Genomic DNA, 57,671 nt, shown 5'->3' on the forward strand with positions numbered 1-57,671 from the left:
GGGGCGAAGGTGACCCTGCAGAGCAACGACAATGATTATGACGCCCGCCTGTTCAACTTCAGCACCCAGCAATATGAGAAAAGCCTTGACCTCTCCAACACCTACTATTACAAGCAGGACGTTTACGGGGGATATATGAACTTTTCCAATGCTATCGGCAACCTCGGGTACCAGGTAGGCGCCAGGATTGAGCAGGCCGACCTGCGGGGCTTCTCCTATACCAAAGATACCTCGGTGAATAACCGTTTCCTGAATGTATTTCCCAGCGTATTCCTGAAGTATAACCTGCCGCACAATGAGAACCAGAGCCTGATATTCAACTATTCCACGAGAATAGACAGGCCCGGCTTTGACCAGCTGCTGCCATATATCAACAACTCTGATCCGCAGAATATCCGGGCAGGGAACCCGGATCTGAAGCCGTCCCTGACCCATAAATTCGAGGCGAATTATTCCAGGTATTTCCCCGGGTCCAAAGACTACCTGAATACAGGCGTATATTATTCCCAGGCAAACGACGATATAGACCGTATCAGCATCCTGGACACCGCTACCGGTGTTACCACTACCCGGCCCATGAACCTGGCTACCGATAAGGACTGGGGCGCTAATTTCACCTATAACCTGCATATCATCAAGGGTTGGAATGTGACTACCAACCTGAATATGGAGTATAGCAAACTGACCGGTCCGAGTATTAACAATGAGTATGTTACCTATGGGGTGACTGTCAATTCCAATGTACGCCTGCCGGCAAAGATCAACCTGCAGGTAAACGGGCATTACCGCTCACCCAGGGTACAGCCGCAGGGTACTTTTAAGGCCATGAATGGGATAGATCTGGGTATCCGTAAAGAGATGCTGAAGAACAATGCCCTGGCTATTGCCCTGAATATTTCGGATGTGCTGAATACGCAGGATTACAGCTCACATTATGAAACTGCGGCCTTTATCCAGGATTATACCCGTAAAAGGACCACCCGTTTCCTCCGCCTGAACATACGCTACCGTTTCGGGAAAATGGATCCGGATATGTTTAAGAAGAAAAAGAAACAGGAGGTGCCTGAAGAAGATGTGTATGATAAAGAAAAAGATAAGGATAAAAAGCCCGCGGACAGCACTTTATGATTTCTTGCCGGCCAGCATGGGCACGAAAGAAAAGTTATCAAACATTTCCTGGTCATATTCGGTATCGCTGATCTTTGTAATGCGCAGCATCCGCTGCACCTCCTGACCGCCTACCGGGATGACCATTTTTCCGCCCACTTTCAGCTGCTGCAGCAGTTTTTCGGGGATCTGCGGGGCTGCCGCTGTCACCAGGATCTTATCAAAGGGCGCATAAGTGGGAAGTCCCTCATAACCATCGCCATAGAAGAAACGGATGGTAGGATATCTTGACTTGAAAGGAAATTGCTTTACCAGGTCAAACAGCTTTTTCTGCCGTTCTATGGTAAATACATTGGCTTTCAGCTCTGCCAGTACACAAGCCTGGTAAGCGCTGCCGGTACCGATTTCCAGTACTTTCTCAAAGGGCTTGATTTCCAGCAACTGTGACTGATATGCCACAGTATAGGGCTGTGAAATGGTCTGACCTTCCCCGATGGGGAAAGCCCTGTCCTCGTAGGCAATGCCTTCAAAAGCTGTATCCAGGAAATAATGCCGTGGGATGTTGTTGATAGCCGTTAATACATTTTCGTCTGTAATGCCTTTCTGCCGGATACTATCTACCAGTTGCCTGCGTAATCCTTTTTGCTTGTAAGAATCTTCGTACCGCCTCATACCCGCAAAATTAACCAATACCCCCAATTTTCAATTGGGTGTGGAATACTTCTATTTATCAACATTACTGGTTTGTTTGTCCAAAATAACTTGGTTTGATAATTGCTGAGTTCTTTCCCGGCTATTCATTTTCTCCGGATTTTAGCTTTAATTTACACACTTGTTTTTTCTCAATAAGAAAACAAATCGAAATCGTTCTATGGATAATATCATTGAAAGTAAGGTATCACAGTGGCTCAGTGGACAATTCGACACGGATACCGTGGCCACGATCAAGAAATTGCAACAGGAAAACCCCGACGAATTAGCTGATGCTTTTTATCGCAGCCTGGAATTTGGAACAGGCGGTCTGCGCGGGGTAATGGGTGTAGGCACCAACCGTATGAATAAATATACGGTAGGTATGGCTACCCAGGGATTTGCCAACTACCTGAAGCAGGCCTTCAGCGGCGAGATCAAGCTGGCCATCGCACACGACAGCCGCAACAACAGCCGTTATTTCGCAGAAGTTGCTGCTAATGTACTGGCTGCCAATGGTATTAAGGTATATCTTTTTGAAAGCCTCCGCCCCACCCCTGAACTGTCATTCACCATCCGTCACCTGGGTTGCCAGGGTGGTATCGTGCTGACAGCCTCCCACAACCCTAAAGAATATAACGGTTACAAGGCCTACTGGAACGACGGCGCCCAGCTGGTACCGCCTCACGATAAGAACGTCATCCGTGAAGTAGAGAAGATCGCTTCCATTGACGAGGTAAAATGGTCCGGCGGAGAAGCCAATATTACCAGTATTGGTAAGGATGTGGACGAAGCCTACCTGCAGGAACTGAAAAACCTCAGTATCCAGCCGGAAATCATCAAAGAACAACACGACCTGAAAATAGTTTACACGCCTATCCACGGTACAGGTATCACCCTGGTGCCTGAGATCCTGAAACGTTATGGGTTTACCAACGTGCATGTGGTGGAAGAACAGGCTACCCCGGATGGTAATTTCCCTACCGTGGTATATCCTAACCCGGAGGAATCCGAAGCGATGAGCATCGGTCTGAAGAAAGCCAAAGAACTGGATGCTGCCATCCTGCTGGGCACTGACCCTGACTCTGACCGTGTAGGTATTGCTGTTAAAGACATCAAAGGCGAATGGACACTCCTCAATGGTAACCAGACCGCTGTACTGCTCTTTAACTATATCATCGAAGGCCGCAGGCGTAAGGGTCTGGCCGGCGATACTGATTACGTATGTAAAACAGTCGTTACCTCTGACCTCATCGATGTATTCGCTGCCAGCAATAACGTAAAATGCTACAATGTACTGACCGGCTTCAAATGGATCGCTGATCTGATCAGACGTAAGGAAGGTCAGGAGAAATTCATCTGCGGTGGTGAAGAATCTTACGGTTATATGATCGGCGATAATGTACGTGATAAAGACGCTATCGCTTCTGTTGCACTGATCTGTGAAATGGCGGCTTATGCACGTAGCCAGGGCAGATCACTGTATGAACAGCTGATCGACATCTACGTGAAATACGGTTATTATAAAGAGAACCTGATCTCCATCACCAAAAAAGGTATGAAAGGTGCAGAGGAAATTGCCGATATGATGCGTGGTTATCGCGAGAATCCGCCAAGCACTATCAATGGTTCTCCGGTAGTTACATTGTACGACTACGAACTGCAGCAGGTGAAAAACCTGAAAACAGGTGAAGTAAAACCGATCGATCTGCCAAGATCTAACGTACTGCAGTTTGTATTGGAAGATGGCAGCAAGATCTCCGCCCGTCCTTCTGGTACCGAGCCTAAGATCAAATTCTACTTCAGCGTAAATCAGAAACTTGAGAATGCGGCCGGCTTCGATGCGGCTACTCAGGCGCTCGATCAACGCGTACAAAATATTATTAAGGATATGAAGCTGAAATAAACTTCATTATTCTATTACCTTTGTCCCGGTACTGATACATCTGTATGGTACCGGGATTTTTTATACCTTATGAAAACCGCAGCTGTGCCACATGTTAAAGGAATACCACTGTTTATTCTGGTAGTACTGATGTACTGTCCGGTACTGGCAAGGCAGCAATATCCCACTTCAGAAAGAGATACCCTTATTGATACGCGGGCTCCCACTCACATCAACCGCTCCAATATCTGGCTGATGGCTGGCGTCACCACTGGTCTCTATGGTGGAGCACTGGCTGTTCTCAATAATACCTGGTACAACCAGTACCCGCGATCGCGTTTCCATACTTTCAACGATACGCCGGAATGGTTGCAGATGGATAAGGCAGGTCACTTTTACAGTGCCTATACGGAAGGGAAGATCAGCAGGGAGATGTGGCGTTGCACGGGCCTGCCGGAAAAACAGCAGATCTGGATCGGCGGACTAAGCGGATTTGTATATCAGTCTGTTATCGAAATACTGGATGCCTATTCCACTGAATGGGGCTTCTCCTGGAGCGACATGGCCGCCAATGCCGGCGGATCAGCATTGATGATCGGCCAGGAACTGGTATGGCGTGAGCAAAGGATACAGCTCAAGTTCTCGGCTTATCCTAAAAGGTACCAGGACCCTTACCTGAAAACGCGTACTGATCAGTTGTTTGGAGATAACCTGGCAGAAAGGACGCTGAAAGACTATAATGCACAGACCTATTGGATATCAGTGAACCTGCATGCGTTCATGCCCCATAGCCGCCTGCCCGCCTGGCTCAATATAGCTGCAGGATATGGCGCCAACGGTATGCTCAAAGGGGATAATAATATATGGACGGATGGCAATGGTATAGCACACGACTATTCGGCCATTCCCCGTTACAGACAGTTCTATTTATCGCCCGACATAGATTTCACCCGGATACCTACACGCAGAAGAGGTGTTAAAGTATTATTCCAGGTGCTGAATATGTTCAAATTTCCCGCTCCGGCGCTGGAACTGACCTCCAGGGGAGTGTTCCGGGGACATCTGTTACATTTCTGAGTTTTATACGAGGTATGCTGAGCGGATCTCATTCTCTTCCATATCTACCATCACCATATCCTGCATGGTAGTAGCCAGGGAATAGCCTACGAAATCCACCGACAAGGGGAAGGATTTATGTTTACGGTCCACCAGTACAGCGGTCTGTATTTTCTTGGGCAGGAACTGCAGGAAAGGTTTCAGGGCATACAACATGGTCCGGCCGGAATTAGCCACATCATCTACCAGCACGATCGTTCTTCCGTTGAAATCCATCTCTTCAGAAAGTATCACGGCTTCCGGGCGTTGTTTATCCAGGTTCAGTTGTAAGAGCCTGATACGCAGGGGCGAGATCTCCTGCAGTATTGCAGCGATCTTCTCTGCCAGTATCATTCCCCTGTCCCAGATGCCTGCCAGGATAATTTCCTGTTCATCGCTGTTATGCTCATAAATCTCGTAAGCAATACGCTTGATCTTCTTCTCTATCACATCCTGGGTCAGGATCACGTTCTTAGTTTCCATGTTGGTCGTTTAGCGGGGTAAAATTAGGAAAAAGAGTCCATAGTCGGCAGCGCATAGTCTATGGCGGATGATCTATTTTTCCTTACATTGCTATAAATTAGGAAGTCAAATCTGACGTATGCATATAATTCAGGAGCTATTATTTGTAATTGCCTTCGGCCTTGCTGTATACCTGTTTTCCAGGAAGGCCAGGCAGATCAGGCAGAACATTCTGCTTGGCAGGGATGTAAATCTGAATGACGAACCTGGCCAGCGCTGGCGGAACGTATTATTGCTTGCATTCGGGCAGAAAAAAATGTTCCGCAATCCCCTTGTTGCCGTACTGCACTTCTTCGTATATGCAGGTTTTATCATTATCAATATTGAGATCCTGGAAATCATCCTGGATGGCATACTGGGCAAACATCGCCTGTTCGCACCTTTGCTTGGGGGGCTTTATCCTGTGTTGATCGGCTGTTTTGAGGTACTGGCCGCCCTGGTACTGATCGGCTGCGCCATCTTCCTGGTACGCAGGAACATTGTGAAGGTAAAACGTCTCAATCAGCGTGAGCTGGATGGCTGGCCCCGTTCTGACGCCAACTACATCCTGATCACGGAAATAGTGCTGATGCTCCTGTTCCTGACCATGAACACGGCCGATCAGGCCCTGCAACAACATGGACATGAACATTATATGAACACCGGCGCCTTCTGGGTAACGGGTCCTTTTGTTTCCTTATTCAGCGGATTATCTGACGGCACCTTGGTAGCCATCGAACGTACCTGCTGGTGGCTGCATATATTGGGTATCCTGGCATTCCTGAACTACCTCCCCTACTCCAAGCACCTGCATATTATACTGGCATTCCCGAACGCCTATTATGCCGATCTGCGGCCTAAGGGTAAAATGGAAAATATGCCTGCCGTACAGAAGGAAGTACAGCTGATGCTGCAGCCTGAACTGGCCACCACCGAGGCGACCAATGGCGATATTCCTAAATTTGGCGCCAAGGATGTACCCGACCTTACCTGGAAGAACTTACTGGATGCTTATAGCTGTACGGAATGCGGTCGCTGTACGGCAGCTTGTCCGGCCAATATCACCGGCAAGAAGCTGTCGCCCCGTAAGATCATGATGGACACCCGCGACCGTGCCGAAGCCATTGGTGCACAGATAGCTAAAACGGGTTCCTTTACGGAAGATGGTAAAACCCTGCTCCGCGATTATATCACGGAAGAAGAGCTCCGCGCCTGCACGTCCTGCAACGCCTGTGTACAGGAGTGCCCTGTGAGCATCAATCCGCTGCATATCATCCTGCAACTGCGCCGCCACCTGGTGATGGAAGAATCCAGTGCGCCGCAAGAATGGAATATGATGTTCAGCAATATAGAAAACAACATGGCCCCCTGGAAAATGAGTCCGGACGACAGGGACAAATGGGCGGTAGAAATGAATGGATAATAGCGTTAAGTTAAACTGACATACCATGCAAATAAAAACGATGGCCGAATACGCCGCCAGTGGCGAAACACCTGAAATCCTCTTTTGGGTGGGATGTGCCGGCAGTTTTGATCAACGTGCGCAGAAAATCACCAAAGCCTTTGCCACTATCCTCGATAAAGTAGGCGTTCGCTTCGCAATACTCGGTAAAGAAGAAAGCTGTACCGGCGATCCTGCCCGCAGGGCCGGCAATGAATTCATCTTCCAGATGATGGCGCAGAACAATATAGCCGTCCTGAATGGCTATGAGGTAAAAAAGATCGTTACCGCCTGCCCTCACTGCTTCAATACACTCCGTAACGAATATCCTGAACTGGGCGGGCACTATGATGTGATCCACCACACTACATTCCTCCAACAGCTGATCGACGAAGGCAAGATCAGGATGAAAGAGGCCGGCAGCTTCAAGGGGCGTAAGATCACTTACCATGACTCCTGCTACCTGGGTCGTGCCAACAACATCTATGAGGCGCCCCGCAAAGTGCTGGAAGCCCTGGATGCAGAATTGGTAGAAATGAAGCGCTGCCGTAGCAAAGGCCTGTGCTGTGGTGCAGGTGGCGCGCAGATGTTCAAGGAAGAGGAAAAAGGCACCACACGTGTCAATTTTGAGCGTGGAAAAGAAGCGGTGGAAACAGGCGCAGCCGTCATTGCATCCAATTGTCCCTTCTGTATGACCATGCTGACAGATGGTGTGAAGGAACAGGGGAAGGAAGACAGTGTACAGGTGCTGGATATTGCAGAACTGATAGCTCAGCAGATAGCGTGAAACGGCTCCTTACCCTCCTGATGCTCCTCTTTTGCTGCACAGCTACAGCCCAGGAGGTGGCCTTGTACAACAAAGACGGGAAAGCCATTGCATACATTGACACCGTGGATAAAGACCGGACCATCTACCTATATAGCGGTGAGCCGGTCGCTATCATCTCTGAAACGGATGTCTATGGCTTTAACGGGAAACACCTGGGCTGGTATGAAAAAGGGATTGTGAGGGATCATGATGGCAAGAGAATAGGTAATACTAAAAAAGCTGCTACGGGGTACACCCAGTATGAGCCTTACAAAAGCTATAAACGGCAGAAGCCGTATATAAGTCATCAGAGTTATCCGCCTTATAAGCCTTACTTTTCCAATTCGTGGTCGGAGGGTTCCTTTGAGGGATTTTTATTACAGGGAGTTGAAAAATAATGTCCGCCATCAGGCCTTGTCAGGCGCTCCTGACACCAAAATGACCGTCGTCAGTAGTCTGTACTCAATTTTTTGGTAATTTTGCATCATGAAACAGGAAATTCAACAATTATTACCGGCTGACTTTCACCCGTCTTCCCGTGTATGGATATATCAGAGCAACCGTCCTTTCAGCGAAAAGGAAAAACTGGAAATAAACGAACAATTGCATCAATTTACGGCTCAATGGCAGGCTCATGGCGCTCCTGTAAAGGGATGGGGCCAGTTGCTTTTTGACCAGGTGATCGTATTGATAGCAGATGAATCCAATGTGGCAGTGAGCGGTTGCAGTACCGACAGCTCCGTGCGGATCATTAAGAGCATCGAGCGCCAGTACAGCGTGAACCTTTTTGACAGGCTGTTGCTGGGTTTCCTGGTAAAAGACAAGTTACAGCTATTGCCAATGCAACAGGTGCCTTACGCACTGGAGAAAGGGTTTATAGATGAGAATACGCTTTATTTGAATAATACGGTGTTGACGAAGGGTGAAATGGAGGCGAATTGGCTATTGCCGTTGAAGGAGAGCTGGTTGGCGAAGAAGTTTTCGATAGCGTAGTTAAAAATAATTATCCTAAGAGATTTATCATAAAGAATCCCCTGAAGTGTTATTTCGTTAACATTCAGGGGATTCAAATTTTATAGTGTTTGTGAACCTTTAATTGAATACATCAGACATACGCCATAGACATATTTGTTCAACAGGGAAGCGTATTCTTGGTATCTAAAACCTGAATTGAAAAAATCTTTCTTCTCGTTTCTTCATCAGTTGTTTCCCAAAGTATATCAAATAAAAAATCTATCGCGTCTGAAAGCGACATCCTATCAATCCAATCAGCTTTGACCTGTACTATGTAAGACGTCGATGAATCGCCCGGAAACGCCTCTTCTAAACACATGTCAGTTAACGGTTTACCTTTTTCGGAACATTGTTTCGAAAAAGGTTGCAAAAGTTCTTTTAGTTGTTTTCTATCCATGTTATGAGGCCATTTTCGATCTTAAAAAAGGCAAACCTAGTAACATAGACCAATACACTTAGTTAATATCGAGTTAATAAAACCTGACATTTTTTATAGTCGCCAATTAGCAACTATTATTAAAGTTTGGCTCCCTCCGGCACCACCAAACCAAATTCCTGTAGGAGGACGCTATGTTGAGAAGCTTAATGCGCTTGATGTAACGAAATTGGCACCCAAAAAAAAAGCACTTGCCAATAGGTTATTGGAACAAGTTAAAGACTCCCTTCCCAGATTAAGAGATAGGAATTGATTTTAAAATAAGCGGGAATAGCTCAGTTGGCAGAGCATTAGTTTCCCAAACTAAAGGTTCGCGGGTCCGAGTCCCGTTTCCCGCTCTGAGGACATCTTTAAGCATGACTTTTATAGACACTATCGAAATCGTATGCCCTTCCTGTGAAAAGAAAGCGCTCTTTTTCTGCGAACGCCGGAATGTAAAATATCACCGCTCAACGGAAGGAGAAGTCCGTTGCAGGCATTGTGGTTATATTAATGCGTCTTTTAGCTTTACAAATGAACATTATTACTATCAGGTTTCGGTTGGCGACCGGAAAGTATATGCCAAATCATTAGAGAACCTCATGTTTATCCGGAATTATTTCTTCGAAAGACGGCGCTTAAATGATGATCCGGACTACGACTTCCCAAAGACGTTCTATCAATATAGAGATGAAATTGTCAGAAAGATTGATAAGATTGTACAAGAAGAACAAAAGAAGTAATCATCCTGCATCCCGCTCATATGAGATATTCAAAGTAACAGACACAATTGCATGATGTTTTTCGCAGCATCACTATTTTCTTAGCACCTCATCCAAGCCCGGGTGAAAAGGAGGACGAGGACGACAAAGTCCTGTCCGCCCAATATGCCATCCCCACAAGCAACCACATCACCTGGGCCGACCATGCCAGCGCAGTTACACTACCAGGGGCAGGACTGAACAAATTAGACACCTGGACCAGTAGCAGTAACGCCATCAGGACCCAAAACACGCCCTTCCTGGGCCTGGCCGTTCTTAAATAGATCACAATCCCGCTTATAAACATACACCCTTCTATCACATTCGTAAGCACCGGGTTTGCCCATACTTCCAGCCCCACTTTGGGAGAAGCCCAGGGGAAAACAGGCAAGTCATGAAAATGCACTATTAAATCCAGCACCCAGTGGCTCAGCACCGCCAATGCCACAATCACGCTATCCCGCATATTCTTCTTAATAAGAAAGTAAATACCACCAAACGCCACGCTCCACACCATCGCCATCAGCAAACTATGGCTGACAGGATAATCAGTAAATTCCAACATACGCTCGCCACCCAGCTCAGGGTGTATCACCACATGTTCAACATTAAAAAGTAAAAGTGTAGGCCACAGGAGGTCCAGGAACTGAACTGCTATAAATAAAGTACCGAGAGAAACAGAAGGCGCCACTTTCTTAGCGGCCAACCCTAATCCAAAATGTCCGATAAACATATACAAGTGTTTTACGGATGTAAAGATGGCCCGTAAAACAGCTTGCCGACTTGACAAAAATCAAGAATTCATTTTCCGCCTGATCCTGCTCAGGGTCTCCGGCGTCATCCCCATCATGGAGGCGAGGTATTGGAGGGGCACTTCATTAAATAGAGATGGATTATAGTTGAATAACCATCTATAACGTTCTTCTGCTTTCATAGATAATAAAGAGAACACCCTTTGCTCCATAAAAATAAAACACCTGGCAATAAACAGCTTCTCCAGGTTATGCCACTCCGGTATCACCGTTCCGATACGCACATAATCTTCCCCGCTCATGGTATATAATTCTGTATCCGACAGCGCTTGTATATAAAACTTCGCCGGCGTCCTGAACACCAATCCTGCCAGGTCGGTTACAAACCCTCCTGCTCCCGAGATCCATTGGGTAGTTTCAGTAAGGCCATCATTTACAAACACCCGCATCAGCCCTGAACGCTGAAAGCTCAACGCCGTACAGGTATTACCTGGCTTCAGGTAATAATCTCCCTTCGCCAGGAAAGAAGGTTTAAAGAATGTGGCTACAAGCTCCGCATCAGATGCAGAAAACCCTAAAAAAGATGTAATCAGTTGTTCCAGTTCCATTATCAGGGGAAGATACAAAAAGGGCTGTCATGAGACAACCCTTTCTTCCTTTTTTGAACAACGCTGGGCTGCGTCTTCTTGCGGCAACACATTAACCTTAAAAACTGCGCAACCTGCCCGCCGGCCAAAGTACCATCAACACTTCAAACGCGTCATATACCTCCGGTTATTTAATAGTCTCCGCTATCAGTTTGGATCAAATCCTATAAATGCGTATATTTAATTTTACGATCATTTCGTGAATGATTTTTAACCAAAAAAGCGGGAATAGCTCAGTTGGTAGAGCATTAGTTTCCCAAACTAAAGGTCGCGGGTCCGAGTCCCGTTTCCCGCTCAAAAAAAACCTCCTCGATGTTGTTATTCAACATTTCGGAGGTTTTTTAATGTTGATCCAATTCCAATTAATGAGCCAATGTCCCCCCTACCCAATTTGGGTATCAAAATAGCCTCCACTCCTGGTCTAAATCGCCTTATTCGTTCTATATATCTTCCTGAATTGTAACACAGACCCCACTATAAGCATGATCAAAAGCAAAAGAAGTGTTTTCGCAATCAAAGGATCCTGAGGTCCATGAGCCAGCGGATGACCTACAGGAATACGGTTAAAAGTTTCATTGACAGTTGGGATCATCGATAAGAAAAAGCTGAAAGACAGGAAGAAAGTCTCTATATAACGGGAACGATTATTTCCCGGCTTCTTAGCATAAAGAAGATATGCCACTGATACCAATATTACCACTAGTAATGCAAGGATATGCCCCGGATTAACACCCTTAACGCTCGACAATCCTAATGCGGTCAATGAAGTGACCAGTGTAAAATAGAAATAGATCTTTCCCGGAAGTTTGCCCAGATCTATTTTGCCGGCTTTGATGAAAGCTATAACTGCAGCAACTATCGCTATAATACCTATAACGGTATGAAAAATCCCCAAGATTGATAATCCCATGATCTTGATTTTTAGATGTTCATTTAATATTGCAAATATTGTAACAAAAGAAAGAATGCACTTTGTGAACCAGGTCAATTATTTGGCAATATGGCTCAGCAAACATTTGGTGTCAGCTTTAGAACGGTATTTTCCTAGAACGATACCAGCGATAAGCCAACACTCACATAAGGGGCGCTTTTATTACTACCAATGATAGATGCGTTATTATAGTTTTCGCCCTCTTTAAATAGTTTAGCAGACAGAAAGCTGTTAAGACCACCATCTAAAGTCAGCATAATCTTCTTTGCAAACAGCAATTCAAACGCCGCCCCACTTTTTAGCTCAATCGTATTATAGCTTACCTTTCCATCCAGGAAAGCATTGTGCCGGTCATAGAAAACAGTATATGAACGCTGATTAGAGCCGACTGACACCCAGGCGTTCTTAGCGACCTCTTTTTTCAGGTTAATACCTGTGGGAAGATCTACGATCAGTTCAAGCCCCGATGGAATGAATTTGTGATAATAGTTCACAATAGGCTCGACAGGTATTGGCGAAGATGGATCTACCAAGGCTAATAACCCAACGGAGAATGTAGTGTTTTCGGTCTTCTTCAATGGCAAATTGATACTACCATTTAAATTTAAACGCCGAAAACTATTTACTCCATCTGTAATTCCCCTGACAACTAATGAATAAACAACCGGGCGACTAAATATCCTGCCTGACCTGGCATAATTTAAGGCGAGATCGAATGTGCTTTTATCTGAAGTCAGAGAATTCAATTGTGCCTCTGGCAACTTATTGCTAATGTCTTTTAGCATTGTGGATGTATAGGTATAATAGATACCGGCCGACAAGGAGTTGCCTTTCCATTTAACAGCAGGTGTGTTGAAAAAAGTACTTATGCGTCCTGTTTTTATTTTTCCGCTAGCAAAATCACGATCATCGAGTTTTGCATCAAAATCACTATAGCCAAAACCACTGTACGATATACCGAATTTCCTTAAACCAGGATAACGAATGGCAAGTTCTTTTATACCCGCACTGATGGTATCAGTTCCGGGATGTAAAGAAGACATGCTGATCATGTTCTGTGCCTGCATAGCACAAGACAACAACAGGAAACATAGCAGGAAAACTTGAATTTTTGCTCTATTTATAATCATATGTAATTGGTAAAGGGTTATTTATCTGAAGGCATACTGTCTGGTTCAAAATCAAGGCTAATGGAATTCATGCAGTATCTTTTGTAAGTGGGCGGCGGACCATCATCAAAAATGTGCCCCAGATGGGCATCGCAGCGTCCACAAAGCACCTCTGTACGATCCATTCCATGGGAATGATCTTCTGAATATCTTACACTGGTCTTTCTTAACGGTTCATAGAAGCTCGGCCAGCCACAACTGCTGGCAAACTTGGCATCCGACCTGAAAAGCATGTTCCCGCAAGCTGCACAGTAATAAGTTCCTCTCGTTTTGCTTTTCCAGTATACGCCGGTGAATGGCCGCTCGGTGTCCTTCTCCCTGGCGACTGCATAGAGGTCGGCCGATAACGCTTTCTTCCATTCGGCATTGGAAACAGTCAGCTTTGTAGTGTCTGTGGTTGAATAGTAGGGATTGTTTTCATGCCCCTTTGCAGACCGCTGATTCTGGGCATAAGCACCTACAGATACCATCGCCAGTAAATAACTAAAAATAATTTTCCTCATTGTGACTGAATTATGATTCCCGTTTATCTTTAAATATTCTTCCGGATTCTTCTTTATAAAAAGAAAAGGATTACTTTTTTACAATGGTGTTAAGTATCTGCACCAATTCACCAGGTTTAGCCAGAAAAGGGCTATGTCCTGATTTAATCTCATAAGTATTTGAAATATGCGCTTCAGCGACCATCTGCTGCTGAAATGGAAAGCTGATCGCTTTGTCTTCAGTTGTATAGATGTAGTATTTATTAGCGATGGTACCATAAATCTCACTACTATAATTCAGCGGGGTTCCGGCAGCGCCAACAGGTTCCGGGCGAAGCTTTTCTACCAATAGTTTTATATCCTGGTCCGATCCGTCTTTACAGAATACTTCACGCATATTCACCTCAGGATTGGCAATGGTTACCGTACTGCCGTCAGCAGAGAATTCCAATACGCCGGGAATAGATGTTCCCTTATCCTTTGCTGAATAATCGAATACACTGCTACCGCTTTGAGGGATAAACCCGGCAACATATACCAACTTGGCTATCTTTTGAGGCACTTTACAGGCTGCCTGTGTAACAATGGCACCACCCAGGCTATGCCCCACCAGGACAACGGGACCATTCAAACCATTGATAACATCGGTCACCTGCTTAACATATCCATCAAAGGTTATTTCAGAAACGGGTGTTTGATCATTCCCATGACCAGCTAATTCCACTAAAACCACTTTATTCCCTTCAGCTTCTAAAGATGCTTTTACCTTATCCCATACAAAAGATGCCTGCCAGGCGCCATGCACTAAAACAAAAGTTGAATGATGCTCATTCTCCGCTGCATCATTATCCTTTGAACAGGAAGTTAAGGACAGTATCAATAGTAATAAAAGCCCTATGTTTTTTACGGATTTCATATTTATACAGATATTTGTTTGATTTATTGTCAGAGGAAGATGATGCAGGAAGGAATTGACCTGTAAGACGGCTTCAGGGCAGTTCCCCATACGTCCACTTTTTGTGTAACAACAACCGCTGTAACAGAACAAGGAAACTCAGTTTATGCATCTATTGTTATATCACCTTCGACAAGGCAAAGTTGCAGTACAAAGAAGAGATGGGGTTTGTGAATAAGTTCAATTTTTATGGAATCTGGTTCAACAAACAGATATAAAGCGTCCGTATGGCATTGGGGTTAATATATAGCATAAGATCAAGAGAAAGTAAAACGCAATGATCCCTGCTATCTTTTCTTATTCGTCTTATTTAGTAAACGGAAATCCGAAGGAGGTGTCTCGTATTTATCGTGAAAACTTTTTGTAAAATTGGCCAGGTCATTAAATCCACAGTCAAAAGCAATATCTGTGATACGTGCATCGGAAGCTAACAGCAGTTCTGCAGCCCTTTCCAGCCTTTTGTTCTTAATATAGCTGGCGGGAGAATCATTGTATATTTTTTTAAACTCCCTTTTAAATGAAGAAACGCTTAAATTAGTCTTTTGCGCTAATTCGTCGATATTGGCCTGGGAAAACAAGTTAGCTTCTATTACTTGTTTGAACGTATAGGTTGCTGGTGAAAAAAGCTGGGACAGTATAACCTGTATGATTTCGGCATCCTGTGTCTGTGATAACAAAAGAATGATCTCCTTTAGTTTTAAAACTAAAATCTCATCATTTACCAAAGAAGGATTTTCAAAATAGAATAGCAGGCCCTCTATATATTTTTGAATCAAAAAATCGTTGTTGATTTTCCCGCTTGACTGGTTGGAGACTTTGTCCCTTTTTTGAAATATTGACGGCAGTTCTCTCTCGTAAATTTTCTTTAGTATATCCGGATGGAAAGTGACGATTACAATCTCGCCATCGCTGTTATTTGAATCGGCTATCTGTCTGCCCGAGTTCAGGCAGTTTAGCAATAATGCGTGATTGGTGGGAATATTGACAGGCTCATTATCAAATTGAAATTTTGTCTCGCCTTTCAGCATATACAATAAACAAGCCTGCTCTGCCACAGGGAAAGCAAATTCAAAAGGCGGTTTAATATCCACTTTTTGAAGGAATGTTTTCCCGAACAACTCAAATTTTTTATAGTCAGTAACCATTTAAGCTATTTTATTTATGCTATTGCACCGTTACAAGGTTTTCTCCTTGTAGTTCACCGTCTGCCAACACCTGTCATGGATCAGCCGAATACATAATACTAGAGCCAATGCCGGGTCCAATATAAGCAAAACCCGTGAACGAGACATGTCGTCATATAGCCTCATTTTTTAACCTCATTGTTATGAAACCAGACAAGCTTCACAACAGATTGGCAAATGCAACACATTAGCGATTGATTATCGATCTGACAATGTAAAATTAAATATCGGGAATAAAAATGTTTGGTGAATCGGGTCAATTATTTGGCAATTTGGTTCAACTGGCAATGCAACACCGCTACCACAGCGAATTTAATGAGCGGTCAATATACGATCACCCTACCTACCACCCATGTTTAACCATGCTTTCATCATAAGCGTTTGCCTACCAGTTCTGTCACAGTCCATACCCCGGGGCTACACGAAACTTTATTGCAAGACCAACACTTTCAATCCAATCCTTCTGCTGGAAAATCAGCACTCCCGAAATACTTGCCCGAAGAGTTCCAACTGATTGGTAATTCCGCTTAGTAGCACAGGCCTTGCCATACCCGCCTCAGTAACGAAATACCTGTTTATTTGAACGCGCTGACAGCGCGGATTTTTCGAAAAGATACGGGTAAACACTAACGGGATTGACCAACACGTTTACCTGCTTTTTTCTGATTACATCACAAAGCTAAGTAGAAAAATGATGCAGAAAATACGCATTTTTTGCACGCCTAAAACATCACAACAGATTGTTTTACAATATTTTAAATCAAAAAAATACTAAAACATCCAATGTGACCAATCTGGTTTTTCTCCGGATACTATGTATTTCACTTTCGCTATGTGCTTTACAGCAAAACAAGGGGCCATTGATTCGTTTGAGGTTCGTTTGAAACGGCTTTGAGATGGCTTTAGCTTACGTTCATCTTACGTTCAAGACGTAAGATGAACGTAAGCTAAAGCCATCTCAAAGCCGTTTGTAAGCCGTTCCAAAGCTATATCATATCCTGGGGACCGGGTAAACCAAAACCAGGATTTATCCGGCAGAGGTTTAGTAGAGAACCTTGTACAAAGATTTCCTTTACGCTATCACCAGTTTGGCTGCACGTCTTCTCACGCGAACAGCGCACCAGATCACAGCTCCCAATACCGCCGACATCACCAGGTAACGGAGCACCATATCCTGCTGTGTTTCTATTTTACCCGTCCGGGAAAGTGTAAAGCTGGAAATGGATGTCATTACATACACCAGTCCGCCCAGCAAGCCGCTTGCCATACCCGCATTCTGCGGGAAATACAACATACCCTGTGTAAAGAAGAGATTATACAGGAAACCGGAGCAGATATGAATAAAGAAAGCAAACAACATGAGGCACCATAACTGCTGATAACCGTAACCGATCAGGAACAGTACCGCGATCAGTGCAAACTGCACGATACCAGCAGTAGCCGCTTTCCTGTTAAAATCCAGTGCAATAAGACGCTTGCCAATGATCCCTCCTATCATCCAGGAAAAACCCAATATCAGGGTACAATACCCGATCACAACCGCGTTGAAATGAAAACTGTTCTCGATCACAAAAGGCCCGGCCATGTTGAATACCATCACAACGGAATAAGCCATGCCCAATGTAATGATCCCCAGCAGGAACTTCGTGTTCCCCAGCATCATCACATAGTTATCCTTTATCCTGCCCAGATCCACCCGCTTACGTTCTGCGATCGTTTCACCGCTAAAGATCAACTCAAACACCAGCATGAGGAATGCATATATCGCCAGGAAGTAAAAGTTCGACTGCCAGTTGAAATACTTTTGCAGATATCCTCCCAGGAACGGCGCTACTATCGGGCCGAGCGACCAGATAATGGTGAAGAAACTAAGGAAATGCTTCAGCTTATTACCTGAATACAGGTCCACAAAGAATGCCCGTTTGGAAACGACAACAAACGATACCGCTATCCCCTGTATGATCCTCAGAAAACAGATCAGCTCAACATTTTTTGTGATACCGATCAGCAAGGAAGATACTATCAGCACGCCCAGACCATACATGGCAGGTTTGAACCGGCCAATGCTGTCCAGCAGGCTGCCGACAAACAACTGGGAGACGCCATAACTAAGAAAAAAACATGTAAGTGTAAGCTGTATATTATGTTCCGCTACGCCAAGGCTGTTGGCCATTGTGGGGAACGATGGTAAATAAATGTCTGTAACAAAGCCCGACAAGGGAATTGAAATGAAAGCAAGTATTGTCGCTATCTTCTTTCTTCTATCTGATGCGCTTCTTAACATAACCTAGTATACCTTTTATGAATGGCATAACAAAGGTATATCAGGTGCCCGGATACTTTGTTTTGTAATTCAAAGGAATAATTGTCAAAATCAAAGAATCGCTTTTACCTTCGACTGGCGGAACTGCAAAGGGGTGGTGCCCATTGCTTTCTTGAAGAAATGATTAAAATGAGCGGGATCCTCGAAACCCAGGCAATAGCCCACCTCCGAGATATCCCATTGGGTGTTCTGCAGCAGCGTTTTCGCCTCTTCCAGCACGCGGCTCTTGATAATAGCGGTGGTGGTATTGCCGGTAGTGCTTTTGACGACAGCATTCAAATGATTGACATGCACATTCAGTGCCCGGGCAAAATCAGCTGCCGTCTTCATTGTGAGCGGATGAGCCGGAGAGTCCAGGGGGAATTGCTGATGCAACAGCTCATCAAAACTCCGGAGCAAACGGGAAGATGCCGGTAATTCACTGGTATAGTTACCATTTGGCTGATCTACCAGCAGGGAGTGCATCAGCAAACACAGCAGGTTCCTGATTGCTTCATATTTAAATGGATAGTCGCTATGCGCCATCTCCATCATCTGCTCAAAATAAAGTGTTATCAGCCCCAGCTGCTTATCGTCCAGGAATATAACAGGCTCACTCCAGGCCTTGAAGAGCGATGATCGCTTAAAGATGTCAAACTGGTAATATTCGTTGAAGAATTCCTGGTTAAACAGGCAGTAATAACCGTCCTGATCATCAGATAAACTGGTCCATGCATAAGGCACAGAGGGACAGGGCAACAATAAGGCAGGCCTGTCTATAATGATGGAGTTACCGCCATAAAACAGCTCTCCCGTTCCCAATATCAGCGTGATCTTATAAAAATCCCGCCTGTTATAAGGCGATTTGAAATTGCAGTACTTCCGGGTATTTACATTGAAATGAGACTTACCACTTTGCAGATCATTATTACTCAATGGAAAGTTGATATGTGATCTTTCCCGGTAAAAGTCGCTCAATGTCTCCAATTGCTGGCTCATGGATGCAAAGTTATAGAAAATATAGGAATGAGATGATCCGCTCTTAGCAGCTAGTGGCGCGGAGTTTACACTCCCGTGACGTATCGGCCGGTGACAGCATGCCGCAACTGTCAATTGTCATACAAGCACTTTGCCTCATCTACTGTGTTATCGTTGACGAAAAAAGCCTCATGCACAGGTCGCCTGTTTTTCGAATGAAATGTTTCAACAGCCTGTTCATCCCGGTGCCTGTTTAAAACAACCTGATTTAACACATTCCGAAATTTATTAATAAAAACCGCTTTGCAAAATCAATTATTGCCCTATCTTAGCTTTACCTTACGCATTTTCAATGAATTATATCAGATTCTCCGATACCTACAACGAAGCCTTACTTGTTGCAGAACTTCAGCAGGTACTGCAACAGGATTGGTCCCTCCATTTCAACGCGAAAGATTTTAACGGCGACTGGCGCAGTATTTCCCTTCGTTCCGCCACCGGCAGGAACGATGATATCTATGCCCAGGCGAACGTCACCTATAAAAACACGCCGGCCCTGGAAATGATGCCCTATATAAAACAGATACTCGACACCTGGCACTGTGAAAAGGAAGCCGTGCGCCTGCTCTCCCTCGCACCCGGCAGCGAGATTAAACCTCATAAGGATATGGGCTGCGGCTACAGCGACGGCAATTTCAGGATTCATATTCCCATCATCACAAATCCGGAAGTATACTTTACCATAGAAGACGAAACGCTGCATCTGCAGGCAGGTGAATGCTGGTACATGGACTTCAGTAAGACGCACAGCATCGTCAACCATGGTCATACCGCCAGAGTTCACCTCATCATGGACTGTATACGCAATGAGTGGACCGACCAGCTATTTGCGGCGCATGGCTTCGACATTACAAGGAAAGAACCGGCATACGATGCCGCAACAAAAGCCAGGATGATCGAAGAGCTGGAAAAGATCGACACCGAAGCTGCAAGAAATATTATTGCCAGCCTAAAAGCAGAAAGCTGATGCAGACATCCGCCATTACAAACTGGATACCTTATAAACTCAATTACACCCCACAGGGATGGATGGTGAAATGGCTGGACCTGGGCGACAAGCGGATGGTCCTTCCGTTCTTTGACGAAACGATCCAGGTATGCCGCATCCGGCAAAAGCAGCGCTCTTCGCTGGAAAGCCTGTCCACCATGAATTTCGCTGCTGAAGTGAGTGAAGGTTTGCCGGCACTGGCGCCTGCTGCTTTCGTCTTCCATGTATCCCGTTGTGGCTCTACGTTGCTCTCTCAGGCATTTTCAGCGCCGGACGAAAACATCGTTGTAGCCGAAGCGCCGCTGCTGGATGAGATTTTAAGAGCGGCGGAACATCAGCCGGATCTTCCCGCGTCAACACGTGAGGCCTGGTTCAGGGCTGCTGTCAGGCTGATGGGGCAACAACGCAATTTTAAAGAACAGCACTATATCATAAAACTGGACAGCTGGCATATTCATTTTTATGAGCTGCTGCGGCAATGGTATCCGCATACACCCTTTTTCTTCCTCTACCGTAAACCGGACGAGGTGATCGCCTCGCACGATAAACGCAGGGGCATTCATGCAGTTCCCGGTATGGTCTCTCCTGACCTGCTCAAAACGGACGCGCCAGCACATTTTGGAGGCGATTTTAACCGTTATACGGCCCAGGTACTACAACAGTTCTATTTGAAACTACAAGGCATCCTTGCGCTTAATAACGCGCATAACAGCTTTTTTGATTATGCAGATGGCGTACAGGAAATGATAAGGACCTTCAGCTCTTTTTCCGGCGTGCCTGTCAATGATGAGGAACAGGTACAAAACCGCCTGAAATATCACAGTAAAGCAGCACAGGAAGTATTTAAACCAGAATCCTTCGATAACAGGGAGCGTTTCTTCTTCCGGGAGGCACATGACGCATACGGGCAATTGAGATCATTGCACACATCATCTATCTGACAAATTTCAATGGGACATATCATTCAATTCACGGGCTTATCGGGGGCAGGCAAAACAACGCTGTCAAACGCCCTGCAGGAATGGGGCCATCAACACCAGGTAAAAATCAAACTGATAGACGGAGACGTTTACCGGCAAACGCTGTGTAAAGATCTCGGCTTCAGTAAGGCAGACCGGCTGGAAAATATTTCACGCCTGGGTGCTTACGCGGCTTCAATAGCGGCGGATTATGATTACATCTTCATCGCGGCCATCAACCCTTATGAAGAAGGAAGGAACAATCTTAAAGCGAAGTACGGCGCTACGCTCATCTGGCTGAAATGCAGCCTGCAGACGCTGATAGCAAGAGACCCCAAGGGATTGTACAGGAAAGCCCTGCTGCCCGACTCACATCCTGACAAAATCCATAACCTGACCGGCCTGAATGATACCTTTGAAGAGCCGCAACATCCGGATCTGATACTGGAAACAGACAGTGTAAGCGTAGAAGAGGCCCTTCAACAGACAGTCAGTTTTCTCAATCGACTGTAACACCTGCCGGGCCCTGGAACTGGTAACCTTTCCCCCATTTATACACATAACGCTTAGCCAGCGTGAACTTACCTTTTTTATTGTTTTTCGCATATGGCTTTATCTCATCAGGCAGGTCTTCAAGATCATCTGCATGATAGGTGCCTTTGATCGTTACAATGATATCGCGGAAGAAACGCTTGTTACTAAGCGGGGCATTGTAGGTGCAGGTCCAGGCAGACATATTCTCGTCAACATTTGTACGTTCCACCCAATTGGCAGATAAGACTTCCTTATAAGTACCATCTGCCCCTGCTATCAGGTACAGGTTACCATAAAACGGGCCGCCGGCCCCGCCATTCGAACTTTTGAGCATGAAGGCATATTGATCATGCCCGATGAGCAGTAACTCAGGTGTCGGGCATTGGGAAAACGCCCCATATGCACCAGCGGCCGGCTGGAAGTACTTTAATGTCCAGACGCTGTCAACCAGGGTAAATTTGGCAAAGCCGATGGTACCTCCGGTAAAGCGGGATATCTGCGCGCCATCCAGGTCAAATTCGGAATGATTGAAGGTGAGCATTTTATATTGCGTGCCGGAGGAATCTTTGTAACTGTATACTTTCAGTAAACGGGTAGCTGTACCCTCTGCATAAGGGAAATCATAACTGCTGCCCTCATTCTCGTCTATATAAGATTTCGGCTTGCAGGTTTTACATTCCCAGTTGATCAGCTGATTTTTATAGTTACCGGACGACAGGTCATAGTATTTACCAGGAAACAATAGCCTTAATACCTTGAGGCCATCAAATGTTCCCTTTACCTGGAGTGTACGGGTGGGCAGTAAAATAGTATCGCTGAGGTTCTTCTTCTGGAGGTCTCCTTCCTGTGCGGTGCAGTTGGTGATGATTCCCAGGCTCAAAAGCAGGCCGAAAAAAACATGTTTCATAGTGGCCGTAAAGTTACGCAGATTTGCCTGATAATCCTATCAGCGGCCTTACATCATGGGGACAGGTCTTCTTCTTATATAGATGTTCGGCCCCACTTTTCTAAAGCTGTAAAAGTTCCTGTAGTGCAGGTCCTGCGCATACGACTTAGGATTCGCGGAGAAATCGTATATGACCTCTCTCACCCCCAACAGCACAGACATCTGTTTAAAGATGATCACACTGTCGCAAGGCACCCTGTCACAGGGATCGTAGGGATATTGCTGTTTATAATATACCGAGGTCTCATATCCCAACGCTGACATAGCCGTCTTTAATTGCCGGCTCTTTAAAGTATCATGCGGATATTCGTAGTTGCTGTTGTTGGCCAATACCAGCAGGCTGTCGCCCAGGGCCTGTATAGCCGGAAGATGCCTGTTGATATACCTGGTCAGGCGCTTGTCGTTATATTTTCTAAGCGGCACACAGGCACAGGATGAGATGAAAAGAATAATGCAAAGGCCAAAGCAGGAAAGGAGGATGCATTTCATCGGGCATAGTATTGTCCTTTTTAAAAATAAGAGAAAAGGCCCTTTTGGCCTAAAAAACCGGCTTTCTACTCTAAAAAACGCTCATTTTCTACTCATTATTGCTTTTTTCCCCCTATATTCATAAACTTATACGTAAGTTGTTTCTATTACAATTCCATCATTATGAATGCTATGACCTTTTCTACCACAACGCAACAAAAACGCATGAGCCGTAAAATATGGGCAGAAGTTATCCTGACTGTTATACTTGCAACAGCCGCCTTTTTGCTGACTATTTAAGACAATTGCCGCAGGCCCTTCCTGAACTCTTCAGGCGTCTGCCCCGTATACTTCTTGTAAAACTTCGTGAAGTAGGAATTATCTGCAAAATTCAGTTCGTAAGCGATCTCTGAAATAGTAGAATCCTGGTTGGTAAGCAATCTCTTTGCTTCCAGGAGAATGCGGTTGCGAATGACTTCTCCCGCCGACATGCCCAGTACACTGTTACAGAGAGCATTTAAATGATTGGGCGTGACATATAGCCGCTCTGCATAATCTTTCGGCAGCTTTAAAGTACGGTAATTCTTCTCGATCAGTTTCTGGAAATTCTTTACCAGGGCATAGTTGTACGCGTTTGCATGAGGCGAGTCCTTATCAAAGCTCAGGCGTCCCACCAGGATGAACAGTTGTAACATCAATACCTGGATCATATCTACAGACATACGCTCCCGCTGTTCGCTCTCCCTGATCAATCCTTCAAAGACTGATGTGATAGGCTTATGCAACTCTTCCGGCAGATTGATCACTGCTTCATCCACATCGCCGCTGAAGAACGGGAACTGTTCCAGGTAATCCGGTTTCAGCAACAAAGCGTGCAAAAATGTGTGGGAGAAATTGAGGATATAACCGTCTACATGCCCTTCAAACTGCCAGCTGTGTACCTGTCCGGGTATCATGAAATAGATCTGAAAAGGCTTTACGGGGAAGGATTTAAAGTCAATGGTATGCGTACCTGCTCCCTCGGTAAAAAGCATGACATGGTAAAAAGTATGTTTATGTGCATTGCGCAGGTTCTCATGCACCTGCAGGTAAGGTGCAAATCTGCTGATCTGAATATCATCTTCCTTCACGCCTGATATAGCACCTACATCATAAACCGGAATTTTAGCCATCCTTGTAAATCTTGGGGCTAAATTAACAAATTTCCCTCCGTCACAAACGTTCGGGGCATTGGGGATTCGTGATGTAGCGGGATTCGATGTTTTCCTGGCTAATACGGGGCCGCGCCGCGGCGGTCCTATTATGGTTTGTTAATGACGTATTGCTGTAACACCGCGTCCCCGGGGCTGCGCCCCGGGGCTACAAACACCGCGGCTCCTGAAGGAGCCGAATGCCGCGAATGATAATATACCGGGGCACTATATTGATGCGATGGCGGAAATAAACTGCTATTCAAAAAATTCCAGTTCTCCTGACATATACAGGTAAGCCTCTGCCTTACGGCGGCGGGTCAGTCCGTCCAGTACTTTTCCTCCGGATACGTTCCATTTCAGGAATTCCATCACAACACTGGGATCTTTGGGGTTAGCCTTTACTACCTTCAGCAGGGTGCTGTCTCCCAGTCCTTCAGCAATACCGTTGTTATTCATATCGGCGCCAACGTTATAGGCAAAAGATACAAGGGCGTCAAACTGCTGCTGTTTCAGTGCAATACCAGTTGTCAGCTTGTTTACTTTCGCTACAAATCCTTTCTTGATACTTGCAAACAGGGCATCGGCACGTTGTTGTGTGATGACGTCGCCTTTCTTTACCGGCTTCTCATCTTCATAAACTGTATTACCCCAGCCGATTGTCCAAACGCCTTTGCTGTCCTGGTAAGCGGTAAGACGGCATTTCTCAAAATGCTTGATAAGCTTCTCTCCTTGTGTGCCTAATTCCATAGTGTATAGATTGAAATGTTGAGATTCTCAAACATTAAAGATATAATAAATATATTATATCTCAAGTCCGCCTGTGTAAAACGGGAAGAAGCTCGTTGACGATATACGGGCAAGTGAGAATCAGATGTACCCGGGAATAGCGGTGTTTACAACAATGCGCCATTAACAAAACACAATAGGACTCCGTTAGGAGTCCCCGTGTTTGTAGCGCAGGTTTCACCCCCCGGAACGGCGTTCTAATCCCGGACGTCAACCCGGGAATAGCGGTGTTTACAACAATGCGCCATTAACAAAACACAATAGGACTCCGTTAGGAGTCCCCGTGTTTGTAGCGCAGGTTTCACCCCCCGGAACGGCGTTCTAATCCCGGACGTCAACCCGGGAATCGCGGTGTTTACAATAATGCGCCATTAACAAAACACAATAGGACTCCGTTAGGAGTCCCCGTGTTTGTAGCGCGGGGCGCAGCCCCGGGGATGTTTGTAGCCCCGGGGGGGGCAATTTATTTCGTTGCATCCAGCACCAGGATCCCCCAGAAGAAAAGATCTGGCGGCAGCGAATCCCAGTTGTTATAAGCATGCCCCGCGTCAGACTTGTAATGAAGTATATAAGTCCCCGCCGGCAATGTGATCACCTGGTCTACTTTCTGATTCTTGGCTGCTCCTCCGGCATGCGTAGCAGCCTGTCCCTGCATCTGCCACACGGTTTTACCACTGTGATCTGTGATCCATCCGTAATCACACCAGGAGCTGCCATCACCTGAACAGTTTTCTCCCACTCCATAGATCCGTAACCTCGTTGGCCGCGACAAAGTAAATGGCCGGGAAAGTTCCCGGTTGATCCCAGCTTCTCCTATTCCGGCAACCAGTTTACCTGTGGGCAGGCCGGGGCCATTCACCGGATTGTTCTTTCTATACAGGCCGTATAAACTGCGAGCCTTCAGACTGTCACCGTTGAAAAGGGCCATGGTCGCCCCATCGATGAGCTCTTTATTGTACAGGTCATGCGGCGGCTGTTCGCCATTCAGGATGAAACAATGATAAAATAGTTGTGCTACCGGCGACATGAACAGGTCTCCATCACCCAGCTGAAAAGGCTGACTGAGTTTATCTGTATTGCAGGTAACAGCCAATGTCAGTCTCAGTGCCGGCACTTTAAGGAAAAGGGCTGATTCTCCCGGCGTCTGTCCATAGTGCCAGTAAAAGTCCATTCCCCGGTATTGCTGCACAAACCAACCAAATCCATAAGGCGTCAACACACCATTTCGCGTACGGTTGGGCGTAAATACCTGCTGTTGCAATGCCGGCGTAATAAACAGGTTGCTGTCAATAGCATCTGAATATTTCAGCAGATCGCCGGCGGTAGTGACCAGTCCTCCGAAAGCGCCAAACTCACCGGGATATTCCATGCGTACAACTTCTCCTGCAGCCGTCACATTGTAAGGCACTGCCAGACGGTTGAAGGCCGTATCGAAATAGGGTACCATTTCCGGATGGCTTTTCCTGTATTCATAAAACTGGTGCAGAGATATGAATGGCGCTGAAGAAGTCATTTTCAGGGGAATGAGGATCTGCTCCATCAGCAGGCGATAAAACGGCATACCAGCTGCTTTCTCCATTACAGGCCCGAGCAGTCCGAAGCGGTAACCGTTATACCGGAATGCCATTCCTGGTGTTCCCTCAGAAGTATGGGTCAGCAAGTGCCTGACGGTGATATTGGGATTGCCCAGGTCCAGGCCATATTTGCTGATCGGGTCATCCAGGTTCAATTTTCCCTTCGCTACCAGTTGCATGATCAGTGTAGACGTGAAGGTCTTTGTTACCGAAGCAACACGGAAAGATGTCTGCGCGCTTACGGGTACCTGCTCCTTCAGATCCGCGAATCCAAATCCCTGTTTTAACAGGATATTCTTATCCTGTTTTATGGCTACGGCCATGCCGGGTATTTTCAACTGCGTCCGGATGGAATCCAGTCCTGCGGCAAAGCGCACTACGCGTATATCCTGGGCCGCTACAAGGTTCGTACAGGCGCTCAGGATAACTATATACCAGTATTTCATTGAATTGATATTAAGAAGGCAATTGATCAATTGGTCTTGATGTCCCTCACTGACAATACAACACCTCTTTCTGAAAGAGCATACATATCAGCAATGAAGGTAGGCATTTTATACCGGGAATTTCCGGAACAACAAGCTGCTTAACTGGTTGATGATCCAGGCCGCTGTATGTATTACAACGTGCGTCAGATCAGTAAAATAATCCAACGCTATAAATTTTATTAGCCATGATCCGTATCCGCAATAAGCATGAACAGTACATCCCTTGATGATATAATAGCTGTTCCAGATTTTCCCGTTTAGATAAAACAAATTCCGGATGCGAGTTGAGCCGCGCATTTACTATGATAATTTTGCTGAAATTTTAGTGAACAACATGACATATTCAGCCAGGATTGCGATTTTTGGATTCCTTTTTTGCCTTCTTTCATTCACTGTAGCAGCACAACAAACGATTATCAAAGGCGCAGTGCGGTCCGGGCAAGGTCCGCTCAGGTATGCCACCGTTCAGATCACAGGCACACCTGTTGCCGCTTACACAGATAAAGCAGGAACATATAGCATTGAAACAAATCAACAGGGTACATTGACATTGACGGTTACAATGCCAGGTTATACCTCCCAGTCCCGGATCATACAGGCAGGCGGAGAACAGACGGCCGACTGGCAACTGGTCCCTTCACTACGGGAGCTGGGCGAGGTGATAGTGTCCGCCAGTCGCAGACCGGAAACACTGGACAATATTCCTTTGTCGGTGACAGTATTAAACCATAAAACACTGGAAGACAATCTTGCCGTTACCACTGATATTACACAGATACTGGCCAACGAAGTACCTGGCCTGGCGCCTTCCAGCCAGACAAACAGCAACGTGGGACAGTCTTTCCGCGGAAGATCGGTTCTTATCATGGTGGACGGTATTCCGCAGTCCACACCTTTGCGCAACGGTGAGGTAGACCTCCGTTCTATCGATCCGGGAGTACTTGAACGCATAGACGTGATAAAGGGAGCAACTGCTATCTATGGCAATGGCGCCACTGGTGGCCTGATCAACTATATCACGCTGACGCCGAAAGATGAAACGCCTGTTGCCGGACGGACCTCCATGAACCTCACCGGTTCTCTTGCGGGACTGAAAGGTAGCGTTGGCGGTCGCCTCGGACAGCTGTTACACGGCAAACTGGGTAAATTTGATTATGCCGTTAATGGCGTGTACGAGCGTACCGGAGAATGGAAAGACGCCAAGGGCAAACTGCTGGGACCTAATTACAGCCTGGGTGAAACAGACAGCTATAATGCATTCGTAAAACTGGGATTCACGCCGGCCCGCCTGCAGCGCATCCAGCTGATGTACAATTACTATAACAGTCAGCAGAACTCCAATTATACCCTGGTAAATGGCGATTACCTGAAAGGACAGGCAGCTACAGGCGTATTAGGTAAACAGGCGGGTAAACCTACCGGCATCAATGGCAACCATAACCTGCAGCTCTCCTGGCGGGCCGATAGTCTCATTGGAGGAACCAGTCTGCAAACAGACGCCTACTACGAGTCCCGCGATGACGTGTTCTATGTTTCCTTCGGGCGCTTCGAGGGTGGCGACGGACAATCACATACATTATCAAAGAAAAAAGGCTTCCGTTTTATGTTCAGCTCACCGCTGGGGCGTACAGGAACGTTATCCTACGGTACAGACATCGTGAACGACATCACCTCGCAACCACTGGTAGATGGCCGCGTATGGGTGCCGGAAATGAATATGTTCAACGTAGCTCCTTTTGCAGAAACACAATGGACACTGCTGGATGATCTGATCCTGAAAGGCGGTATCCGTGTAGAAAAAGTAAAAATTGGCGTGGACGACTATACTACCTTAAGAATCACCAATGCCAGCGGCGCAACGGTTACACCTAGTTTCGACGTAAAAGGCGGCGATCTGAAATATACCTCTACCCTCTTCAATGCCGGCATCCGTTATAACCGTTTCCCCCTGTTCTCACCCTATGCCAGCTTCTCACAGGGGTTCTCTGTATCTGACATAGGACTGGCATTGCGTGATGCGAAAGTGAATGATATCAAAAGGATCAATACTGAGGCAGTACTTGTCAATAACTATGAACTGGGCTTTGTGAGCAAACTGCGTCAATTCCGTTTTGAACTGACAGGCTTCATCAGCACTTCCAAGCTCGGTTCGGAAATGGTGTATGATGCCGCTACAGACCTATTCAATGTGAGCAGGACGCCGGAGCGTGTCTATGGTTTTGAAGCATCCGCACAATATCATCCACTGGCAAACCTGGACCTGAGCGCATCCTTCAGCTATGTAGAAGGCAAGGCTGATACCGGCCGCACAGGCAACTACAATGTCTACCTCAACAACCGGCGTATATCAGCCCCCAAAATCGGCGGTAGTATCCAATACAGACCACTGAGCACATTGGAAGTACAGCTGCATTATTCCGGTATCATGAAACGGGATCGTTTTGACAAGCTGTCGAGCGGCTTATACAAGGGTAATGAAGGTATTGTGAAAGCATACAACCTGTTTAACCTGAATGCCCGTTACCGCGCTACCCGTAGCACAGTACTGACGCTGGGCATCGAGAACCTCTTCAATGCAGATTATTTCCCTGCAAGATCGCAGTGGTTTATGATACCCGGTTTCTATTCCAAAGGTAAAGGGGCCGCGTTTAATATCGGGATAGCTGTAAGCTATTAATTAATCACTTCCATTAAGTGGCTTATGATACCCCGTTTCTACCCGAAAGGCAAGAGGGCCGCGTTTAATATCGGGATAGCCGTAAGCTACTAATTAACCATTTCCATTAACAGGACATAGCTTTTCATAAAACAGAAGTACCAGAAATAATGGAGACTCTCATGTTCTTAAACAATGGTAAGCCCCATCATAGATCCGTGTATAAAACAGTAGGTGTATCAGAAGTCTGATACACCTGCTGTTTTATACACGGATCTATCCGTTCTTCTCAGGGCAATTCCAATCCTGCATCCCGGGCCATCTGCTCATGCTCCATTCCTTTTGCTTCATCTTTTACCTCGTCATTAAACAGATAGAGACGGCGTAGTTCCAGGTGCGCATCTACTGCCCCTAATTCAACGGCCTTCGTGTACCAGTGAATGGCTTTCCGTGCATCGGGTTCAACACCCCAGCCGCCCTGGTATAATCTTCCCAGGTTATAGGCACAGTTCTCGTCGTTATACTTAACTCCGGCTTTATAAGCATCCATTGCATTTTTATAGTCGCCACTACGCTCGCACAGGACGCCTGCGTAGTTATGGCATTCGTAGCCCATCCTGCTGGCATAGGTAAAATGCTGCAGGGCTTTACTATCGTCCTGCTCCACGTGCTCCCCATTATAATAAAGCATCCCCAGGTTGTAGTGGGCATGGGGAATATGTTTGGCGGCCGACTGTTCATACAGTTCCACCGCTTTGCTAATGTCTGGTGTTGTGCCCACACCATTCAGATAACAATTGGCCAGCCCGTTTGCTGCATGAGGTGAACCGGCTGCTGTTCCGCGCTGGTACCACTCAAATGCAAGTGTGTCGTCAATGTAGCCGTCGGCAGTTTCGTAGAGATAACCCAGATCATTCATAGCGCCGCCATCACCTTTTGCAGCCGCCAGCCTGTAATAGCGTATGGCCTCTTCATATTGCTGTTTTTCCAGGGCGTCAAAGCCCTTTTGATAAAGCATATCCGGTGGCAGGTCTTCACCAGCAAGTGTCGTGAGCAGTTGCAGTTCCTTGTTGTTGTACAGGTGGCGCATGTTTTGCGCCAGCCTTTCAGCAATACCAGCCGTGGACAATTGCTGAACATTTCCCAAATGATCTATACAGAAAGCGGCATCTGTATTAAGCGCCAGGGTATCCCAGCCGCCCTCGTTGTTCCAGCAAACATTGGTGGTAATCTTTTGATAGATAGCAGGTATCAGTGCTTTATCTGCCAGGTATAGCCCTTCTTTTTTAGCTTGTGTTATTATAAACGCCTTGTCGGCCAGGTAGGTGATGCGGCTATATTCCGCTTCAAGGATCCAGCCTTTGGATGCAGCATACATGCCATATTTGCCATTATGCTTTACAATCACGACATCGTCATGTGCGGCAGAGATATCCTGGTAAATGAAGGGTAGCAGCGTACGACCATCTGTAGCCACCAGGCCGCTTCGCTGCATTTTCCCGTCATTATGAAATTGCGAGACAGCTAAAAGATGTGCATCGTTCAGGGTTCCTGCCCATGCCACCTTATCAATACTGTCATCACCTATCCTTGTAAACGCAGGTGTATAAAAATGCCTTGCACCGGAAGTATGATATGCAGACAGCAGTGGAATTTCCCCCGCATATACCAGTTCTATATCCGCCCTGAATGTGTAGGGGAGCTTTAACGTTAATGAGGTGTCGATCACGCCATAATTACCCTTATTTGCCACCGCATATAGCTGTGGTACTTCTGAAATAAGCTGCAGATCGTCATAACCGGTTACAGGCTCAGGCATGCCCGGTTGTACCAGGAATTGCTTTTTGCCCGTTTCGACTATCGCATAACCGTTGAAAGTATCGAACGCATCGTCGTATTTTAGTTCGGTAACAGGTTGACCGCTACGGTCCACATATCCGTACTTTCCATCACGCTTTACCACCGTAAAGGATTCCCCTTCCGGGAAGATAAACACTTCATCGTACAGCGCAGGAACAAGGATGTTGCCCTGGCTGTCTTTTAGTCCCATCAGGCCATTCTCCTTAAAGGGAATATCCTTCTCTTCGTCTTCGAAGTATCCTGAGCGGATCACATTCCAGCCATATCCGTATGCACTGTTACTGAAGAACTGGCGGAAGGATTTAAGCTGATAAGGGTTATCCAGCACGTCCGGACATTCATTCAGGAGACCAGGATCATTGGCGCTGATGGCTGCCTGTATACAGGCATTCGTATCCTGTATAAGCGCCAATAACTCTTCTGCCTGTTCCTGGTGCGGGGCATCATCCATATTAAATACATCCCAGGCATCGAGATGAAAGCTGTTAAACCGGACTTTGGTGTCCAGGAACCGGAAGATCTTTTCCTTTTGCTCCCGGAATTCTGCCGGATTGTCCGTCAGCTGGTCTGCATGCTGGTCAATGAATGAATAGAATGCCTTCAATGCTGCTATTCCGGGGGCAGCATCCGCATAGATACCGCCACTGTCTCCGTTATAGAGGGGCGGCGCCAGGAAAGGGGCTCCTGTAAACAATGGATGCAAAAAGAAGGGAAATTCATATCCCCATTCCATCATCATCAATGTTTCATCGTTGTTGTTACCGATAGCAGGTAAAATTGCGGACAGGATATTTCCTTCTTTGGGTTCAGCCGGGGTACGGTTTTCCGTATTGTTAAAATTGTACAGATAGATACGGTGCGACATAGTTTAAGTCCTTTCTGTTGGTATTCCTTCTTGATAATTTTGCTACTCAAAATTGTTCCGAAGGTAAAGGCTATGTTGCAGAAATACAAGTATCATTAAACGGAGTCCGGATTAACAGGGTGCATAAATTCGCCATGGCCGCATTTGGGACACCTATCTGACTCATTCAATCCACTATCGTTCCCGCAATGAAGGCATACATTTTTATCGTTCACATACTTTACATGTTTCTTCACAAATTCCTCGTCTTCTTCCGGCAATACAGACAGTCCAGGCTTGGGGTTTTTGCTGTTAATAAGCGTAAACGTTCCATTTGCCTCGAAGTACAACCTGCTAACCTGCCCCAGATGCTTTATACCTTCCGAGCGTAGCTGCGCAAATAAGCGTTCCCTGGAAATGCGGGTAGACGCCATCTCTTTTATATTCATTGTACCGTCGGCCACCAATACGCCCAGGTCCCCCTGGGACTTTCGCTCAAACCGCTCGCTTTTTGTAGCCAGCTTCGCTATCATCCTTTGTCCGAATATAACGATGATAGCCACAATAAGCGCCGGCAGCAATCCCCTGTCGGGCGCCTGGATAGGAATACCGATGGCTGCGGCCAGTGATGACATCGCCACCATTTCATTCCGGCTTAATTGCGAAGCCATTCTTTTCCCCATCATTCGCATGGAGAAGACCAGGAGTAAAAAAACGAAAAGTACTCTCAATATGATCTCAACAAAAAACAGTGTCGGCACATTACCGAACAGGATGCGCATCCAGTCATCGATCCAGATTTCATACGACTTCATAGCCTGAATTTTTATATCACTGCGCTATCCCATTTCTGAGCGCCGCAATTTTTACACTTTGTGTCTTTCTCCTTCACTTCTTCGGTAGCCCCACAATGCTGGCAGGCATACACGTTTTCTGCCACCTTGTGTTGATAGTCATGTACGCCTTTATCAGCCGAAGGGAATAGTGAGAGCCCGGCTTTGGGTTTTGCTGCTTTGAAAATGCTGAACATTCCACATGCTTCCAGGTATATACGGTCTACTTCTCCCAGGTTATAGATCTTTTTCTGCCGTAATAAACTATACAATTGCGCCCGCGATACCCGCGTCTTACTCATCTCTTCCAACTGAAGCAGTCCTTCCTTCACAAGGATCGACATGTTGCCGAAGGTCAGTTCTTCTATCTTCTTATTTTTCACGCCCCACCAGCTTAAATCGCGATGGAAAAGGAAAACCAGGAATAAAATAAAAATCCCCAGGAGAATGCCTCTGTCAGGCGCCTGCATCGGCGGAGCTACAATAGCGCCAAGCATGATAGTGATGGAAAGATCTATAGTGGTCAGCTGCCCCGACATCCGTTTACCAAGCAATCTGATGATCAGCAGCAGGAAAAAGTAAATAATAATGGTTCTGCCAAATACTTCCAGCATGTATTCGGCGGGGGCTTCACCAAAGACAATGCGTTTCAGGTCTGTAATTTTAATGGTTGCCTTATCCATACAACAGGTATTTGCAATAAAAACTGCTCAAAAACCATGCATGCCCTAATAGCCGTGAACGCCTGTACAGGCTGAATCTTCCGGATCTGGATCTGTAAACGTGTGACTCACTCAAAAGATTACGCTGAAGCAGTTCAAACCTGGGGCGAAGCATACACATCGTATGCCGTATATTGCCCGCGTCATCCACTACGCTTAGCCACCCAATCAGCGGATGATCGCCAGAATCCCCTGCGTTCTCTTCGCTGCCAGAGAATGGGAAAAATAACGGCAAATAAAGCGGCACCCCACAGTACCGGAATATTAACGGTGAGCAATAAATGCCGGAATTTGAAAAGCGCCGGTATCAGAAAGGTGGGATATAACATCAGTGAATTATAAAAGTCAGCAACTGCAATGCTGGCGAACAGGCAGTCCAGTATCTTTTATCATTACTGGCAAAGGCCGCTCTGTAAGGGCCCCGGACGAACGGGGATCTGGTTGTTGTGGAATGGAGATCATAGTCGTTGCAGGAGTTTAGCTTTGTCATATAGCCTTAAAAAGCATTCCAAACTTCTGGATGCGACATTTTGACGGTAGCATATACCTGGATTAATTGTAAGTCAAAGACTTAACTACAAGTCCGATTTTCTTACCGGATTCTAACCTAAGTTTCGATCTTATTTTTATATCTTTAGAGTGAGTAATAATTCTGAATCCAAAATCTAAATCGTAAATCCTAATTCTGACCCGGTTACTGTACTGTATTGTGATGACATAAGCGTATAAAACAACCCATTTTAATCTCCATAGATACACAGGGTGACAAAACCGTATGCGAGCACGGGAGGGATTTCTATTGCCAAAATTTCAAAATATCTATCAACACAACAACAACCAAAATTTAAACTAAAATCAGCGTATGAAAAAAAGTCTACTCTTGTGGCTGTTTATAGCCATGAGCATGGCGCATGCCATGGCGCAGTCCCGGACCGTTTCGGGAAATGTCACCGATGCGAGGGACGGATCTCCGTTACCCGGTGCCACTGTCCGTATCAAAAGCTCTTCATTCGGCACTGTAACCGATGCCGCAGGTCGGTTCACCATCAAAGTATCATCTGATGCAGCTGTATTACAAGTCTCTTCCACCGGGTTCTTATTAAAGGAAGTACCGGTGGCCGGCAACAGCGAACTGAAAATTGCACTTTCCAGCGACGAAAAGGCCCTCAGCGAAGTGGTCGTTGTCGGATACGGTACGCAGGAACGTAGAAACGTAACAGGTTCCGTTGGTACTGTCAAAGGAGAATTACTCAAAAACCTCGCTTCACCAAGTTTTGACAGGCAACTGGCGGGTCAGATAACCGGTGTGCAGGTAGGCGTTTCTTCAGGTTCATTAGGCCAGCCAGCGCGTATCCGTATCAGAGGTGTAAACTCTATCACCAACAGTTCAGACCCGCTGTACGTGGTGGATGGAGTACCTTACATCTCCGGCGATCAGGGTGGTTCTGCTTCCGTATCCTACAATCCGCTGGGAGACATCAACCCCGCCGATATTGAAAGTGTGGAAGTACTGAAAGATGGTTCTGCCACCGCTATTTACGGGTCCCGTGCATCCAATGGCGTTGTGCTTATTACTACCAAAAAAGGAAAACATGGTAAGACCAACATTTCATATAATGCATGGCTGGCAGCAGCTACAGCGTCCAAACGTTTCGACCTTTTAGATGCGGATCAGTTTATCAGCATCACAAATGAGAAACTGAAAAAAGCCGGTCTCGCAGAAGCCGCCAAACCTACGCCTGATCCAAATGGTAAGCCATATAACACAGACTGGCAGGATATCATTCTGCGTACTGCTTTTCAACAGAACCACTCATTATCATTCAGCGGAGCAACCGATCAGACAAACTACTACTTCTCTCTTGGTTATGCCAACATGGATGGTATCTCATTAGGTAATGATCAGAAACGGTACAGCGTACGTGCCAAACTGGAACAAAAAGTACTGGACAGGGTTACATTTGGGATTAACATGGGTGTTTCCCATACAACTGATAACGGTTTGAACTCGGGTACAAATTCACTCTCAGGAAATGTTGGCGGTGCAATACGTCTCTTTCCCAACGTACCGGCACAATATGCCGACGGATCATATAACCTAAGTGCTGACAAACAACGTCTGGGTAAAGGCGCAAACACCCGTGAAATAGACGACAACTATACGAACCTGAAATATGTACTGGACCATAACGTATTCAGGAACCAGAGCCTGAATATAACCGGTAATACATTCGTAAATATGTCTATCCTGAAGGGTTTGGATGTACGCAGCCAGATCGGCATCAACAATATCAATGTGGAATACTACAGGTACTACGACCCTGTACATGGCGATGGTAAAGGCGACGTGGGTAGTACTGCACAATATTCCATGCCTCAGTTCAGATATAACTGGCAGAACACTATCAGTTTCAACAGAACACTGGGCGTACACAATATTGGCTTTGTAGCAGGCCTGGAGTATCAGAAAACAAGAAGCCGTTATTTCTTTGCCAGCGCTACCAACCTCTCTGATGTATTCTTCGGTGGCGAAAACATCATCTCTGATGCATGGGGCAACAAGAACATCGGCGGTAGCGTAACGGAACGCGCCTTTGAATCTTATTTCGCACGCGCAAACTATGCATTTAATGATCGTTACCTGCTGACAGCCACCATCCGCCGGGATAAGATCTCCTCCCTGCCGTGGGGCAACCAGGGGGCCACATTGCCCGGTGCATCTATCGGCTGGCGCATCTCCAGGGAATCATTTTTCCAGAATGCCAACCTCAGTTTCATCAATGACCTGAAACTGCGTGGTGGATATGCAAAGGTAGGTAACGTAGAAATCGGTAACTATCCTTATGCAGGCGTGTTTAATGCAGTTACCTATGGCGATCTGAATGCTATTCAGTACGGGCAGATCGGTAACCCTAACCTGTCGTTCGAGACCAGCAACAAGATCAACGCTGGTTTTGACCTCGCGCTGCTGGACAGCAGGGTACAGTTCTCCGCCGACTATTTCCAGAATAACGTGAATAACCTGATCCTGGCTGCACCCACTCCGCCTTCTCTCGGTGTACCTAAAAACAGCATCAACGTGAACGTGGGAGAAATGAACAACAAAGGCTGGGAATTCAGTCTGAGCGGATTGGTGATCAACAGAGCCGATTTCCGCTGGAATGCAAACATCAACCTCACGCTTGTTAAGAATAAAGTAACCAAACTGGCTAACAACAACGCAGACATCATCGACACCTACAACATCACCCGTGTAGGGCATTCTATCGGTACATTCTTTGGTTATCTTTCCAAAGGCGTAAATGCAGCGAACGGGAATCCGATGTGGGAGAAAGCAGATGGCAGCACGGTACAGGGCAACCTGGATGCAAGCGGCAATATGAAATTCTATACTTATGATCCGTCGAAACCGGCAGATCTTTCTAAACCAGCTGCGGCACTGGCTTTTGCTGACAAACGCATTCTCGGGGAAGCCAATCCTACCTGGTATGGTGGTTTCAACAACACCTTTGCCTATAAGAACTTTGATCTGAGCATTAACATGACCTTCTCTGGTGGTAACAAAGTATATAACATTACCCGCCAGGAAAGCCTGACCAATATGAAATTCCAGAACGCGGGTAAAGAACTGTTAAACCGCTGGACAACGGAAGGACAGGTAACTGATGTACCCCGTCTGTTCTATGGCAGCGGCGCCGGCAACTCCCTCAACCAGAATGGCAGCACCAATAGCCGTTTCCTGGAAAATGGCGCATTCCTCCGTGCACAGAATATCGGACTGGGATATGCACTGCCTACAGCATTGTTACAGCGCCTGCGTTTAAGCAGCTTCAGGATATATGCACAGGTACAGAATGCTTTCGTGATCACCGGCTACAGCGGTCTTGATCCCGAACTGAATGCATTTGCACAAGCCATTGGCTCAACTACGTATGCTACCACAAACAGGCAACCGGGACTTGATTACAATACCAATCCAGTACCACGTACCTATACATTTGGCATTAACCTCGGATTGTAAAAAAAATTGCAATGAAAAGAATCAGATATACATTTAACAGATCAGCTATAATAGCTTTACTCGCTGCAGCGATGCTGGCAACATCGTCCTGCAGTAAATATACAGAACTGGAACCCATCAACTCACCATCTGAAAATTCTGCTTTCCAGAGCCCTTCCAGTATTGAGCTGGCCATGCAGGGTGTGTATGAAGCTGCTGCCGTAGGTAGCTACAACGGTGATAAAGCCAGTGCCCGTGGATATCCTTTTGGCGCCGCAGCCATTGAACAGGATGAAATGAGAGGAGAAGATATGCTGAATGTGGCATTGTTTTACGCCATCACCTACGAGGCTACATACACCACCAGCTCTGCCAACAATGTTAACATGTGGACAGGCTTGTATGCATTGATCAATCAGGCCAACGTGATGATCCGTGGTGTACAGGCTGCCGCTGCGAATGGCGTTATTCCCGCGGAAACTGCTGCCGCATATGAAGGAGAGGCGCGTTTCCTCCGTGCGCTGGCCCACCATGAGCTGTTGATCCATTTCAGCTTCCCTTATGCAGATAATAACGGCAGCAAACCAGGTGTACCTTATCGTGAGAAAGCGATCACCAGCCAGGCAGATGTTAATGAAGGATTAACCATCGGAAGAGGTACTGTGGCAGAAGCCTATGCCAAACTGCTGGCCGACCTGGATTATGCAGAAACAAACCTGCCGGTTACACAGACCAAAGGACTGTCGAGGGCTACCAAGGGCGCTGCTATCGCTTTAAAGACCCGTATAAAACAACATATGGGCGACTGGGACGGAGTAATTGCCGAAGGCGCCAAGCTGGGTACTGATAAGCAACCTACAGGGCATTTTACCAGCCCGATCGGTGCTTATACACTCACCGCCAGTCCGGAGACGCCTTTCACCAGCTTTAAGAACAATACTGAATCTGTATTTTCCATTGCCAATGGTCCTAATGCGAATGGTGGTACCAATGGTGCGCTGGCTGCCATGTTCGGACCTGCTGATAAAGGTGCGCGTGGTCTCGTGGCCACCAGTCCGATCCTGTACAATGCTTCCTTTTGGGTGGAAGGTGATCTGCGTAGAAAACTGCTGCAGGTGAACCAGGTAGTTGGAGAAAAATATGTGTTCAATTACAAGTACAGGGACTATGTAAATAAAACCGACTATGCGCCTATTATCAGGTATGCGGAAGTGCTATTGAATGTAGCCGAAGCATATGCAAAGAAGGGGAATACAGCCCAGGCTTTATTGTTGCTGAATGATGTGCGCAACCGCTCTGTTCCTGCGGACAAACAATTCACAACAGCACCTGCAGACCTGATGCTGGCTATTCTGCAGGAACGCCGTATAGAATTTGCAGGCGAAGGCCGCCGCTGGCCGGACCTGCATCGTCTTGCGCTGGATCCGGCTTATGGTTCTAACGGTATTCCTGCCAAAATGAAAGCCGGACAAATGAAGCTGGATGGATCAGATTATAATAACATTACTCCCCCGACATTTCCTGCAACGGGTGGTGTAAAGGCTTATTTGTATACTGAATACCAGTTCCTCTGGCCTATACCGGCAGACGAAGTAGCGGCCAACCCGCTGCTGCGCGAACAACAGAACGAAGGATATAAATAATAAAAAAAGGGGCTGTATCGGATGATATAGCCCCTTTTTATCGTAACTTCCAGTACCGGCCCTACCCTATCCATCCACGTTAATTTTCATCTGCCGGTGTAGCAGTTTATTGTCATTGAGCAATATCCTCCCTGACCCATCTCCACAAGATCAAAGCAACAGCTTACAGCGTTTATGAATCCGATTTGTCAGTTCACTCAAAATAAAACCATGAAAAGAATACTCTTTTACTTATTGATGCTTTGTATCATTACAATTGATACATCTGCCCAGGTCCTCAGGATCTTCTATGTTGATTTCGGCCCTAATGATGTTACAAACGGCAACATCACCAGCAGTCCCGATGCAAACAGCAATTACTGGAACAATGTGACGAATACCAGTACAAGCGCCTCTCCGGTATACCTGTTAACAAACAGGAACGCCTCAAGCGGTGCGTTTATAAATATCACGGCCGGGTTTAGCTCGAACGGCATCAACAATGGCGGATTATTAGCCCCTAATGCGGCACTCTTAAAAGACTTCGCTATCAATACGGCTACGCAGGACTATTTTTATACAGAAAATACAGCCAGTTTTATAATAAAGGGGTTGGACGTGAGCAAAGGCTATATTTTCAGTTTCTTTGCCACCCGTAATGATCCGGAGGTACGCAAGACCAATTACACACTTACAGGTGCAACGACCTATAGCGCTACACTTCAAACATCCGGCCCGAACCTGGGAGGCTCGGGGTATAATGGCAATAATAGTACGATCCTTACTACGGGCACCATTGTGCCTGATACCAGGGGACAGATAGCCATTACTGTAAAAAGGGAGCTCGGAAGTTTCGGTTATATCGGCGTACTGAAAATAGAGGAAGTGAGGATGCCCGTGACCCCATTGAAAACTGTGTATGTTGATCTTGGCCCTAATGACGTTTCCAATGGTAACATCACGAGCAGTCCTGACATCAATGGCAATTACTGGAACAACCTGACCAATATCAATACCACAGCCCCTCAGGTAAACCTGGTGGATAAAATAAATGCCAGTACCGGGGCATATGTCAAAATCACTTCCGGATTTCTTTCCAACGGTATTCAAAACGGGGGATTACTATCGCCGGATGCTGGCTTATTAGGTGATTTTGCTATTCCTACCGCGACACAGGATTTCTTTCACACCACTGCATCCTCCAGCCTTTCTATCAGGGGATTGGATAAAACGAAAGGTTATGTCTTTAGTTTCTTTGGCACCCGGAATGATCCGGAAAAACGGGTCACCACTTATTCACTGACGGGCGCCAGCTTCTATGACGGAAATCTGCAAACGTCAGGAACCGACCTGGGCGGCCCGGGTTACCATGGCAATACAAAAACCATTCTGACCTCGGATATAGTGATGGCTGATGATAATGGTCATATCAACCTCACCGTGACCAGATCTGAGGGCGCCTTTGGTTACCTGGGAGTAATGAAGATGATCCAGGTTAATCCGGTGGCATTTGAACCCGGCTGTACAGCAAAAGACAATAGTCGCATAGCCATTATGGGCTCTTCTGTACCTTCAGGCACCGGTGCTACAAACAATCAGGGCTATGCCCAGTTATATGCCCAGCTGCTGACCACCCGGGCCAATAGTGGTACGGGACAAACATGGAATGTGTCGAATATCTCAGTGCCCGGCAACAATACCATCAGCGTTATCAATCGCTGGGACAAAGACCTGTTGCCCCTCTGCAGCAAATATGTCATTTATGCGCTTTCATTGGGGAATGAGGGTATTACTACCGGTGGCCAGGCTACTTTCAACCAATTCAGGGATAATTTGAAACTGCTTATCAATAAAGCAAGGCAACAGGGTATCGAACCGATCATCACTAACTGCTATAGCCGGGAGGACTATACAGCAACAGAGTACAATTTTATTAAGCAGATGAATTTGCTGATCCATTCCTGGAACGTAGCCAGCGTCAATTTGTTGGGAGCGCTTGACAATGGAGCAGGAAAATGGGCTACCGGTTACAAAAGTGATGATCTGCATCCCAATGATGCCGGTCACCTTGAGTTTGAGTACGCAATTGTTCCCTCGCTGTTTGATGCTATAAAAGCCGGGAAACCGCAACCTTACAAGATAGAAGGTACATCCTTAAGCTTAAGCCCCGCCAGCGGTTATAAGCTGCAGATAAAACCAGAAGAAATCATTCACCCATTTACTTTTTCTTTTGACATACAAACTGCATCAACAGCACAGGTGGCAGAGTTGAGTACAGTTGCAGGTCTGAATAAATTAGTGATCAATGCTTCGGGGAAATTGGATTATTCATCCGCTTCCTCAACCGGTATTACAGGGATCACTGTTCTTAACGACAACCAATGGCATAAAGTAACGCTGACACATTATTATGCTATGGGCAAAACCCTGTTATATATCGATAAGGTATTGCAAGGCGCCATCAATGAAAAAATTGTTACGACCGCTTTCGACTTAAACGGAGTCAACGCGCCGGCAGCCAATTACAGGACATTGCTCTTCTATCGTTCCGGTATGAATGGGGAAGAAATAAATGCGATGGTCGATGGTGGCTTGCTGAAATCGAGCCTGGAAATTTATGCACCGCTCGATGGTGCCGGCATATTTAGTGCAGACCCCATCATAAACCTGGCACAGAGCACCAATAAGGTAAGGAAGCTGAATCTTATTGCGGGCACATATTACCTCCAGAACCGTTTCAGCAGGCTGTATATGGACGTCGATGATAACCAGATCACACAGGACGGCGCCAATATCCAGCAATGGGGCTTTATGGGTACCGGCAATCAGCAGTTTACGTTCACTCACCTGGGCAATGATGTCTATAAAATTATCTGTGTTAAATCCGGCAAATCGGTGGATGTATCCGGCGTTAGCACCGCGGACGGCGCCAATGTACTCCAATGGGGCTATGTCGGCGGCGCCAATCAACAATTTCTGATGATGCCTGTTGACAGCGATTATTATAAAATCGTCGCACAACACAGCGGCAAACTGATAGAGGTTTCCAATTTCAGTACTGTCAATGGAGGGAATGTGCAGCAATGGACGGATGGTAATCAAACCAGCGGGCAATGGCGGCTGGTCCGGCCTGGAGCCGCCATGTTGACGACAACCACAAACACCATGAAGAAAGACGATGCGGCTGATATTTCAGTATACCCTAATCCTGCTGTGACGACGTTATATGTTAGTGGGCTCAGGAATTCCGTAAATATCAAAATTTATAGTAGTTCGGGCCAGTTGCAACTGTCGTCTTTTGGAACGTCTATTGCGGTTGACCGCCTGAGGGCTGGTGTGTATTTTGTGCATTTGAGATCAGCGGGAATGTATAAGGTATTGAAATTTGTTAAGCAATAGTGGTAGAGGCACAATTCTTTTATACGAGAGATTTCTCCTAAGTTCAAACTATCTTGCAGTGCGAAAGCAATTAAGTTGACATACGTACAATGATCATTTCGAAGAGCATGAAAACAATAAGGGTTTTTAAATATATTGACCATTTGGACTGTTTCGTGGTTAATCCATCTTACAAATCAATTGCAGATTACCTTGGGTTGACGGAATGGAATGAGGTAGTCTGGATAGGACGTTTTTTTGCCCTGGACAACGACTACGGTGAACACTGGTTTGACAACTGGGAATTACGTGATAAACTTGAGGTAAAGGCCGGAGAGGCAGGAATAACCTACGAAGAGCTACTGGTTATTGACCCTGATCGCTTTAAAGACAACCGCGATGGCCCTGTTCACAGTGATGAGGAACGAAAATTATTTTGGACTGATGTCTTGCGGTCATTGGAATTAAGCCTGGATCTTCTTTTCCATCAAGCTAGAAAACAAAATAGGAAAAAAGAAGGCAAGGAAGAATATATTGAGGATCTGGAAACGCGAATTGCTGAAATTATAAGAGAAAGCGAATTGACATGATTTGTTAAAGAGAGCTCCTAATAAAAAGGGAGTGTTTCAAATTGAACGCTCCCTTTTTGCTTCAGGTCCGGTAAACTTTATTGACCAATATGGCAAATTCAAAGTTATCTTCGCGAAGTCAATCGGTAAAAAATGTCAAAAAAGCGAAAATCCATTCCGGTAAATCCCATGGCAGACCAGTTTGGTTCAGGGATCGCCATCGAAAAATTTTCTGTTAAGGATTTTTACCTTATGGATATGGAGGAGGCCAAAAAGTCGCATCGTGAGGATGGGCATTCCTTCTTCCTGCTTGAAAAAGGGCGAGTTTCTCTTGAAATTGATTTTCAGAAGTATACGATGAAGCCCTTTTCTATTCTCTACCTCCATCCTGACCAGGTACACCGCATCATCACCTTTGAAGATGTAAGCGTCAGTTGCTGGTCCATCAACAATGAAAACCTACACCCTGAATACCTGAAATTACTGGAAGAGATCACTCCGGCAAAACCGTTGGCATTGGAGAAAGAGACTTTTTCCCTTATTGCTGAAGCGGTATCACTTAACCTAAAACTTTTTGAACGAAAAAAAGATAAATTATATCATTCGTTACTGAAAGACAGTTGCAATGCCCTGGTAGCCTTGGCTGCTTCTCAATATTTGGATCACGCTAAATCGACGAGCAAACCGACACGATTTGAAGTTGTCACCAAAGCTTTCAGGAAAGCACTGGAACATAACTACACGACAGCCAGGCGCCCTGCGGAATATGCACAAAAATTAAACATATCCGCACCTTACCTCAATGAGTGCGTAAGAAACATAACAGGTTATTCTGCTTCTCACCAGATACAGCAACGGATCATTTTAGAAGCAAAACGCCTACTCTCCCATTCCGATATAGCCGTAAAAGAAATTGCTGCACAATTAGGGTATGATGATTATCCCTACTTTTCACGATTCTTTACGAAAGCAACAGGGAAGACGCCTATAGCCTTTCGAAACAAAAACCGCGATTAGTCCAATAACTACTTCGTATTACCATCATTTACCTTACCTATCCGCCATTACTTTGCACCAACTAAAAAGGTATAAGGTGAAATCATTAACGAAAAAGAAAGTACTAATTTCAGGGGCAAGCATCGCCGGACTTTCAACAGCTTATTGGATGAACAGGTTGGGTTACAGCGTAACCGTAGTTGAAATTGCCAATGCCCCCCGCATGGGTGGCACTGCAGTTGATATTCGTGGAAAAACAGTCGATGTTGTAAAGCGTATGGGGATTTTCCAGGAACTGCAATCAAACGCATTACAGCTGAAAATGATCTCATTTAAAAATGCGGATAATGAGACGGTAAACTCGATTATGCTAAACACAGATGGCCCCAGTGATGAGATCGAAATTGAACGATCCAAATTGGTGAGTATTCTGTTTGAGAACCTAAAAAACGATATCGCGTTTATTTTCAACAATAGCGTGACAGCCTTAAGTGAAACCCGGCACGACATTAAAGCTACTTTTAAAGATGGCTCACAACAGGAGTTTGATCTTGTGTTTGGATGCGACGGCACACATTCAGGTATAAGAAAGATCTGGTTTGGCAATGAATCGGAATACGCCCACTTTCTTGAAGCATACTTTTCCATCTCCATTGTTGACAAATTGCTGATAGAACAGAATACCATGCAATTTTACAATGTGCCTGGTAAGGCTTATATGCTCAATGCCTATAAAAACAAAACCGATATCATCTTCTGCTTTCTTTCAGAAAAAGAAATCCCCTACGATTACCGTGACACAGCGCAACAAAAGCAAATTATCCTGGAACAATTTTCCGGACAGGGATGGAGAACAGCTGAATTATTGGAAGAAGTGGCAGGTTCAAAGAATTTTTACTTCGATAAATTTTGCCAGGTAAAAATGCCGTCATGGACAAAAGGCAGGGTTGCCCTGGTGGGCGATGCGGCGTATTGCGCCTCGCCTGCTGCAGGAATGGGAGGTTCTTTGGCGATAGAAGGAGCAGCTGCATTGGCTGATGCTTTGCAAAAACATGAAGGGAATTTTGAACTAGCGTTCCAGGACTATAACAAAAACCTACGCCCGTTTATTGACGAAGTCCAGGCAGAAGCTGAATTTAATGTGAGAGAGAAATTTATTCCAAGGACCGAGGAAGCGATCCGGAAAAGGAACCTGGAAGGATTTTAATATTTAAAGGGAAAGGACCTTGTACCGGCTACCTGTCATAAGATAAAACATTCGTTCAATGTTTTAAAGTGATGCCAGATATGGAATAATCCATATCTGGCATCTATATTAAAAAAGTATGCGAACCGGATTGATGTTTTCATTTATACTATTGTTCAGCTCCTGTTTCCGTGAGCCCCTGCCAATACACCATTTTAACACCGGCGGATTCATGCTGGAAGATACCTGCCGTATTGCAAACGAATATATCCAATCATTTGAGGATGATGCATTTCCCATCTACTACATTGGCCAGATAAAGGACACTATCCGTATTGGCAGCCGGTATTGGCTGCGCCGGGAAAAGAGGTTCAAAGAATATCCTGAACATTGTATTTACAAGTATTCCAAATCTCATATATCAGTGCAGGTAGATACATCATTTCCTGTATGCATGTCGCTGGAATATCTTAATGAGGAGAGATTAATAGACCGTTATTGTGATTCAAACCGTTACTACCATGCTTCAACGGTCATTATACGTAACGTATCAGATACCGCTGTATCATTGGGGATTACCTTCAGTGTTTTCCAGATGCATAGAGAAATGCTGAACAGCAAGGGGCAATGGATAAAGGTGAGCGAGAAATTGTGCAAGGACTGGTTTTGCGCGACAGGGCAACCATGTATAAATCTATTACCGGGAGAGGTAATTGTGTCTAAAGTCACCCATTTTGCCGGGAAGTACGCTATACCCTGCCGGTTGTCCCTGGGGCGTTCTGATATACCCCAGGTCTACTCCAACATTTTTACAGAATACATATCAGATGACTTACTACGCATAGTTGAAGCAGACTGATTGAGGATATGCTCAAAAACGCGACAGAAGAATATCGCCGCCAATAGTCATTTGTCGGCCAAAACCAGGAAGAGGAAAGCCAATTGAGCACTCAATGATCAGCTTAGTCCCTATGCCACGGCAGTAAAAGAAGCTTTATGATCTATGCTTCATGTATACAATAATTGCTGCCAGCATAATGACAGTCGCCGTTACGTACAACATACCCGGGCTATAAAAATAAATGGCGGCAGCGCAGAGCGGAACAAGCATATTGTTTAATGCCTGCAGGCTTTGATTAACACCCTGCAATTTGCCCTGGTTGTTTTCTTCGACCAGTTGAGAGAGTTTTCCGTTATAGGTTGGATCAAATAAACCCTCCCCACAAATAATGCAGATGATAGCAATTGCAATAATGACTGCCGAATGTATGTAAATGCTTACGAGGATTGAGCTCAATCCGACTGTAACAGTAACTAAACCCACTACTCCAATGCTCTTCTCATTGAAATGCTTTAATAACAGCGGCAACAAGACCGCCCGCACTACAATTTCACAAATGCCGACTAAAGTCAGGATGGCACCAATCCAGGCGGGCGTCCATTGGTAAACGTCTTTCAGGAAAACAGTTAAGTTAAACTGGAATATACTGAGGCTTATATAAAAGAGTATTCCTGTTATCAGAAGCAACAATACTCCATTCAGGCTGAATACATCCCTGAAATGCGAAAATGTGTTAAAGCTGTTAAGCGATAAATGTTTTGTTCGCCTTTCAATGTTTAAAGATTCGGGCAATAGAAAGTAGGTTGCTAAAGCCGATAGCAGTATTAATCCGGCAGTAACAAAGAAAGGTAACCCAATGGAGATGCTCCCCAGCAATCCGCCCAGTGCCGGGCCGCCTATCTTTCCAATCCCCATTACAGCACCGATATATCCAAACCATTTAGCCCTTTCATCAGGTTGAGTGGTGTCAGCTATATAAGCGAACAGAATACTGATATTGCCTGCCGTAAGGCCGTCAATAATGCGCCCGAGAAAAAGCATCCATAAGGCCCCTCCTATCCCAAACAACACATAGCCGGCAACAGAGCCCAGCAGGCTTATAATAAGAATATATTTCCTTCCGTACCGATCACTCAATGCCCCAAAAGCAGGCGCCGCAAAGAAGGTACATGTAGCAAATACGGACATCAGCAAACTCATTCCAACAACTACTTGCTGAGGCGGAAGATAATTCCCTACTAAAAAGGGTAAAAGCGGCAATACAATAGAAAGTCCGATAGAATTCAATAACACGATCCCTATAATAATCCATAGCCTGTAATTTCTATATTTCATGTCCTGGCTCATTTATGATGCAAAATTGGACAGACACTTAGAGATAAAATAGCTATCTTAGATCAATAAATATCTGCATAAGACCAAATTGCAATGAAAAACGATATGTTAGCGTCTGTTCCCGGTATTTTAACAGCGCTTGCTGGTCTACTGGGTACAGAAATAAAGAACAGAAGGCTGGAAATTCCTCCAAAGTTTGGCAAGGGATATTGCAGGGGATTTGTTTTTAACAGGCATATCAGGATGCTTGTTAGTAATTATGAGCTAAAAGAAGATATTGTTATTAAAAATCCACAAGTCAATATTCCCGGAAGAATGATATTCTTTAAGTTTCAAAATATCTTCCCGGCAACGGAACAATCCCCGACAGAAAAGCATCCGGTACAAACACCTTCTGTATTAATTGCAACCAGCCGTTTGAATACCGACGACTTTATATCAATTCACAGCAATACTGCAACGATCAATATTGAGGTAGATGCAGATTATCTGAATGAACAATTTGATCTACCCGGAAAATCCCCGGTTTTACAAAGCCTGTTACAGAACACACAACCCTTGTTATTTGAACAGCTTATCTATCCTTCTTTGCAGAAAATCGTGGATGACATAAGAACCGAATCCGTTAGTGAAACTTTTGAACTTTTTTACCTGAGAATTAAGGCAGAGGATCTGGTTTGCCGCTTGTTAATGGAACTCGAAACACGTAGCGAAACACATCTTTATGCTTTAAACAACAGCGATGTTGAAACCATTTATAAGGTAAAAGAACAGATCCTCAGCGATCTGCAAACGCCGCCTTCGATCAATCAGTTAGCTAAGTATGCAAGTATGAGCCCCACGAAGCTGAAACGCATATTTAAACAGGTTTTCGGCAACAGCATTTTCAGGTATTACCAGGAATTCCGGATGAAAGAAGCAGTCCGTTTATTGCAGGAAAACAGGCTATCTGTCTCTGAAGTTGGGTACGAACTAGGCTTCACTAACCTCAGTCATTTTTCGAAGGTCTTTGAAGAGCATGTTGGCATGAAACCTAAAAAGTATTCAAGCAGTTACTCGTCTATGGCTCACAGTAAAAAGCGCAAAAAGGATGTTTGATGGCTGTTGCAGGGAATTTAAAACGGTCTGACCCTGTCCGTTATTTCAACAAGGAGAGAGAATTACAACAAAGTATAAATAATTTATAAAGCGTGATATTTACAATTCAGTACAAAATAGTAGATTGCGGCTAACTAAATCTGATCCCTATCAATCTCCTATCCGTTTTTAAGTACTTTATGCAGAAAAAGCAGAAATTGTTTATCCCTGAAGATTATACCGAGTTTTTTTACTGGGTGAAGGAAAGAACTGAAACATTCTGGAACAAAAGCAATTCTTCAGACGATACCGATGAATATTACTGTCCTGAATGGGCAGTAGGCGCGAAATGGATCGGAATGACCGATGAACAGATCGATGCCACGGAAGCAAAGTACGGTATTACCTTTATGCCGGAGCATAGAGCATTCTTACGCATCCTGCATACCATAGACAGGAAAGTGATAAACGAGTATGAAGAAGAAGGTGAAACCAACACTTATCAAAGCTCTTTCTTCTATAACTGGCTGGAAGATGAGGAGGAAATCGTATCCAGATTGGACTGGCCTTATCGTACAATATTTGAGGATGTATCACCAGCCAAGGGCGTATGGTTAAAGTCCTGGGGAACCAGACCGGCGTCAGTAGAAGACAGGGAACGCATCTTTGCCGATTGGTATGCTAAAGCGCCCAAATTACTACCACTTAGATCACACAGATTTCTTGTTAGCCAGGCTGATTTGGCCGACCGTCCGGTACTATCTGTTTATGGGTCTGATACCATCATTTACGGATGGGATCTGCGTTTGTATCTGCTGAAAGAAATCACAGATCATCTGGATCTCTATGTACCAGTATTTGATGAGGAAGATCAGTGTTATTATACTGAGTACAGAGATGAATTAACGCAGGTATTTGACCTTGCACGACAGCAATTACCGGGTAAAGATATTCCTTATTGGAAGGAATTGATACTGTATTGGAGCTCAGGATGGTCTAATTTTGGATTGACGCCTCCGGGCGATAATGGAGAAACGATCCGGCCTATCATGCCTACATATGTACCGGAAGACCAGGAGCCCACTCAGAAAACGTTCAGATCATTTGAATAAAAAAACATTCCTTGATTTACATACAAGTTTCAGTGGTTTGCATACATGCACGCAATCTGACCTACCGATCTTTGGATCATGGAAATAAAACAAATAGCATTGGGCAGCCAGGGATTGGTTGTGCCAAAGATCGGCCTGGGCTGTATGGGCATGACGGGCTTTGAAGAAGGACATATGTATGGGCCTGCGGATGAGCGGGAAGCCATCGCGACTATTCACCGTTCACTCGAGCTGGGCGGTAATTTTTTGGATACTGCTGATCTGTACGGGCCGCTGAAAAATGAGCAGCTCATTGCGAAAGCCATCAGCGGCAAACGCGATCAGTATATCTTAGCCACCAAGTTTGGCTGGGAAATCGACGACAACAATAAAGTAACCTGGGCCATCAATGGTAAAAGGGATTACGTCAAGAAATCTTTAGAGCGTTCGCTAAAGAACCTCAATACCGATTACATTGATCTGTATTATCTGCACCGCCTGGACAAAAACACGCCAATCGAGGAAACGGTTGATGCCATGGCCGGGCTGGTTAAAGAAGGTAAAGTGGGTTACATCGGTCTGTCAGAGGTATCTTCTGAAACGGTTAAGCGGGCGCATGCCGTGCATCCCATCACGGCAGTACAAAGCGAGTATTCTTTATTTGAACGAACGGTGGAAGAACGCGGGGTGTTAGCAACATTAAATGAACTGGGTGTAGGTTTTGTAGCCTACTCTCCCCTGGGCCGTGGCTTTTTATCCGGACAGATCAAAAGCATCGACGACCTGCCGGAGAACGATTTCCGCAGAGCGATCCCCCGTTTCCAGGGTGAAATGTTCAATAAGAATATTGAATTGGTTAAGGCGATTGAAGCTATGGCTGAGGCGAAGAACGTCACTTCTTCGCAGCTGGCTTTAGCCTGGATCATGAGCAAGGGGATCTTACCGATCCCGGGAACGAAACGCAGAAAGTACCTGGAACAAAACCTTGCGGCGACCACTATTGAGCTGACGGAGGCGGATCTTTCACAACTGGAAAGCATCGTGCCCTTGGGTACAGACACAGGCGCACCTTATGACGAATTCAGTATGGGCTTAATTGATTAATTTTGTTTATGAACTCCATCAACTCCATATCAGCATTTCACCGGTTGCTGTCATTGCCGGAACCTCGCCACCCGCTGGTGAGCGTGATCAATCTGGCGGAAAGTGTCTTCTTGGAAGACCCGATCTGGAAAGGTTTCGTTAACCGCTTTTATTGCGTGGCGCTCAAACGCGATGCCAAAGGCAAGATCAGGTACGGACAGCAGCATTATGATTACGATAAAGGAGTATTGAGTTTTACCGCCCCCAACCAGGTGCAACAACTGGACCTGCAAAATATGGAATGCGGGTCCGGTTATCTCCTCATCTTCCACCCGGACTTCCTGTTACAGCATACGCTGGCGAACAGTATTCATCAATACGGTTTTTTCGATTACGCGGTTAACGAAGCGCTGCACCTGTCGACCGAGGAAGAAGATGACCTGATCACGATCCTCCATAAAATTGATAAGGAGTGCCAGCATATCGATAAGCATACCCAGGAGATCATTCTGACGCAGATCGAGAGCCTGTTAAAATACTCCAACCGTTTTTACGAGCGGCAGTTTTTGACCCGCAAGAATAATAATTCAGCACTACTGACCAGGTTCGAGCAGTTGATCGATGACTACTTTAACAGCGACGTACAGGGGTTGCTCACGGTACAATATATTGCTGCGCAGATGAACCTGTCGCCGAACTACCTGAGTGACCTGCTTCGGGTTCATACCGGGCAGAACACACAGCAGCATATTCATGAAAAACTGATCGCGAAAGCCAAAGAAAAACTTTCTACGACCAATCTTTCGGTCAGCGAGATCGCCTATGCCCTGGGCTTTGAGCATGCGCAATCGTTTAGCACACTTTTCAAAAAGAAGACGAATTTGTCGCCGCTGGAATTCCGTCAGGCTTTTAACTGATTACCGGGAACAAGCTTGAAATCCAACTATGCAAATGACGACATCGTAATGCAATGTAGCGTAAGGAAAAAGGCGGTTATGATTGGGCCCTTTTGTCTGCTGACAACCAGAGATAATTTACCTCCTAACGAGGAGATAAGCCAAGTCGCCTGAATACATCTGCAAGCGCAGATGCAATGACAGCATTTCCTTTATCTGATGGATGTAATCCGTCATATGTAAGGTTTACAGCATCCAGTGGGTAAGGATATTCGTCATTTTCAGGATTGAATGGTATGCCTACAAATGCCGGGTAAGTATAATTAACATATTTACCATCTTTGGGATTTTTCAGACGTTTAAACTTTACCATGTTTTCCAGTTTAAGCAGTGGATGATGATACAGGTCAACGACCGGAATCTTTTCATAGCGTCCGATGGTCAAAACCGCATTTGCAAATTCCTCCAGGCTTTGCCCGTTCTTCTTCTGGTAGGAACCGAAGGCATTATTTTTAGCGTCTGCGATATAAATAAAATCGTTACGCTGCATGGGTGTGATCAATACGATCTTTGCCCCGGGATTCAGTTGGCGGATCTTACTGATAATGATCCGGAAGGAGCCATAAACTGTTGTATTCCCGCTGTCGTGCTGATAGTCATCTATCTTTCCTACCGGTCTGCCCTGCCACCAGTCATTTGTACCAAGAAAAACAGTATATACATCCGCTTTAACCAGACCGAGATTATCAATGTTACCGGCAATTGCACCTGATGTCCATCCGTTATGACCCTGATTGATATATTTCAGATTGGGTAATATCTCATTCAGGCGGGTTAAATAGCCCTTAGATACCCTGTTACCGGTTTCATCCGGATGGTCGTTGAGATAGGTGATGGAATCGCCGATAGCTACCCAGGTTAATTCTTTCTCCCTGAATGAACACAGTAAAATTATGGCAAGTAATATTGGTAAATACTTTTTCATATGCCTTTTTAAAACTTCAAATATTTGAGCGTTGATGAAACGCTGGTAGAATATTGTAATCTTCAAGTGTTAATACTATTTTCGGCGCTTTTTGTCTTATACCGTATAAACTGCAATGTTTATGTTAATTATCCCTGTGCTATCGTAAGCCGGTAAGTTAGCATTATTTTGCTGGCTTGCAACTGCCCACTAAAAATGAAAACCTGACGCTGTTTAAGTGCAGAAAATGGATCATTACAAGCTTTTACACCATGAATATAATAAGTAGAGAGGTAATTCCCATTTACTTTAAGCATTCAATTAAAAAGCCTTCAGAATACATCTAAAGGCTTTTATTTTGCGGAGAAAGAGGGATTAGCCCCCCGCACCTGTTACAGCCAAAATCATCTCATGCAGAGACTGCGCATCGATCATTTCATCAAAATAAATATTCTTCAACCATTTTAAGCTGCTTTTTGCGCAGATTATGTGCTAATGCTAATAATCCAATCCCCATAAATTAAATCCTATAATACTCAATTTATTGCTCTAACTTTAGCAGGGTTGCATTTGGCTTCTTCTGATTTAGTTTGAGCCTCTTTTTCTTCCTCATCTCCTGTTTTTCAGCAGTATGAATATTTAATTAAAATTATATTTGTGAATATTTTTGTAGGTAATATAAGTGATAGAACAACCGAAGATGAGATATGGTCTTTATTTGACCCATTTGGAGTTGTATATAGTATTAATGTGGCTTATGATAAGTACAGTGGCCGTTCTAAGGGCTTTGCATTCGTTGAAATGCCAGACGATTCCAATGCAGTACAGGCAATTAAGGAATTGAATAATTCGGTAGTTGCTGGCCAGACAATAGTAGTGTATGAGGCTCGTCCAAAACCTGAAAGACCGGAAAATAATCGTTTCTCCAGATCCGGCCCAAGACCTGGATTTAGACCCAGATACTAATAATTGGATGTTTTAAAACGTCGATTACCTTCATCTGTTAAGAGAGCAGGGAGCAAAGCCGCAGAATACGTTAAGTAGTTTGTAGCTTTGCTTTTACGTTTGAATTGGGAAAACCTTTCTGATCCGGAACTTTTACCAGAAGGAGCTGATTTTTGAGTTTTCAGGTAAGTTTTCCATTTCTGAATTCGTTATAGACAAAAAATATGCTGCTGCATTAGCGCAAAAAGAAAGAGTTTTTCGACAGAAAACTGAAACCCGTAAGACATTATTTCTTACTCTCATAACTACATATGGAGCCAAGAAGAATGATAACTATGTTAATCTTATACAGAAAGAAATCACGATGGAAGCCTTATTCAACAATTAGTTAGCTGGCACCCTAAGCGTAGAAACGATTAGACTTCGAACACTTATTGGATTGAAAACAAATAACTTAACAAATCCATGTTATACAATAAAAAAAACAAAACCTGCACTATGAGCGGGTTTTGCTTTTTTGCGGGCTACGGGGGACAACTTTCGAACCTATTTACAGAATATTTATCTGAGATTCACAACATTATTGGTAAAATGAAATAAAAATCTGTTGAAAGCCAGATATGGATCAAATTTCATTTACATCTTTAGGGGTAATTACCTTTGTGCCGCACGGTATTATGATGTATGCACATAAAACAGATGACCTCATTACCTTTCTTTTTTAAACAGGAATTTTCGATGCGTAACTCCCCAGGCCGAAATAGCGTCAATTACCACGCTTAAAGTCTTACCGTGTTTCGTTAGTTCGTATTCCACAGTTATCGGCTTCGTAGACATTACAGTTCGGATCACTATTTCATTCTGCTCAAGTTCCTGTAACTCTTTAGAGAGCATTTTAGCAGCAATACCGTCTATCCCACGCAGCATATCCATAAAACGCACCTTACCATATAGCAGCAGCCATCCAATAATCTGAATTTTCCATTTCCCCGATAACAAGATCATGGTATCCTTTATCGCAATTAGTTGCTCTCTGCAATCAGGTGCTCGCAAGGCTGTTTTCTTTGCATTCATATGATTCAAATTACTGTAATTACTTTATCAATAGCCACTTGATTTCATCAAGGAAACTAGTTTCTAAAAGGTAACAGATAACAATTGTAAAGTTATGTCAAATTAATTTTATGCCGTAAATATTAGAATCATGCAGAAAGAAAAAAGAATTTATTGGATAATTACTGTTATTGGAATGGCTTTGATTGTGCTTCCATCCTATTTTGCCCCGCAGGCCTACTTGATTGAAACCATACACAGACTTAGCTTCCCTGCTTATTTCAATCTTGAATTAGACATCTGTAAAATCGTTGGTGCGGTAATTATCCTCATCCCTGCCATACCCAGGATGTTTAAAGAATGGGCTTATGTCGCTTTCGGAATATTACTGCTTTCCGCCAGCCTGGCACATTGGCTAGCTGATGGTGTTGGAAAAGGCGTGGCACCGCTGATTCCGTTTGCAATGCTATGTGTATCCTATTATTATTTCAGAAAACTAAGCTATGCCAAATAAAACGCCTGCAGTAATCGTAGCCTTTCTTTTGACATTGATTGCCGCTAATCTGTTCGGTGAGCGCAAGACTATAACCGGAATAAATGATAACAGAAATAATGATACCGTTAAAAAAGAAATGCAGAAAAAAATGAAAATAGAAATCTGGAGCGATGTGATGTGCCCATTTTGCTATATAGGCAAAAGGAATTTGGAAGCTGCCCTGGTGCAATTTTCTGACAGTAAAAAAATAGAGGTGGAATGGAAAAGTTTCCAGCTTGATCCTTCCATTCCTGAAGTGCCACAGCATCGGGAAAATATTTACCAGTTTGTGGCTGCACGGAAAGGAATCAGTTATGAGCAGTCGGTTGGCATGCATCAACAGGTAGTAAGGATGGCTAAGGATGCTGGGCTTGAATATCATTTCGATAAAGCGCTTGTCACTAATTCGTTGAAAGCTCATCGCCTGATCCAGATGGCAAAAACAAAAGGACTGGGAGAAAAAGCAGAAGAGCGCCTGTTTTATGCATACTTCACAGATGGAAAGGATCTTTCTGATGATGCAGTTCTAACAGAAGTGGGAAATGATATAGGTCTGACGAATGATGATGTAAAAGAAGCGCTCACCAACACTGTTTTTCAACATAAGGTGGAAGCAGACGGGGCTGAAGCATACAGGCTGGGTGCAAAAGGAGTTCCTTTCTTTGTGATAGATCGCAAGTATGCTATCGCTGGTGCTAGCTCCGGTACTGAAATGCTCAAAGTATTGCAAACTGCTTATGCGGAATGGAAGAAGGATAACTCTGGTCTGCTTCAGGTTGCTCAGGGTGCGACCTGTACACCCGGTAATGAGTGTACACATTAGTTAATCAATATAAAATACGAGAGAGTAATATGAAAAAAACAATAGTCATTATCGGTGCTGGTCCGGGCGTAGGATTTGCTGTAGCAGAAAGATTTGGAAAAGAGGGATACAATGTTGCGCTGCTTGCGAGAAACATGGAAAAACTGAATATGCTAAAGGACGATTTACGGAAGAAAGGTATTCAGGCCGCGTCTTTCCAGGCCGACATATTAGACAGGGGGCATTTAACCCGCTCGCTGCTGGAGGTTATCAATTATTACGGAGCAATTGATGTATTGGAATTTAGTCCAACCCCCACCTGGGAAAGTATTCGGATGGCGAGAAATATAGATGTGGCGAATGAACAGCATCATCTCGATTACCAGGTACTTGCTGCTATAGCTGCCGTGCAGGTCGTACTCCCAAAAATGCTGGAAAGAAAAGACGGCAGCATCCTGTTCACGACCGCATCATCCGCTCAGAATCCCGTCAATAGAACCGCCAGCTTTGGGGTTGCAGCAGGCGCGTTATTAAATTATGTGCGGCTGCTTAATATGGATTTGAAAGAGGACAATATTTATGCAGGTATTGTGTCCATAGGCGCTTTGGTTATAAGTGAAAACATTAGTGAAAGCAAAGGGGATTTTCCTGAAGGAATGCCGACGATAACAGCAGCAGAGGTTGCAGATGCGCACTGGAACCTCCATAAGCAGCGGGATATTGCAGAAATCATCTTGTCGTGAATTTCGCGGAAAGGTTAATGCAGAAATTAATCAAAGAGATTTTCATCTATCTTCAGGAAATGACTGGGAGATCGAAGAATGTTTTGGGCTAATAGGCACTCTAACTTGTTCCCTCATTTGCCGACGTCACGAAAGACAGTTCCAGCAAGAGGGTAAATTTTTGCTGACCTCGATGCTGCTGCCTCCAGAGACTAGCGGTGACGGAGGAAAAATTCCACAGGCATTTTAACACCAACGTACTCGGACCGTTCCTGACGCCGCAGCAGGCCATCAATTATTTTAGCAAAGAGGGCGGCAACATCATCAACATAAGCTCTGGCGAGAGTGAACATCCCGAGGCTGAGACCAGTTTGTACAGCGCAACAAAAGCAGCAATAGATGTACTGACCCAAGCCTGGTCAAAAGAGCTGGCCGGTCGAGGGAGCAGAGTCAACACAGTGGCACCAGGAGTAATGGTCAATGAAGGCGATGGAGAAACTTTTATTTCCGAAGATGAAATGGAAACACATTATCGCCATGACACCGTG

51 protein-coding genes and 2 tRNA genes (2 of these 53 running past the window's edge) are annotated in these 57,671 nt (G+C 45.2%); 30 read left to right on the forward strand and 23 right to left on the reverse strand.

Annotation, left to right across the window (positions count from 1 at the left end):
• Positions 1-1,128 carry the end of a TonB-dependent receptor family protein gene (locus MYF79_RS25485; protein WP_247810708.1) on the forward strand. The gene continues 1,353 nt to the left of window position 1, outside the view, so 1,128 of the gene's 2,481 nt are visible here — the last part of the coding sequence; its start codon lies beyond the left edge, outside the window; the stop codon is at positions 1,126-1,128.
• Here MYF79_RS25485 and MYF79_RS25490 read toward each other — a convergent pair.
• Positions 1,123-1,779 (reverse strand): protein-L-isoaspartate(D-aspartate) O-methyltransferase, encoded by a 657-nt coding sequence (locus MYF79_RS25490; RefSeq protein WP_247810709.1) that lies wholly within the window; start codon positions 1,777-1,779, stop codon positions 1,123-1,125. The genes MYF79_RS25485 and MYF79_RS25490 overlap by 6 nt on opposite strands.
• Positions 1,780-1,978: 199 nt before the next feature.
• Between MYF79_RS25490 and MYF79_RS25495 the strand changes: the two genes are divergently transcribed.
• The gene (locus MYF79_RS25495) at positions 1,979-3,703 is read left to right on the forward strand and encodes a phospho-sugar mutase (protein WP_247810710.1); all 1,725 of its coding nucleotides are present in this window, start codon (positions 1,979-1,981) and stop codon (positions 3,701-3,703) included.
• Positions 3,704-3,772: 69 nt separating this feature from the next.
• The gene (locus MYF79_RS25500) at positions 3,773-4,759 is read left to right on the forward strand and encodes a DUF2279 domain-containing protein (protein WP_247810711.1); all 987 of its coding nucleotides are present in this window, start codon (positions 3,773-3,775) and stop codon (positions 4,757-4,759) included.
• 3 nt (positions 4,760-4,762) lie between these two features.
• Here MYF79_RS25500 and MYF79_RS25505 read toward each other — a convergent pair whose 3' ends face one another.
• Positions 4,763-5,260: a phosphoribosyltransferase family protein gene (locus MYF79_RS25505; protein WP_247810712.1), complete on the reverse strand. Its 498-nt coding sequence runs from the start codon at positions 5,258-5,260 to the stop codon at positions 4,763-4,765.
• 118 nt (positions 5,261-5,378) lie between these two features.
• Between MYF79_RS25505 and MYF79_RS25510 the strand changes: the two genes are divergently transcribed.
• The 4 genes from MYF79_RS25510 to MYF79_RS25525 all read left to right on the forward strand — a co-directional run bounded on the left by MYF79_RS25510 (position 5,379) and on the right by MYF79_RS25525 (position 8,520).
• Positions 5,379-6,701, forward strand: a complete 1,323-nt coding sequence (locus MYF79_RS25510) for a (Fe-S)-binding protein (protein WP_247810713.1) — start codon at positions 5,379-5,381, stop codon at positions 6,699-6,701.
• A gap of 25 nt (positions 6,702-6,726) precedes the next feature.
• Positions 6,727-7,506, forward strand: coding sequence for a (Fe-S)-binding protein (locus tag MYF79_RS25515; RefSeq protein WP_247810714.1), 780 nt, complete (start codon positions 6,727-6,729; stop codon positions 7,504-7,506).
• A complete protein-coding gene (locus tag MYF79_RS25520) occupies positions 7,503-7,925 on the forward strand; it encodes a 4-fold beta flower protein (RefSeq protein WP_247810715.1) in 423 nt (140 codons plus the stop codon). Before MYF79_RS25515 ends, MYF79_RS25520 begins: the two co-directional genes overlap by 4 nt.
• Before the next feature lie 88 nt (positions 7,926-8,013).
• Entirely contained in the window at positions 8,014-8,520 is a 507-nt protein-coding gene (locus MYF79_RS25525) for a hypothetical protein (protein ID WP_247810716.1), read from the forward strand.
• 139 nt (positions 8,521-8,659) lie between these two features.
• On the opposite strand, the gene MYF79_RS25530 is transcribed toward MYF79_RS25525, so the two are convergent.
• Complete coding sequence (locus tag MYF79_RS25530; RefSeq protein ID WP_247810717.1) at positions 8,660-8,938, reverse strand: hypothetical protein; 279 nt, start codon at positions 8,936-8,938, stop codon at positions 8,660-8,662.
• 303 nt (positions 8,939-9,241) lie between these two features.
• On the opposite strand from MYF79_RS25530, the gene MYF79_RS25535 reads away from it, so the two are divergent.
• Together MYF79_RS25535 and MYF79_RS25540 are read left to right on the forward strand one after the other, a co-directional pair.
• Positions 9,242-9,315 (forward strand) — tRNA-Gly (locus tag MYF79_RS25535).
• Between the two features lie 18 nt (positions 9,316-9,333).
• The gene (locus MYF79_RS25540) at positions 9,334-9,699 is read left to right on the forward strand and encodes a hypothetical protein (RefSeq protein WP_247810718.1); all 366 of its coding nucleotides are present in this window, start codon (positions 9,334-9,336) and stop codon (positions 9,697-9,699) included.
• Between the two features lie 88 nt (positions 9,700-9,787).
• Here the strand turns inward: MYF79_RS25540 and MYF79_RS25545 are convergent, their stop codons facing one another.
• Both MYF79_RS25545 and MYF79_RS25550 read right to left on the reverse strand, forming a co-directional pair.
• On the reverse strand, positions 9,788-10,450 hold the full coding sequence (locus MYF79_RS25545; RefSeq protein ID WP_247810719.1) for a hypothetical protein: 663 nt from the start codon (positions 10,448-10,450) through the stop codon (positions 9,788-9,790).
• 60 nt (positions 10,451-10,510) lie between these two features.
• A complete protein-coding gene (locus tag MYF79_RS25550; protein WP_247810720.1) occupies positions 10,511-11,077 on the reverse strand; it encodes a Crp/Fnr family transcriptional regulator in 567 nt (188 codons plus the stop codon).
• Positions 11,078-11,338: 261 nt separating this feature from the next.
• Here MYF79_RS25550 and MYF79_RS25555 point away from each other — a divergent pair.
• A tRNA-Gly gene (locus tag MYF79_RS25555) sits at positions 11,339-11,411 on the forward strand.
• Between the two features lie 126 nt (positions 11,412-11,537).
• On the opposite strand, the gene MYF79_RS25560 is transcribed toward MYF79_RS25555, so the two are convergent.
• From MYF79_RS25560 to MYF79_RS25590, 7 genes are all read right to left on the reverse strand, one after another.
• Positions 11,538-12,026 (reverse strand): hypothetical protein, encoded by a 489-nt coding sequence (locus MYF79_RS25560; protein WP_247810721.1) that lies wholly within the window; start codon positions 12,024-12,026, stop codon positions 11,538-11,540.
• Positions 12,027-12,160: 134 nt separating this feature from the next.
• Positions 12,161-13,177 (reverse strand): hypothetical protein, encoded by a 1,017-nt coding sequence (locus MYF79_RS25565; RefSeq protein ID WP_247810722.1) that lies wholly within the window; start codon positions 13,175-13,177, stop codon positions 12,161-12,163.
• A 17-nt stretch (positions 13,178-13,194) separates the two neighbouring features.
• On the reverse strand, positions 13,195-13,719 hold the full coding sequence (msrB, locus tag MYF79_RS25570; RefSeq protein WP_247810723.1) for a peptide-methionine (R)-S-oxide reductase MsrB: 525 nt from the start codon (positions 13,717-13,719) through the stop codon (positions 13,195-13,197).
• Between the two features lie 70 nt (positions 13,720-13,789).
• Entirely contained in the window at positions 13,790-14,614 is an 825-nt protein-coding gene (locus MYF79_RS25575) for an alpha/beta fold hydrolase (RefSeq protein ID WP_247810724.1), read from the reverse strand.
• Positions 14,615-14,940: 326 nt separating this feature from the next.
• On the reverse strand, positions 14,941-15,798 hold the full coding sequence (locus MYF79_RS25580; protein WP_247810725.1) for a helix-turn-helix domain-containing protein: 858 nt from the start codon (positions 15,796-15,798) through the stop codon (positions 14,941-14,943).
• Positions 15,799-16,909: 1,111 nt separating this feature from the next.
• The gene (locus MYF79_RS25585; RefSeq protein ID WP_247810726.1) at positions 16,910-18,121 is read right to left on the reverse strand and encodes an MFS transporter; all 1,212 of its coding nucleotides are present in this window, start codon (positions 18,119-18,121) and stop codon (positions 16,910-16,912) included.
• 90 nt (positions 18,122-18,211) lie between these two features.
• Positions 18,212-19,138: a helix-turn-helix domain-containing protein gene (locus tag MYF79_RS25590; RefSeq protein WP_247810727.1), complete on the reverse strand. Its 927-nt coding sequence runs from the start codon at positions 19,136-19,138 to the stop codon at positions 18,212-18,214.
• Between the two features lie 331 nt (positions 19,139-19,469).
• Here MYF79_RS25590 and MYF79_RS25595 point away from each other — a divergent pair, with 331 nt between their 5' ends.
• The 3 genes from MYF79_RS25595 to cysC are packed head-to-tail and all read left to right on the forward strand — an operon-like array spanning position 19,470 to position 21,637.
• Positions 19,470-20,144 (forward strand): aspartyl/asparaginyl beta-hydroxylase domain-containing protein, encoded by a 675-nt coding sequence (locus MYF79_RS25595; RefSeq protein WP_247810728.1) that lies wholly within the window; start codon positions 19,470-19,472, stop codon positions 20,142-20,144.
• Positions 20,144-21,106, forward strand: coding sequence for a hypothetical protein (locus MYF79_RS25600; protein WP_247810729.1), 963 nt, complete (start codon positions 20,144-20,146; stop codon positions 21,104-21,106). The genes MYF79_RS25595 and MYF79_RS25600 overlap by 1 nt, the downstream gene beginning before the upstream one ends.
• A 9-nt stretch (positions 21,107-21,115) precedes the next feature.
• The gene (gene cysC / locus MYF79_RS25605) at positions 21,116-21,637 is read left to right on the forward strand and encodes an adenylyl-sulfate kinase (RefSeq protein ID WP_247810730.1); all 522 of its coding nucleotides are present in this window, start codon (positions 21,116-21,118) and stop codon (positions 21,635-21,637) included.
• Here the strand turns inward: cysC and MYF79_RS25610 are convergent.
• The 5 genes from MYF79_RS25610 to MYF79_RS25630 all read right to left on the reverse strand — a co-directional run bounded on the left by MYF79_RS25610 (position 21,624) and on the right by MYF79_RS25630 (position 27,071).
• Positions 21,624-22,565 (reverse strand): hypothetical protein, encoded by a 942-nt coding sequence (locus MYF79_RS25610; RefSeq protein ID WP_247810731.1) that lies wholly within the window; start codon positions 22,563-22,565, stop codon positions 21,624-21,626. The genes cysC and MYF79_RS25610 overlap by 14 nt on opposite strands.
• 48 nt (positions 22,566-22,613) lie before the next feature.
• Complete coding sequence (locus MYF79_RS25615) at positions 22,614-23,093, reverse strand: hypothetical protein (RefSeq protein ID WP_247810732.1); 480 nt, start codon at positions 23,091-23,093, stop codon at positions 22,614-22,616.
• 275 nt (positions 23,094-23,368) lie between these two features.
• Entirely contained in the window at positions 23,369-24,244 is an 876-nt protein-coding gene (locus MYF79_RS25620; RefSeq protein ID WP_247810733.1) for a helix-turn-helix domain-containing protein, read from the reverse strand.
• A gap of 276 nt (positions 24,245-24,520) precedes the next feature.
• The gene (locus MYF79_RS25625) at positions 24,521-25,012 is read right to left on the reverse strand and encodes a lysozyme (RefSeq protein WP_247810734.1); all 492 of its coding nucleotides are present in this window, start codon (positions 25,010-25,012) and stop codon (positions 24,521-24,523) included.
• Between the two features lie 502 nt (positions 25,013-25,514).
• Positions 25,515-27,071, reverse strand: a complete 1,557-nt coding sequence (locus tag MYF79_RS25630; RefSeq protein WP_247810735.1) for a serine hydrolase domain-containing protein — start codon at positions 27,069-27,071, stop codon at positions 25,515-25,517.
• A gap of 319 nt (positions 27,072-27,390) precedes the next feature.
• Here MYF79_RS25630 and MYF79_RS25635 point away from each other — a divergent pair, with 319 nt between their 5' ends.
• A complete protein-coding gene (locus MYF79_RS25635; RefSeq protein WP_247810736.1) occupies positions 27,391-29,790 on the forward strand; it encodes a TonB-dependent receptor in 2,400 nt (799 codons plus the stop codon).
• Positions 29,791-30,058: 268 nt separating this feature from the next.
• Here the strand turns inward: MYF79_RS25635 and MYF79_RS25640 are convergent, their stop codons facing one another.
• From MYF79_RS25640 to MYF79_RS25650, 3 genes are all read right to left on the reverse strand, one after another.
• Positions 30,059-32,494 carry an SEL1-like repeat protein gene (locus MYF79_RS25640; RefSeq protein WP_247810737.1) on the reverse strand — a complete coding sequence of 812 codons (2,436 nt, stop codon included), beginning with the start codon at positions 32,492-32,494 and terminating at the stop codon, positions 30,059-30,061.
• A gap of 95 nt (positions 32,495-32,589) precedes the next feature.
• Entirely contained in the window at positions 32,590-33,288 is a 699-nt protein-coding gene (locus MYF79_RS25645) for a DUF421 domain-containing protein (protein ID WP_247810738.1), read from the reverse strand.
• Between the two features lie 11 nt (positions 33,289-33,299).
• Positions 33,300-33,989: a DUF421 domain-containing protein gene (locus MYF79_RS25650; protein ID WP_247810739.1), complete on the reverse strand. Its 690-nt coding sequence runs from the start codon at positions 33,987-33,989 to the stop codon at positions 33,300-33,302.
• A gap of 901 nt (positions 33,990-34,890) precedes the next feature.
• On the opposite strand from MYF79_RS25650, the gene MYF79_RS25655 reads away from it, so the two are divergent.
• From MYF79_RS25655 to MYF79_RS25685, 7 genes are all read left to right on the forward strand, one after another.
• On the forward strand, positions 34,891-38,049 hold the full coding sequence (locus MYF79_RS25655) for a SusC/RagA family TonB-linked outer membrane protein (RefSeq protein WP_247810740.1): 3,159 nt from the start codon (positions 34,891-34,893) through the stop codon (positions 38,047-38,049).
• A gap of 11 nt (positions 38,050-38,060) precedes the next feature.
• Entirely contained in the window at positions 38,061-39,671 is a 1,611-nt protein-coding gene (locus MYF79_RS25660; protein ID WP_247810741.1) for a RagB/SusD family nutrient uptake outer membrane protein, read from the forward strand.
• A 210-nt stretch (positions 39,672-39,881) separates the two neighbouring features.
• The gene (locus MYF79_RS25665; RefSeq protein WP_247810742.1) at positions 39,882-43,049 is read left to right on the forward strand and encodes an RICIN domain-containing protein; all 3,168 of its coding nucleotides are present in this window, start codon (positions 39,882-39,884) and stop codon (positions 43,047-43,049) included.
• A gap of 107 nt (positions 43,050-43,156) precedes the next feature.
• Positions 43,157-43,618, forward strand: a complete 462-nt coding sequence (locus tag MYF79_RS25670) for a hypothetical protein (RefSeq protein WP_247810743.1) — start codon at positions 43,157-43,159, stop codon at positions 43,616-43,618.
• Between the two features lie 132 nt (positions 43,619-43,750).
• Entirely contained in the window at positions 43,751-44,614 is an 864-nt protein-coding gene (locus tag MYF79_RS25675) for an AraC family transcriptional regulator (protein WP_247810744.1), read from the forward strand.
• A gap of 76 nt (positions 44,615-44,690) precedes the next feature.
• Positions 44,691-45,800, forward strand: coding sequence for an FAD-dependent monooxygenase (locus MYF79_RS25680; protein ID WP_247810745.1), 1,110 nt, complete (start codon positions 44,691-44,693; stop codon positions 45,798-45,800).
• Between the two features lie 118 nt (positions 45,801-45,918).
• The gene (locus MYF79_RS25685) at positions 45,919-46,638 is read left to right on the forward strand and encodes a hypothetical protein (RefSeq protein ID WP_247810746.1); all 720 of its coding nucleotides are present in this window, start codon (positions 45,919-45,921) and stop codon (positions 46,636-46,638) included.
• A 135-nt stretch (positions 46,639-46,773) separates the two neighbouring features.
• Here the strand turns inward: MYF79_RS25685 and MYF79_RS25690 are convergent, their stop codons facing one another.
• Positions 46,774-47,955 carry an MFS transporter gene (locus tag MYF79_RS25690; protein WP_247810747.1) on the reverse strand — a complete coding sequence of 394 codons (1,182 nt, stop codon included), beginning with the start codon at positions 47,953-47,955 and terminating at the stop codon, positions 46,774-46,776.
• Between the two features lie 93 nt (positions 47,956-48,048).
• Between MYF79_RS25690 and MYF79_RS25695 the strand changes: the two genes are divergently transcribed.
• The 4 genes from MYF79_RS25695 to MYF79_RS25710 all read left to right on the forward strand — a co-directional run bounded on the left by MYF79_RS25695 (position 48,049) and on the right by MYF79_RS25710 (position 52,123).
• Positions 48,049-49,053 (forward strand): helix-turn-helix transcriptional regulator, encoded by a 1,005-nt coding sequence (locus tag MYF79_RS25695; RefSeq protein WP_247810748.1) that lies wholly within the window; start codon positions 48,049-48,051, stop codon positions 49,051-49,053.
• Between the two features lie 179 nt (positions 49,054-49,232).
• Entirely contained in the window at positions 49,233-50,144 is a 912-nt protein-coding gene (locus tag MYF79_RS25700; RefSeq protein ID WP_247810749.1) for a hypothetical protein, read from the forward strand.
• Between the two features lie 78 nt (positions 50,145-50,222).
• Positions 50,223-51,227, forward strand: coding sequence for an aldo/keto reductase (locus MYF79_RS25705; protein ID WP_247810750.1), 1,005 nt, complete (start codon positions 50,223-50,225; stop codon positions 51,225-51,227).
• Between the two features lie 8 nt (positions 51,228-51,235).
• Positions 51,236-52,123, forward strand: a complete 888-nt coding sequence (locus MYF79_RS25710; protein WP_247810751.1) for a helix-turn-helix domain-containing protein — start codon at positions 51,236-51,238, stop codon at positions 52,121-52,123.
• 124 nt (positions 52,124-52,247) lie between these two features.
• Here the strand turns inward: MYF79_RS25710 and MYF79_RS25715 are convergent, their stop codons facing one another.
• On the reverse strand, positions 52,248-53,087 hold the full coding sequence (locus tag MYF79_RS25715) for an SGNH/GDSL hydrolase family protein (protein ID WP_247810752.1): 840 nt from the start codon (positions 53,085-53,087) through the stop codon (positions 52,248-52,250).
• Positions 53,088-53,723: 636 nt separating this feature from the next.
• On the opposite strand from MYF79_RS25715, the gene MYF79_RS25720 reads away from it, so the two are divergent.
• Positions 53,724-54,032, forward strand: coding sequence for an RNA recognition motif domain-containing protein (locus tag MYF79_RS25720; protein WP_149695632.1), 309 nt, complete (start codon positions 53,724-53,726; stop codon positions 54,030-54,032).
• A 687-nt stretch (positions 54,033-54,719) separates the two neighbouring features.
• On the opposite strand, the gene MYF79_RS25725 is transcribed toward MYF79_RS25720, so the two are convergent.
• A complete protein-coding gene (locus MYF79_RS25725) occupies positions 54,720-55,085 on the reverse strand; it encodes a winged helix-turn-helix transcriptional regulator (protein ID WP_247810753.1) in 366 nt (121 codons plus the stop codon).
• A 130-nt stretch (positions 55,086-55,215) separates the two neighbouring features.
• On the opposite strand from MYF79_RS25725, the gene MYF79_RS25730 reads away from it, so the two are divergent.
• From MYF79_RS25730 to MYF79_RS25745, 4 genes are all read left to right on the forward strand, one after another.
• A complete protein-coding gene (locus tag MYF79_RS25730) occupies positions 55,216-55,578 on the forward strand; it encodes a DoxX family protein (RefSeq protein ID WP_247810754.1) in 363 nt (120 codons plus the stop codon).
• A complete protein-coding gene (locus MYF79_RS25735) occupies positions 55,568-56,422 on the forward strand; it encodes a DsbA family oxidoreductase (protein WP_247810755.1) in 855 nt (284 codons plus the stop codon). Before MYF79_RS25730 ends, MYF79_RS25735 begins: the two co-directional genes overlap by 11 nt.
• A gap of 29 nt (positions 56,423-56,451) precedes the next feature.
• Complete coding sequence (locus MYF79_RS25740) at positions 56,452-57,144, forward strand: SDR family NAD(P)-dependent oxidoreductase (RefSeq protein ID WP_247810756.1); 693 nt, start codon at positions 56,452-56,454, stop codon at positions 57,142-57,144.
• Positions 57,145-57,341: 197 nt separating this feature from the next.
• Positions 57,342-57,671, forward strand: partial view of an SDR family NAD(P)-dependent oxidoreductase gene (locus MYF79_RS25745; RefSeq protein WP_247810757.1) — the 5' portion only. 39 nt of this gene lie beyond the right edge of the window; only the first 330 of its 369 coding nucleotides appear in the window; its start codon is at positions 57,342-57,344; its stop codon lies beyond the right edge, outside the window.

The sequence above is a fragment of the Chitinophaga filiformis genome (assembly GCF_023100805.1).
GTDB lineage: Bacteria > Bacteroidota > Bacteroidia > Chitinophagales > Chitinophagaceae > Chitinophaga > Chitinophaga filiformis_B.

What these genes read in the sequence shown, in the direction of transcription:
- MYF79_RS25490 (WP_247810709.1), bottom strand. Translation starts at nt 1,779, where the DNA reads ATGAGGCGGTACGAAGATTCTTACAAGCAAAAAGGATTACGCAGGCAA.
- MYF79_RS25495 (WP_247810710.1), top strand. Translation starts at nt 1,979, where the DNA reads ATGGATAATATCATTGAAAGTAAGGTATCACAGTGGCTCAGTGGACAA.
- MYF79_RS25500 (WP_247810711.1), top strand. Translation starts at nt 3,773, where the DNA reads ATGAAAACCGCAGCTGTGCCACATGTTAAAGGAATACCACTGTTTATT.
- MYF79_RS25505 (WP_247810712.1), bottom strand. Translation starts at nt 5,260, where the DNA reads ATGGAAACTAAGAACGTGATCCTGACCCAGGATGTGATAGAGAAGAAG.
- MYF79_RS25510 (WP_247810713.1), top strand. Translation starts at nt 5,379, where the DNA reads ATGCATATAATTCAGGAGCTATTATTTGTAATTGCCTTCGGCCTTGCT.
- MYF79_RS25515 (WP_247810714.1), top strand. Translation starts at nt 6,727, where the DNA reads ATGCAAATAAAAACGATGGCCGAATACGCCGCCAGTGGCGAAACACCT.
- MYF79_RS25525 (WP_247810716.1), top strand. Translation starts at nt 8,014, where the DNA reads ATGAAACAGGAAATTCAACAATTATTACCGGCTGACTTTCACCCGTCT.
- MYF79_RS25530 (WP_247810717.1), bottom strand. Translation starts at nt 8,938, where the DNA reads ATGGATAGAAAACAACTAAAAGAACTTTTGCAACCTTTTTCGAAACAA.
- MYF79_RS25540 (WP_247810718.1), top strand. Translation starts at nt 9,334, where the DNA reads ATGACTTTTATAGACACTATCGAAATCGTATGCCCTTCCTGTGAAAAG.
- MYF79_RS25545 (WP_247810719.1), bottom strand. Translation starts at nt 10,450, where the DNA reads ATGTTTATCGGACATTTTGGATTAGGGTTGGCCGCTAAGAAAGTGGCG.
- MYF79_RS25550 (WP_247810720.1), bottom strand. Translation starts at nt 11,077, where the DNA reads ATGGAACTGGAACAACTGATTACATCTTTTTTAGGGTTTTCTGCATCT.
- MYF79_RS25560 (WP_247810721.1), bottom strand. Translation starts at nt 12,026, where the DNA reads ATGGGATTATCAATCTTGGGGATTTTTCATACCGTTATAGGTATTATA.
- MYF79_RS25565 (WP_247810722.1), bottom strand. Translation starts at nt 13,177, where the DNA reads ATGATTATAAATAGAGCAAAAATTCAAGTTTTCCTGCTATGTTTCCTG.
- msrB (WP_247810723.1), bottom strand. Translation starts at nt 13,719, where the DNA reads ATGAGGAAAATTATTTTTAGTTATTTACTGGCGATGGTATCTGTAGGT.
- MYF79_RS25575 (WP_247810724.1), bottom strand. Translation starts at nt 14,614, where the DNA reads ATGAAATCCGTAAAAAACATAGGGCTTTTATTACTATTGATACTGTCC.
- MYF79_RS25580 (WP_247810725.1), bottom strand. Translation starts at nt 15,798, where the DNA reads ATGGTTACTGACTATAAAAAATTTGAGTTGTTCGGGAAAACATTCCTT.
- MYF79_RS25585 (WP_247810726.1), bottom strand. Translation starts at nt 18,121, where the DNA reads ATGTTAAGAAGCGCATCAGATAGAAGAAAGAAGATAGCGACAATACTT.
- MYF79_RS25590 (WP_247810727.1), bottom strand. Translation starts at nt 19,138, where the DNA reads ATGAGCCAGCAATTGGAGACATTGAGCGACTTTTACCGGGAAAGATCA.
- MYF79_RS25595 (WP_247810728.1), top strand. Translation starts at nt 19,470, where the DNA reads ATGAATTATATCAGATTCTCCGATACCTACAACGAAGCCTTACTTGTT.
- MYF79_RS25600 (WP_247810729.1), top strand. Translation starts at nt 20,144, where the DNA reads ATGCAGACATCCGCCATTACAAACTGGATACCTTATAAACTCAATTAC.
- cysC (WP_247810730.1), top strand. Translation starts at nt 21,116, where the DNA reads ATGGGACATATCATTCAATTCACGGGCTTATCGGGGGCAGGCAAAACA.
- MYF79_RS25610 (WP_247810731.1), bottom strand. Translation starts at nt 22,565, where the DNA reads ATGAAACATGTTTTTTTCGGCCTGCTTTTGAGCCTGGGAATCATCACC.
- MYF79_RS25615 (WP_247810732.1), bottom strand. Translation starts at nt 23,093, where the DNA reads ATGAAATGCATCCTCCTTTCCTGCTTTGGCCTTTGCATTATTCTTTTC.
- MYF79_RS25620 (WP_247810733.1), bottom strand. Translation starts at nt 24,244, where the DNA reads ATGGCTAAAATTCCGGTTTATGATGTAGGTGCTATATCAGGCGTGAAG.
- MYF79_RS25625 (WP_247810734.1), bottom strand. Translation starts at nt 25,012, where the DNA reads ATGGAATTAGGCACACAAGGAGAGAAGCTTATCAAGCATTTTGAGAAA.
- MYF79_RS25630 (WP_247810735.1), bottom strand. Translation starts at nt 27,071, where the DNA reads ATGAAATACTGGTATATAGTTATCCTGAGCGCCTGTACGAACCTTGTA.
- MYF79_RS25635 (WP_247810736.1), top strand. Translation starts at nt 27,391, where the DNA reads ATGCGAGTTGAGCCGCGCATTTACTATGATAATTTTGCTGAAATTTTA.
- MYF79_RS25640 (WP_247810737.1), bottom strand. Translation starts at nt 32,494, where the DNA reads ATGTCGCACCGTATCTATCTGTACAATTTTAACAATACGGAAAACCGT.
- MYF79_RS25645 (WP_247810738.1), bottom strand. Translation starts at nt 33,288, where the DNA reads ATGAAGTCGTATGAAATCTGGATCGATGACTGGATGCGCATCCTGTTC.
- MYF79_RS25650 (WP_247810739.1), bottom strand. Translation starts at nt 33,989, where the DNA reads ATGGATAAGGCAACCATTAAAATTACAGACCTGAAACGCATTGTCTTT.
- MYF79_RS25655 (WP_247810740.1), top strand. Translation starts at nt 34,891, where the DNA reads ATGAAAAAAAGTCTACTCTTGTGGCTGTTTATAGCCATGAGCATGGCG.
- MYF79_RS25660 (WP_247810741.1), top strand. Translation starts at nt 38,061, where the DNA reads ATGAAAAGAATCAGATATACATTTAACAGATCAGCTATAATAGCTTTA.
- MYF79_RS25665 (WP_247810742.1), top strand. Translation starts at nt 39,882, where the DNA reads ATGAAAAGAATACTCTTTTACTTATTGATGCTTTGTATCATTACAATT.
- MYF79_RS25670 (WP_247810743.1), top strand. Translation starts at nt 43,157, where the DNA reads ATGAAAACAATAAGGGTTTTTAAATATATTGACCATTTGGACTGTTTC.
- MYF79_RS25675 (WP_247810744.1), top strand. Translation starts at nt 43,751, where the DNA reads ATGTCAAAAAAGCGAAAATCCATTCCGGTAAATCCCATGGCAGACCAG.
- MYF79_RS25685 (WP_247810746.1), top strand. Translation starts at nt 45,919, where the DNA reads ATGCGAACCGGATTGATGTTTTCATTTATACTATTGTTCAGCTCCTGT.
- MYF79_RS25690 (WP_247810747.1), bottom strand. Translation starts at nt 47,955, where the DNA reads ATGAAATATAGAAATTACAGGCTATGGATTATTATAGGGATCGTGTTA.
- MYF79_RS25695 (WP_247810748.1), top strand. Translation starts at nt 48,049, where the DNA reads ATGAAAAACGATATGTTAGCGTCTGTTCCCGGTATTTTAACAGCGCTT.
- MYF79_RS25700 (WP_247810749.1), top strand. Translation starts at nt 49,233, where the DNA reads ATGCAGAAAAAGCAGAAATTGTTTATCCCTGAAGATTATACCGAGTTT.
- MYF79_RS25705 (WP_247810750.1), top strand. Translation starts at nt 50,223, where the DNA reads ATGGAAATAAAACAAATAGCATTGGGCAGCCAGGGATTGGTTGTGCCA.
- MYF79_RS25710 (WP_247810751.1), top strand. Translation starts at nt 51,236, where the DNA reads ATGAACTCCATCAACTCCATATCAGCATTTCACCGGTTGCTGTCATTG.
- MYF79_RS25715 (WP_247810752.1), bottom strand. Translation starts at nt 53,087, where the DNA reads ATGAAAAAGTATTTACCAATATTACTTGCCATAATTTTACTGTGTTCA.
- MYF79_RS25725 (WP_247810753.1), bottom strand. Translation starts at nt 55,085, where the DNA reads ATGAATGCAAAGAAAACAGCCTTGCGAGCACCTGATTGCAGAGAGCAA.
- MYF79_RS25730 (WP_247810754.1), top strand. Translation starts at nt 55,216, where the DNA reads ATGCAGAAAGAAAAAAGAATTTATTGGATAATTACTGTTATTGGAATG.
- MYF79_RS25735 (WP_247810755.1), top strand. Translation starts at nt 55,568, where the DNA reads ATGCCAAATAAAACGCCTGCAGTAATCGTAGCCTTTCTTTTGACATTG.
- MYF79_RS25740 (WP_247810756.1), top strand. Translation starts at nt 56,452, where the DNA reads ATGAAAAAAACAATAGTCATTATCGGTGCTGGTCCGGGCGTAGGATTT.